The following is a 57,671-nucleotide window of genomic DNA, read 5'->3' as shown; positions in this document are numbered from 1 at the left end:
TCACCGTGGAAAGGCTCATTCCATACACTTGCAAATAGATTTGATTTTGAGAAGATTTTTTGTGGGGATGCCATGAGAAGGGCTAATATTGCATACTCGCGAACGGTCAATGAAAGCTTTGTACCATTCACTTCCACTGTTTTCGCTTCTACATCAATTTGAATATCCTTGTGTGTTAACTGCTCTCTCGCGGGAGTTTCCTTGCTTTTTTTGTATCTTCTTAACAACGAATCAATACGAGCCGATACTTCTTCTACATCAAAAGGCTTTGAAATAAAATCGTCTGCACCAGATCTTAAACTATCGATCTTTGTCTGCTGTCCGTTTTTAGCAGAAATAATAATGACTGGAGTAGATTCTCTCGAGGCGATTTTTTCAAGGATTTCTTCCCCTGTCATTCCTGGAAGCATTAAATCCAACAAAACCAAATCCCACTTCTGTTTGTCTATATATATCATCGCTTCAGTGCCAGAATAGGCAGGCTGTGGGAAATAATTACTATTCTTAATTATTCTACATAACAATTGATTAATATCATTATCATCTTCAACGACTAAAATGTTTATTTTCTGCTGTTTCACTTATATCCTCCCTTTCATCTTTGCTTAAATAAAGTATCGTATTACTAATCCTGCGATAATTGGGTTTCTGACTGATACCAACCAACACTTTTAACCTCTAATAGAATTGAACCAAAAGCAATATGGGCATGTAATACGTTTTTTCGTACTTGACTAGACCAATTTGTTTGATACGAGCATGTATCTGTTAATAGAATATATCCTTTTTACCGTTGTATCAATTTCCTCCTCAAGCTGTCAAAGGAACATTTTCTATTATTGCCATAATTTCTTAACTGCATTGAAAACTTGTTTATCCCCTTCTCTAACGTTTTCCATTAAAACTGTGTTTCTATTAGAAGTACATTGCTGCCTATTCAACAAACCTACTACGATAGTTCAATAAGAAAAAGCTACCATTAAAGGCAGCCATTTGTATACTAAAGTACACGATAGTTTAAGTGTAATACTTCACAATTCCCTCCAGTGTGCCCCTGCTACTTAATCAAGAACCTCTCCCCTTTTTCATCAAATGTATGCTTAAAATCAAATGCAAAAGGAGTTGGACCCAACTGAATATAATATATGTTATACTTCGTTTTTCGTAAAAACCCTCATTCATTAATAATCTTCAATTCGAATACGGTTTTTCTTGAATTTACCTACCCCTTGCCCAAATCCGATACTTCATCAAGAAAATGATATATCCATTCTAGAAGCAACAGATTTCATTGAACAAGAAGCATCTAAAGTTTTTAGTTTTATAAATGAAAAATTCGGAGAAACACTAGGTAAGCACTTACGCCATCGGATGATGTAGTAGGTACACCTACACCTAATTAAACCTTTATTCTTGGTTAAAGTGCCATAGCTTTTCTAAAGGAATTTCAGACTCTTTGAAACCATATTTAGTTAACATAATTCGTTCTATCGCTTTTTCTGGTTTTTCTTGATACATCTTAATAATAACTTCACAATGTGCCAATGCTAAATGTTCAGTCAGCATTCGTGCAAATCCACCAAGTATTTCTCTGTGTTCATCTTTAATAGGTTCTTTTGAGAAATATGTAGCAGATACATAATTTACACGTTGGTCATCTTCTTCATAAATTAGCTCAGGCATTTCAAACTCCTCAAATGTTGCTGGTCGAAACTCATCTAATAAGACTAAAGAATAATGTTGGTTACTGATCCGGATATCCCAAACTTCAAAGTCTTTTAATCTTATTTTACGTTCAAAATAATCAATCAAGTTCATAGTTCCGCCTTTCAAATAATATAGACAAAACGTTTAAAGAAACCACCAATTACTTTAATATTTCTGCCAAAATAGAATAATAAGCGGCTGTTCTTTTTATGAAATTGCCTCAGAAATTCAGATTACGCCATTTAATATATAATTCCTCTTTACTCCAATTTTTAACTTCTTCTTCAACAAAACTTCTCCGGAAGCATAATAAGAAAAAGGAACCGTCTAAGCCGTTCAATAATCATCAAGTAAAGCACTCGTTAGTTTAACAAGCACTAAGAATTAGATAGACTTTTATTTGCCAGTTCAACTTCTTGAATACAGTACTCATCATAGAGTAATTTGATTGCATCAATAATTATTTCATCTGCTAATTGATCTTTGTATCGATTTGGTAAATCCTTTGCACCTAAAACATATAATAATGGGTTTTTGGAAAACTCACCCATTATTCCAATATCAACTATTACATTATCTAATCCGCCAGTCATATGATTTAAGAATTGACTTGGAATACCCTCTATATCACCTCGTTGCCTAACTAAACCATTAATAACTGGAATCCATAAATCAGGAGTAGTTTGGTATCCTTGATGTATTAAACGTAAAAGTTCTAACATCTCAATCAATTTTCCATTGTTATCCAAGTCTCTGGGATTTTGAGTAATATTTATGTTATTAAAATAGGATTTTATTTTATTGTTAATCATTTCCCATCCACCACAAAAATGAACAATTCTCTCTGCTACAAAGCTATCGTGACAGGCTATCATCACCTCTACCGCATCTTGGAGAGCTAAGAAATCTCTGCCCTGAAAGTGAGGATATACTTCGTAGCTATCTTCTTAGGGATTGAAAATTATATCTTCAACGATATCAGTCCATTTATAATGTCTTTCTTCAACCAGTTTAGCGATACAAAAGGCAATAGCAACTTTTGCTGCAGATGCAAGAGGTACTAATAATCCTTTATTTAATGATAAAAGTATATCTTGTTTTGAATGAGAGTAAATAATAATTCCCACATCACCTGACTCTAATTCCTTTATTTTATCAAGAACTTGCTTCATTTCCGAACCCCACTTCACACTATTTTCTATTTACTAATTCTCTCTGTAAATTTTTCCTTGTTTAACTAAAGTACCAGGTAGTTGAAGACAAAATTATTCTTTAACCATCCATGTTATTGATTGAATAATAATATCTGGTCTATCAATATGTATTGAATGACTTGCCTCTGTTGCTATTATTAATTTACTATTTTGAGATAGATTTACTTGGTTCATAATTAGTTCTTGCCACTTTTCTTCAAATAACCTTAACTCCCACTCTGGTAAACCATCCTTAGTTCCTAACCTAATATTATGTTCTTTATCTCGACCAATTACAATTAAAGGAATATTAGGAAATTCTCCTAGGTTCTTAATAGTATCTGCGTCCTGCTTCCAGTTGCTAATTTCAGAGTGCATTGCTTTGTATAAAGAAGGATTTATCTGGAAATTTATTAATCGCTGCTGTACAAAAAAAGGAAGTTTTTTTTGTTTTTCTGTGAGAGTAGGATTAATTATTTCTCTTAATTCTTCTCGATCCATTCGAGAATAAGCATCACATTTCTCCAACCAGATCTCATCGGTTGAACCTTCATTCAATACTGGTATATCTAAATTGTCTAAGACCTTTAAATCAATAGAAGTCGAGTCAACTAATACTAGTCCTGCAACTTTTTTTGGATGCTTTTTCACAAAATGCTGGGCACATAAACCTCCATACGAATGACCAACTAGTACCACGGGTTCAAGAATTCCAAGTAGAAGCATCAACTCATTTATTTCATTTACGACTGCTTGTGTATTACGGATTTCGTTTCGAATTTCACTCTCACCAAGTCCAGGTCTATGAAACAAGACTACTCTGCTTGATTTGCTTAATGCCTCTATTACATCGTACCACTCATCAAAAGAGCAACCCATCCCTGTTAGGATAATTATTGGTGTACCATTTTTCCCTTTTTGAAGAATCTCCATTTTATTATGATTAATTGTTAAAAATTCACTAATATTACTCACCCTCGCTTATATTTTAATATCAATAGATTGATGCTCTTAGCCTGAGGCATCAGTTCAAGAAGGTTTGAATGACATGTCCAACAAATTTTCATCGTATTCTTCTGAGTAGTAACTTTTCAATAAAATTTCAATTATACCTTTTTTACCTAATCATCCTGTTAAGTTGATGTAGAAAAAAGAGACAAACTTATAATTGCAAACTCATAGAAACTGTTCTTATGTTAAATCCCATTCTTTCGTACAGTTTAATCGCTTGGTTCTCTGCAAATGCACTAAGTCGAACTTCTGAGTATCCATTTCGTCTTAGATGGTCAATGGCAGTTCCCATTAACAGTTTAGAAACTCCATTCCCTCTAAAATCTTCTATAACAAATAGTTCATATATAAAACCATTCATTTTGTCATTAAATTGGTCTTTACTAGCACCAATTAGAATCCAACCCATCAATATTTCGTTATCTGTTGCTATTAAATAATAGCTTCCCTTTTCCAATAGTGGTTCAATAAGACATTTGACCTTTTCACTTGTAGGTTTTACTTCACCCAATGTGCCATCAAATATGGCTTGTGGGGAAAGTAATAGAACTTCTTTAAGTTCTGTATCATTAGGTTTTCTAATATCCATTAATAAGATCATTCCTTTTCTATATTCTTTTATGAATTTTATATTAAACCTGGTGAACTTCTTTAAGAAAATTGATACCTGATCAGCAAACTTGCCGCTATTTTAAGTACAAATCTGAACTAAAAAAGAAAAAAGGCAATCTCCGTAGTAGAAGAATCACCTTATGTTATTAATTATTTTAAAGCAACCTTCCGTGCTTCATAGAATTCTTTAATCGTTGAGTACCGTTTATATCGATTGTTCTCTACAGCTCTAATTGCTATTTCGTATAATTTGGGACTGGATTTCCACTTTGAAAATGAATGATCCATTTCTCCACCTAATAGCCCAAATGCTATTGCTCCCATATTGAATACATTTGTCTTGGAATCAATAGGATCCCCTAAAGTGAACTCCTTTGGGGACTTAAATCTTAAGATCCCCAAAAATGTTCCCCTAAATTATTTACAGAAATTTTTTAACCAAAGAAAATTTTGATTTTCTTGTAATTGAAAGCTCGCTTTGTCATTTGTAAATGTAATTGGATTAATACGTTCTATACTATTCAAAATATGATCCTCCTAATTGAAGTAAGAATCACGTAGTTTATAAGGGAAATGATACCATATCCTTTTATTTGAATAAATTCCCACTAATCATAATCGTCATTTTCATTAAACAAAGCCTCCTTACATACTAGTTAAGGAAAATAATACCATATATTTATTAAAAAATCCTTTATTTTTCGTAAATTCACACTATTTTTTAATCTAAACTAAGTCGTTAGTTTAACGTGTAACATTTAACATTGATTCTGCTAAATCTTCTTGATGTTTTTGACGTAAAATAAATCATCAAAATGATGAGCATGTTTAAATAAAGCACCGGTGCACTATTTGTGAGGTAAAGGTTTTTCTGGTCGGTTAGAGCAATATTTACAATTAGGGTCACTACATTTTGATCCAACCCAACTATTACATTTAGGACAAAAATACTCATCAAAATCATCATAATAAACTAAATTAAACTTGCAATTAGAACAAAATTTTTCTTGTTCAATTTGACCATAGAATTCAAAGCCATCTATTTTAACTTTGCTATTTATTTCAATTATGTCCATAAATATCCTCCATAAAATTAATTAATCTTCTCCCCGTTAGTGAAATATGTCCTCGCCTCTTCGAAACGCACCACGTTACTTCAACAAACCTTATCTTGTAAAAAGTCTAATTAAAACAACAACAATAGCGATAACAGCCCAAATAATGGCTTGTCTTTTTTTTCAATTACAAAACTTCCCACTGAAAGTTTGGAACCTTAGTTTACTATCCCACTGCTTTACTTTAAATACGTTTGAAATGAATAAAAGTTCCATTTTTAAGTAAATATTCCGTTTATAAATATATAAAATCTATTTAAAATAAGAAACAAAGCTCTATACAAAAAGGAGCTAACAAAATTTAAAATTAGCTCCATAAAATTATTTAAGAATTCTCTTCGAATGAAAGACGATACTCGTTTATTTTATGACATAGTTTTTTTCGAAGATTGGTGAGCCACTCTGGATTTTCTTGCGATTCTTCAATGTCAACAGTCCTTATTAACTTAGCAAAGGAAACTAATTTGTGTAATCTCTCGTATCCAGATGACTCTTTAAGTAAATCGATATCGATTGTAGTTTCAGTTTTATAACCCTCAATAAATTTTATAATAATAGGAGAGTTCATACTAAAATCACCTACATCCCTAAGTGCGTAAATTATATCGGCAACATACCAATAGCTTGAACAATCATCGAAATCAAGCATTCCGATTAGGTAGTTATTAAAAACTACATTATCAAGTTCAAAATCATAGTGAATCAACCCGAAATTCTCTTTTGTTACTTTTAAACTATCTGCCCATTTTGAAATTCGTTCCAATTCTCTGTGGGCAGCTGTTTCATGAGAGGGCAGTGTTTCTTTTACTTTTAAAAGATGGTCTTTCCAATCTGACCGATAGACATAATATTGCTCCGGTATATTTTTAAGACACTTGTGCAATTTACCTAAAGATTTTCCCCACAAATAATTCTGTTCAGTCGTGATTTCTTCGATTTCATACTGATCGCCTTCCAGGGCTTCGAAAACAACCGCATAATACGTTCCAATTCCAGTCTCTACAACTTCAAGATATTTTTCATTTAATGATTTCACAGGTTGTGCTACGTTTAAAGAGTTATTTCCTAAATATAGGATGATGTTTATTTCAGCTTCTATCGCATGGTGTTCCCTTTCACAAGATTCATTAAATCGTAAATAATATGTTCTTCCATCTTTTTTGAAGATAAATATAAAATTCGCACTTGCTCGCAAATAAAAAACGGATCCTTGATCGTATCCCCATCTACTTAGGATCTGTTCTGCCAATGGACTTCTCCATTCGCTATCAACTGTTTTTAATACTTTTTTCATCGTACTGAGTTTCATCATATTAAAATTACCTCACTTTTTCTTATTTAATCTTTTATTGTAGTCACTTTTCTTCATCCATAACATTTTGAACTACACAACCGGATTCTTTTTCATGGTTGCAATTATTATTTTAAATCCATTTGATTACCTCCTATTTAATGCTGGAAGCAACCTAAGAAATTAAATATTTGTAAGCTTATTGGTTAAAAAAAGACAAAAAACCACAGAGTTATATAGAATAACCCTGTGGCTCAAATGTTTTATTCAAAGCAAAAAGCTAATGCTTAAATTGCATAGTCGCACATCATAATGAAAAATCATTTTTTAAAACTAATATGAATCCGAATGAGTGAGACGCAATAATTTAATTTCCAAGGTTAACTTCATTAAGTTTCTGAATTGCATGACCTCACTCCTTTCTGTAATATTAAGAATATTTTACCATTTCGATAAATTAAAGTCAACTTAACTTATAGCCGTTTGGAAACTCCATTCACTATAGCAAGTAAAGACCCCGTTTGTTTGAATAATAATTCTAAACATTCATCGAAGGGTTCTTTGCCATATAATATATCCATTTTCATCAAGAGCTTGTGTTTTTATTGTATTTTCATCCATTGCCGATGTTTTCTTGAAAATACTGTACCATCCATACATATTGTCATCTACTTTAAAAATGTTTGCTTTATAAACCTCTCCATTAAATGATACATTCACATCTTTAATCTCATTATTTGTAATTACACCACCAAAGGAGTGATTCATTATTCCATTATTATCGAACGGATCCTCTCCTATTCCGTTATAATCAAAAGTAATTCCATCAACTGGATCTAAAGTAGGTACGCTTAAAAAGCTCTCATACCTTGGTTCTTTCGATGCTACATTAAGATGAATACCTTGCACATCCCTAAAAAGCATAACGTACTTTGTCTCTTCAATTTCCTTATAAAGTATTTCTGTCTCTGGGAAGTAATCCATCGCTACATTTGAATCAAAGATAAATTTCTTTGATTCGAACAGAGAATCTTCTAACCTATCAATATCTTGTTTCAATTGATCAATCTCTCTTTCTAAATCAGTTACAACATCAAGGTCAATTGAGCTGACTTTCCCGTTATCAACAGGATCTATAAAAGATAAAACTGTAATCACGAGTGCAATTATTGCAAATCCCCAAATTACCTCTTTGCTTTTTTTCACTACTTTTCCCCCAATTCAATTCCGCTTGTTTACCTCTTATACTAAATAATCATGACTTTTATGATTCTATAATCAAGTGGCAGATATGCAATGACGATAATGATTAACCATTTCATCAATAAATTCCTCTAAATAGAATTGTATTATTTTTCATTAATTGTAACATTATATCCATTAGGACACATCGTTTCTTTTGTTAAACTAACCTGTACTTTTAGTTCAATAAGAAAAAGCTACCCTAAAAGGCAGCCACTTGTTTTTAAAAGCATTCGTTAGTTTAAGTACAAATACTTCACATTATTTCAGAACTCTATTTCTTAATAGTCCTTTTTTGAAAAGTCAATAATGAAGATGCTGGAGAAAAGGGAAAGAATTTTAACATTTCAAGTGAAAAATAGTCAGTCGTATCTACTTCAGCTTCAATATATTTTACTCCGTTTTCATTGGCAAAGTTTATTTGGGAAGCTGTTAAAAATAACATAAGTCGAACGTCTGTATTCTCCTTAGTTCCTCTCCACCCAAATTCATATTGATTGGGGGTATTCGAATAATGTAACAAGGAATAAGCCAGTATCTCATTATCCTTTAATATGATAAAACTTCCACTTTGAATTGTATCCTCATTAAAAATCAGCTCTTCCCATTTCTGGAAGCTGTGAACTCCAACAGGATTTACCGTATGAGCTTTTTCATAGTTTTCTCTTACAAGATTTATCAATTTTAACTTAAGTTCTTTATGAATAGCTATACTATTTATGTCTTGTATGCAGATATCTTGTACAATAAAATTAGGGAAGACTTCATTAATATCAATCTTTAAGGTTCTTAATAAAGGCATATATGTCCTTCTAACTTCTATAAATCCCATTTTTTCATAGAATGTTTTTAGTCCATAAGATGATTCCCAAATGGAAGTTTGTAGTGGAAATTTAATTTCTTTAAAGTTGTATAAAGCTTCAATCAAAACAGATTCAATTTCAAAACCGATATGTGGTTTTGTAACCATTGCAAAATATGTACAATTCGGATGAAATTCAGATTTCCAAGAAGTTACTAAACCTACCAACATTTCATTCTCATAGGCTTCAAATGTACAGATATTATTCTTAATGTGTACACCTCGTAAAAAGTAGCGATAAGTGAAATCATCATCCCACACCCAATTTGATAATATCTCTTTGATAACCTTTATATTCGGAGATTTATTATATTTTATAACATAGTCACTTCTAAACATTTCCATCACTTCCAGTACAATAATTCTATATTAATCTTCCACGAACCTGCTGCTGTAATTCAATATAAAAAACCTTTACCGCTTCTCGAAGAAAGCACCCATTAGTTTGACTCAAACGACAGTGGTGCATCACAGACTGTAGCACTCCTTACAAGTACCACTAATGGGAGATTAATCCGTCTCTTATTACTCCATCAGCCTTGCCTTTATTCTAACAAGCAGAAGTTGATTTCCTGCTTTACCTATCAACTAAATTTATTAAATCAGAAGGTACAGCTCTTTTTTAAAGTTTTTTCTATTCATCTTTTGTTAGGCCACTTTTTAGATTTTGAGTGTTTTAATTTTCATGGGAGTTTAAAACAAATGATTATAGCCTATAGACCATTATTTCTCCCAAAGCTCGATCAGTCGACCTTCAGGATCTTTAATCCAAATAAACTTTCCAAATTCACTAATCTCTTTTTTCTTTTCAAGATGTACACCAATTTGTTCTAGATGCTTAATAGTCTCGTTTAGATTATGTACTTGGAAATTTAACATCACTTGTTGTTCTGTTGGAAAATAACTGTCATTCTCGGTAAAGAAAGAAAAGACGGTCTCATTTCCTAATTGGGGCTTAATCACTGTTCCATTCCAATTTTCTATTTCAATCTTTAGCACTTCACTATACCATCTTTTTATAACATCCAGATTCTTAGTTCTCCAAAATATTCCACCAAACCCTTTTATCATCGTATCTAACTCCTGTCTGTAAGCTATCGAACACTTTATCTAATATTGCTGAAACTTCTTCATACATATTCGGTATAAGGTATTGATCTCTCCTAACATCAATATCAAAAGATTGATTATTCCTTAGTTCTATGGTTTATAGTATCTTTGAACAGAGACGGATTCGTCAACGTAATATATCTTAGCGAATAACTCCTTTATATCTTTTTTAACAACAAAATTCCATATTTCCATTTCTTTTAAGGATTGCTTATAACCAAGAGGATGTATATGCAATTTTATAACATAATCTTTGATACGATATACCTTTCTCGTAGAACCAATTCCTATAAAGTTTTCTTCTTTACAATACTTAACCCAATTCTCTATTAAGTCTTTAAGCATCTTCTTTTACTCCTTTATCGTTCAATAAGAAAAAGGCTTTACCCCTTCTTGAAGCAAAGCACCCGTTACAGAAATGCTGACTATTATTTTAATAATTTTATTTTTCAACTATCGTGTATTTTTTAGTCCCAACAGTTGAAAATCACTTCCCCGATTGAACGGGGTTGCCAATAGGCTGCCTGCCTCAATTCAACTTCTTCTAAATCATGTTCCTTTTTGGAGAATGGTAAATTTAATTCCTTTTTTGTGAGGACAGTATAATATTCTCCGAAGCCTTTCATTAATGTTGGCAAATCCGTAAATTCAATCACAATATCTTCCCATTTATTGGCGAAGGCAAGATAGGGGTAGTATTCATTTAACAGGATATAAAATAACTCTCCTTTTAATCGAATATTAACTTTAAAGTAATTATGTGGATAGAGAGGACCCTCGAATTTCAGAACTTCTCCTTTAGCTTCTCTCAATACTTCATAACAAATTTTTTTAAATTGTTGTCCGTCTATGACTTCCTCCATATTATCAATAAATCCTGTAATGCCTTTGGGGAGAATCAATAATATCACCTCATTAGCTATTTTTTCTTCCTCTATTATTACCTACGCTTATTCTACTAAACTGCTGCGGTAAATAGGGTCGCAAATCCCTGTAATTAAAAGCCTCCTGAGTCATTAAAACTGAGGAGGGAGAGAATAATCTAGTTGTAAGAATATGCAGTCATTATACCTAAAATATTATCTTCTTGAATCGTATCACTAGCAACCTTATTTCGTTGTAATTTACGACATTTAATGCATTCATGAACAATTTGAAAACCTTTTTTTCCAGAATAGTCCAAACTAATCGGACGCATTAAGCCTTTACAATTGCTTAAACGGTCACCGGGATGATTATCTAAGTGCTTTGAAAATAGACAAAATGGACAATGATTTCGAAAACTTCCATTTGTCAAAGGAGCTACATTTGCTCCACAATTACCACATTGAAAAGCAGTATTTTCTGTTAATCTACTCAACGTTATCTTCCTCCAAGACGAATTTTTCATCTTTGGAGAAAGGGTTCCGTTTGTTTTCCTACTCTAAGTAGTTTCAGGCTTTTAAGGTGAATGTACATGTTCACCGCTTCGTTCTACAAAGCGATTACTTCTAGTTCCTACTTCACAAGAGCTTATTGCATCTCTTGTTCCGGACCTCGATTGACTTTATGAATTTGTATCAACCACTGTAAGACAGATTTCTCCACCTTCCACTAGTAAGTGTTCATCCTTAATCACTGACATTGGCAATCGTCCCCTAAAAGATACGTTTGAGTGTATATAATTGACTCAAGAAACCACTCCGATTTTTCTGTTATTTTAGATTATTCTCTTTACTTATTATATATTAAAATACTATATGCAACAAACAAATTCATAAATTCTATTATTCGTCTTCTTAAATTGCTCAATATCATCCCCAAGGTAATGGGCAAAGCTATTCACTAAATATAACTCTGGAATTGTACTGTAAATTTTTTCATCAAGTTGATTTCCTTCATAATAGACATGATATTTTGATGATTTAAGTTATTTCATGAACATATTCAACATATTCCATTGAAATACCTTCCACATGAAAAAGGTATGCATTCACATACCTTTTCTCTCCAAACGAAAAAAAGCTTTACTCCTTCTCGAAGTAAAGCACGATTTAGTTGAATAAGAATTTTTTTTAGATTCGATTTAATAATCAATAGAATTAGCTATTTCAACTAAGATTTCGGGAGTAACTTTATCTAAAACTCGCTTATCAATATTTAGCATATACTGCCAATTCCCACTTTCGAAGACAAGCACGTTAAAACCCGAAATAGTCATGTAAGTGGCTACATTCCCATTATTTAATTCAAAGGTTTTTAAGACATATTTCTCTCGAAGAGGAATTCCATACTTGATAGGTCGAACATCAATTTTATAATGATTTTCAGATGATAGATCACTGATAAACTTTACTTCAAATGAGTCATTGGTGTCGCCCTCTAAATCATTAAATCTTCCGAAATGATGTGTGAATTTTATCGGGGGAACTCTAAGTGGCAGCTTTAGTCTTTGTTTAAAATGTTGTTCAAAATCTTTCGATGCTTCTTCTACAGTCTTATATCCGATTTCAGGATATATTTCTTCATAAGGACTGGGTTTATTGTTTGCAGTTGCAATTATGACCAATAAAAATAACAAACAAAATGAAAGTAGGAATAGGGAAATAGTTCTGTGCATTTTCATCACCTCAAAGTATCTTTAGGTGTATTATCCCCAGTGTAATAAAAATTATTAAATGGACATTCTAATCGAACGGCTTTAGTTCAATAAGAAAAAGAACTTTTTAAGCAATGCATGTTCCGCTAAATTAACCACTAGTTAATTGAAAAAGTGAGTACTTTGTTTACGTATTGTTGTGGGTAATGCTTAATCTTTTTTAATAACAATTTCTTCACTATTTCCATTCCAATCTACAGTAATAATATAGGTATCTTCCGAAGTGGTTGTGGGGCTATTTGAACTCATGTCATCATTTGTATAAATACCGTTTTTATTTAAACTAACGTTATTTCTCCTAAAATTAGTTCCTCGATCAGTATTTTCCACATAATAATTAAATGCTCCAATTGAACCTAAATCATTCCCCTTGTATGTAAGCTCTAAATCGTTATTTTCAGACCCATTAATAACACTAATAGTTAGTTGAGCTGACCAGTTTTCACTTGTACCATTAAAAACTAAATCATTTCCACCGGGTTGACATGCAGCTAGAAACAATAGCAATAAAGGTAAGACATGTAACTTTTTCATAATTTCCACCCTCTATTCAAAAAAAATCTATAAAAACAATATCTTTTTAGTTAGACGTTGACCATCGACATGATGTTCTTGTTTAACTAAAGCACGAGTTAGTTGAATAAGAAAAGAGGCGCTTCTTTTTTCTGTTAAAGCGCCCGATTGTGGTAGATATATAATCCTCGATTACTTCTTCGAATTAAATAAAGTTTATAATTAACATCCTCGCATTATGTTTCTTTTAACATTGAATACTTTCGATAAGCTTTATAGAAACTGCTACCAAAGAAAACAACCATAAGGGCGGGTAGCAACCTCAAAAGGGCAAATGGAGTTTCAAATAAAAATGCTTTCCAAAATAATGCACCTTTCATACTCCATAGACCTTCAGCTAAATATAAACCTGAATCCTTGTAAAGCATATAAGAAAAAAACAATAACACTATACATAAACCAGATGAATAACCCATCAATCTTTTATAATAATTATTCTTTGATTGGCGATCCGAGAAGATTTCATTTTGATTATCATCTTCTTTTTGCCAATATCGAATTCCACCAAGCCAGGGGCCAGTTATATAAATCCAACCGAAGTCTTCATATATCCCTTTATAATCTTTGAACTTTTTCTTTGATAAATAATCCTGATAATCCAGTCGTATCACATATCTCTTGTCGGTTTTTTTGAAAGTGTATATTCCTAATCCACTAATATTTGTACAACGATAGCCCTTTTGTAATTGCTCGTTCAACCATTGCTCTTCTTTTTCAATATCAAAAAACATTTTAAGTTTCTTCATTCGATTCACTTCCTTCGTACAGGGATAAAATATGCAATAACCTTTTTTGTTCCATTTTCAAAATGGCACTTCCCTCCGCAGTTATCATATAAACTTTTCTCCGACCTGACTCTCCAACAGGTTCAATCCAACCATGCTTATTCAAGTTTTCAATCGCACCGTATAATGTACCAGCTGCTAAAATAACAGTACTGTTACTTATCTTTTCTATCTTCTGCATTACGGCATAGCCATGGAGTGGTTCACGTAGGGCTAATAAAATGTAATGCATGGTTTCAGACAACGGTAATAATTTATGTTTCATATCATCCTCACCCTCTATTCAGTTTGACTATATAGTTCAACTTAATAATAGCGTAATACAGTTCAACTGAATAGTCAACAACATTTTAAGAATTAATCAAAGGAACTTAAAGTAAAAAACTTGATAACGAGGCAAAAATCAATTTAAAAAGTCGATTTCCTTACGAAAGGAAATCGACTTTTTGTGCTTATTCAATTAAATGTCCCGATTGTTGAACGAAACTGCTGATTTAGTTTTATAGGAAAAAAGGAGGCTGGGACAGAAACCCAAAACAGCATTTTTCTCTGTGAGAAAAATGCTGTTTTTTTACTGTGTATAAAATTGATTTCCATTCCAGGGACGCTTTCCACGGGCGTGGCCTGAGCCTGTAGTCTCAGGCGTCACGCTATTCCCGTAGGCGTCGCCCCTCCATTCCAATCAATTTTATTAAATATCCATTATTTAGTATAGGTTTCTCAATATCCAATAAAATTTCTACTTCTGTCCGAGCCTCACCGGTTAGTTGAAAACAAAAATTTTTTAGTTACGAAAAAAGGCTAGCCACCTGATACCAGCGTTACGTATCCAAATTTATATTAGTGGATCTATTGAAAAGGTGAATTTTGCACCAAAAACAGCTAAAACATTAACGAAACAGAAATAACGCAAACATATTTAAGGTGTAGAGGTTAGGTTACGGTGAGGAAAAATGAAAGAAATACCTTCATAACTTAATAAGAAAAGTCTGTTTCTCTTACAAGAAATAGACCATTCTTGATTAATGTTATTCATCTAAAGCAGCCATTAGTTGAATAAGAAAAAATAACTTTTATTCACCGATAATTACCATTTTTTATCTTGAATTTAGAAGAGAAATAAAACATTAATAATATTACAAATGCAATAATACAAGGATAGCCAATTAGTACAACTGGATTCATATGTTCGACTAAACTAAACTCCCCCCATTCAAGCCATAAACGCCATCCCATTCCTAAAGAACTAAATATAAAGGAGATTATAAAAACCAATGATAGTCGTTCTTTAAATAACCCTGCAAATATATTTGCAACTAAAAAATAGATCAAAAGTGCAACAAATAAGAAGTACCATTTGAAGCCTTGTAACCCAGGGATTACAAAAGTAAATGTGATACCAGTAAAAAATAAAATTGCTATAATACTATAAATCATAAAGAATAATGGTTTCTTTTGTACCTGTTCATAAAAGTTTTCACCTGACATTAATTTAAGCCTCCCTTTGACTTCAATACTCATAATTTTCCCATTAATCATAGTCAACTATCCTACATCGTTAGTTGAAAAAGAATAATGTTCCTCTTTAGCCATTGCCATTGGTATCTCCTCCTAACCAATTTCTAGCCATTTCTTTATTTTAAAAGAATTTGTTGTCTTATTGTTAATATAAGGGATGTGTCGTGATGATAGTGCAATATAATCGTTGATAAAACTGCCAGCACAACCTATTTGAATCCAGTTGTTCATAAAGGATTCAAATGATTTTCCCAGCCTCCAACCGTGAAAATCTTTATCATTTGTTAAATAAATAACTTCCCCTATATTGTATTTTCGGTCTATTCCAAAGTAATTCCCCATCCCATCTCCGGAAAAAATAAATGAATTTGACCAGAAGTGAAATTCATTATTCTTTTCATCAAGGTAATCATGGTCTATCCTTATGGCGTTTAAAGTTATTAGCTTATCGAGATTCCATAGCCCAAAATCAAATAGACCCCCATTCAATATATTCCTGTTCGTATATGGTTCGCCTTGTGATAAAAATATGTTAGGATCATCCAATTCACATGTTGAATTTTCTTGTGTATTCCAATAAAAATCACATTGACGCGAATAATCTAACACTACCTTTTTAAATGATTCTGGAAGTTCAAACCCAATAATGCTTTCAATCTGCAGTACGTCACTTTCTGATGCAGGTTGTTCAATAAATAGATCCCCTATGCCGCCCTTGTTTTTAATGGAGTTAAGTGTTGAATATAGAATTTCACTCCAATGAAAATATTCTATAGTTTCTGGTTCGTACCTATTCTGTTCCGGCTTTGTTTTTTTGTTTTTTGGTGTATAAACTCCCCCTTCGAACCGGACCCATTGAGGTAACTCTTTAGAATCATTTGGAATCTCCCTATAAAATCGCAGATTAGACTTCAGGAATTCTAATCCTTTTTCAGTAAGAACGTATGTATCTTCAATACGACCCTTTAAAACAGAAATATACTCTTTCTTTATAGCCATATTCAAAAAATCCCAAAACTCAGATTCATCAATATTGTATGTTTTGTGTGAAAAAGACTCTTTCTCCAGTATTTTTCTTAATACACTAAATAGTAACCTCACTCTAAACACCTCTACTTTTTACTTCGATACATCATATTCACAAGATTCCGTACGATCAATTATTAAATATAATAGAAAGGAGGGAAGTGAAGATAAAAGAGTACTTAGGGCACCCCCGATATTTTACTAAAGCACTCGTTAGTTTGATAATAAAAACGTCCCTACTTTTGTAGGAACGTACAATCACCATTTACTTTTCTGCTGAGATTATTAAGAACATAGGTCTTCGAAGTTCATCTTTCATTTCAGGAATACTATTTAACATTTTTTCAGAAGGAGTAGGTTCCTTGATAACCTTTATAATAAAACCAGCATCAATTAAGTCATTTATATAGGTTGAAAATGTACGATGATATTTAATAACATTTTCAGTTAGGAATGTTGTTTCACGCAATCCTTCTGATTGGTAATTGTCAACTGCCCAATGCAGACGACTACCTTTATCATCATAATACCAATCTTGTTCGTTTCGAGATGTGAAAATCGGATGTTCAACTGAAAAAACAAATGAACCTCCAGGCTTCAGACAATCATAGACCTTTTTACCGATTGTTTCAAACGACTTAATATAGTGAAAAGCCAATGAACTGAGGACAAAATCAAATTGAGAGTCTGAAAAATTGATGTCTTCAATTGGCATTTTAATGTATGAAATCGAAGAATCATCCGTCATTTCACGAGCTTTGTGAATCATATTTTCCGATATATCTACCCCAATGACTGAACTTGCTTGTTGCTCACGAGCGTACCTGCAATGCCAACCGAATCCACATCCCAAATCAAGTACACTCTTATTTCGCAAATCTGGTATTAATTTTTTTAATTCGTGCCATTCTCCTGCACTTTCAAGTCCTATTATTGAACGTGGCATTTTTTTATACGCAGAGAAAAATTTCTCATCATCATACTTGTTTTGTTTCATAATTAATTCATCTCCTCAATTACGAAAGCCTCCTAAAAAATTTAATACAACATCATTGTTAGTAGGCAATCTCTCTCCTTCTAACCATTTCTTTTTCCTCATAAAAAATAACATTTAATATTATTACTCACCACTATTTCAACTGATTTGCTTCTTAAGTTTAATAAAAAATACTATAATCCTTAATGAAGTAAAGCACCCGTAGTTGCAAGACCTGCTAGAAAGTACGGAAAAAATAGACTCAAAAAAACACTTTTTTCAAACTTGATACTTTCATACGTCCGTTTATATAAATATATTAGCATAAAAATACATAGAATTAATAAAATGATAGATAAGTAAGGCAGCTCATATTTAATTTCAAGTCTTCCTTGTACCATTACAATTCATCGTCAAAAAACCTAATTTAGTATCTGCAGACATCTTACCCAATTTGGGTCAACACCTCTGACGTTTAACATACTTTACATAATTGTATCAAATAGCTCTACATCCACATTTTCAGTATCATTCCAGGTGTTAAACTTTTCTAAATGCCATGTATTGGTTATTCGTTGGTAATTGCTTTTCTCAATCCACTTATGTAACTCCTCATAAGCATCCTTGATTTCATTATTTGATCCTTTATGTCTCACAACAGCATACCTTTGTGAAGGCACGGATAAGGCGACCATACCATTAGGAATATTTTCATATTTTGTCACTTCTACACTGATCCAATAACCATCTTCATTTTCCGTTTCATTTTCTACAACAAATGCTCCAATTTGTTGTGATGGATTAACAACATTTCTAATTTCATTTATCCGCTCACTTAACTTTAAAGAAGCTTTGGGTATTTCAACTGCATACTGATTACCTGGACATAATACTCGAAAACCGACTAACTTTAATTCGGGAAGCTCTGTTACAGACCTATTCTCTTGAGATACTTCAGACATATACTCACTCCTCGGATTTATGATACATACATATTTCTCTAAATATTTTTATATACCTGCTTCTTCAATTACCTTATCGTAAGTTTAAGAAGAAAAAGGCTTTACTTCTCATCGAAGTAAAGCGGTCTCTAGTTTAAGTGAAACTATTCACAAAATAACCTCTCAACCCTCTTTATTTTTTATCTTTTTCATCGATTCTGACAATTGATGGGAATTTAGATTTTCTTCTTCTTGTAATTTTTCAACAATGTTATGATAATCCTTTTCATTTCGATTCTGGCTTAATTTATAAGCCGCTTGTACTTCTTGCACTGTTATTTTAAAGCCAGCAATCCCTTTCAGTTCACTTTCTAATAGCTGAGGGGATAACTTATCCCATAATACTGCGTTTTCACGTTGCTTTTCATACTTCTCAAGTAGCTCTGAAAGATCTTGTTTCAACTCTACTTCACCTAATATACTTGCTTGGCCATATACATGTACTGCTTGGTAATTCCATGTGGGTACATTTTCATGCTCGTACCAAGAAGAAGAAATATAACCATGTGGTCCCTGAAATATGATTAGTACATCGTCACATGTTTCAAATGTTCTCCATTGAGGATTCCCATATGCCATATGTCCAGTTATATAATAATCCTCTCCATGTTTATGAAGCCTTAATGGAAGGTGAGAAGCAATGGGTTTCCCTTTTTTAGTTGTAACTATTGTAGCAAATGAGTTCTCCTCAATAAATTCTGTAATTTCATAGATATTTGTGACTTTAAAATATTTTGGAATATACATAATGGCGTGCTCCTTTTGTATTAAAATAATTTACTGAATCCTTTAGGAAGAGTTCTTATAATCTTCTGAAAAATTATATTAGACCTAGGAGTAGTACTTGCAAGCCTAGACTGATATAGATCAGAACTTAAACTTTTTGCCCCAACAACAGGACCTGGTATCAAAAACAAGCCGAAGACAACCAGAATAAATGTACTCAACTCAGCAATATTAAGCTCCGGATCCTCCTTATACTTTTCTGATTATTTTTAAAGCTTATGGATATCGCTTATTCAACATAGTAATATAATAGTTGACATATAAAAAGGTACAATTTAAATAAAGTAGACATGTCAGAGGTGATTATAATGAAAAATATCATTTTTGCTTTAGACGATCACTCTTCTAAATACAAACAAATATATGAGCGATTTAAATTATTAATTGAGCATAGGGACCTACCGGAAAACGAACAATTACCTTCCATACGTCAACTCGCTGATTCCCTGCATGTCAGTCGCAATACGACATTAATGGCTTATGATCAGCTTGTGGCAGAAGGCTATATTAGGGGGGAAGGAAGAAAAGGATACTTTGTTAATGAACTAGAGCCTCATTTATTTCAAGAGGAAGTTATTACTATTCCTAGTAAGCAAACTGAGACTGTGACAACATTTTTCGTTGATTTTAAAGCTGGGGCTGTAGATCAAACAAACTTCCCTCTAAAAGCTTGGAGAAGATTTACTAATTCAGTACTAACCTTACAGGAGAGTTTTCTATACGGTGATCCTTTTGGAGAAATGTGTTTGCGTAAACAAATTGCTCTCTATTTACTCCAATCTCGCGGGGTAAAGACAGATCCAAATGCAATTATCATTGGGAGCAGTACACAGCAAATGTTAGTTAATCTTGGACAAATCCTAAAGGAAGATTTCCCAAGCGTAATCTTGGAGGACCCAGGGTATGATGGAGCAAAAGAGGCGTTTCTATTCCAACGTTTTACACTTGAAACTTTACCAGTTGATGAAACAGGTGCTAATTTTTCACAATTAGAAAATATGATGTCACGCTTAATTTATGTGACACCTTCCCATCAAAGCCCAATAGGTATAAGCATGTCCATTCAACAAAGGCAAAAGCTCATTCAATGGGCTACCAAGAGAAAAGGATATATTATTGAAGACGATTATGATAGTGAATTTCGCTATACACAACAACCATTTCCGGCACTTGCTTCTATCGATTTAAATAGAGTGATTTACCTAGGCAATTTCTCAAAGTCCTTTCTTCCAGGAATCCGACTAAGTTATATGGTGCTGCCACAATTTCTTTTAGACGTTTATATAAAGCATTTCCAGAATTTTGAGAGTACTACTTCCCTTCTTAGCCAGCTTACAATGGCTAAATTTATGGAAGAGGGAGAATGGAACCGTCATATTAAACGGATGCGTCTCGTTTATAAGCGAAAAATGCACTGTATAGTTTCAGAATTAAAGAAACAATTCAAACAACATATTTCCATTATTGGGGAGCAGTCAGGTTTGTACGTTTTAGTTAAAGTACATCTAAATCGTTCAGAAGAATGGTTAATCGAGCGTGCTTCCATTTATGGAGTTAAAGTGTATCCTACCTCCATCTATTTCATAGAAAATCATTCTGCGGAAGCAATTATTAAACTTGGATTCAGTAATCTTACCTTTGATGAAATTCAAGAAGGAGTGGAGCTTTTAAAAGAGGCTTGGGGAGGCTAATATTATTGCTTTATGCCTTTTACGAAAATATATTGGACACCGTACATCATCTAATTACCATAAAAAATAAGGCTGGGTCAGAAGTAGAAATTTTATTGGATAAGGAGAAACCTTTACTAAATAATGGATATTTAATAAAATTGATGATATGGAGGGGCGACTCCTACGGGAATAGCGTGACGCCTGAGACTACAGGCTCAGGCCACGCCCGTGGAAAGCGTCCCTGGAATGAAAATCAATTTTGTGCACAGCAAAAAAAACAGCATTTTTCTCACAGAGAAAAATGCTGTTTTTGGGTTCTGTCCCAGCCTCATTTCTTTTTCAACAAACCCACTGCTGTAGATCAATCAGAAAAAGAAGATTTACCCGTACTTGAAGTAAAGCACCGTCAGTGAAATAAGTAGAGATTAATTAGATATATTCATACTTCTATTTCTTATAAATTCGAGTGTATAGAAATTAATGAGTGTAAGTATTGGAATGAAAAACATCAATACTCCTATACCTAAACTACCAAATAATCCTTCTGTCTGTTTATGAAATGTTTGAACGTTTAACTTATAAAGTAGCATTGTTGCCATTGACATAATAAGTGTATTTACACCCAATGCAACTAACCTTGCATGCCATTTCTTGTTCTTCATTTTCAAAAAACAAGTAGAAGTTATCGTAGAAACCAGTATAGAAAACATCAACATAATGATAAACACTATATTCAAAACCATCCCACTTTATTTAAGTACCCTCCTTCTTTAGTTCAATAAGAAAAAGTATTTACTATTTCATGAAGTAAAGCATCTATTAGTTGAAAAGCTTATCGAACTTCGATCACAAAAGCGTAACTTGAATCTCCCTTTTCCCACCGTGCATGGACATCGTACACATATACACCTTTTTCTTTTGGCGCTATCAATACATTATTACTTAGTGAAATATTTTTTACTTCGTTATCATTAAGCCATCTATTTACTCCTAATGTATTTTTGTTAGGTTCTTTATTAAATTCTATTTTTAATTCAGATTCAGGCGATATAATTACAGGTTTAATTTCATGATGGTCAATTAGCATTGGAGGAGAAAGCGTATCAACACAAATAGAATTATATAAACCATCCCAACAATATGAACCTTGTGCAACTTCTATCTTTTTTTCTTCGACAGTTATAATTGGAGAAGGCGGTTTAGCATTAAATAGACCGATAACAAAGTATATCCCAAAAGCTAACACAATTAGTACTAATAAAGTAATTGAAAACTTTTTCATACACCTATCCCTCATTCCTTTAATACAGTCTTCTAGCATGCTTAAGATTCATGTTTTCTTTTTTCAGAAATTTGAGAGTGTATTTTTATGATAGTTTAATATTCTTATAACTCTATTCTTCCTCTGCACCATTTGAATATAGTTCTTTCTCTATTTGAACCCATGCTTTCAAACCAGTTCTTTCTGGGTAAGTATCGATGTATTGTTTGTTATCTTCTAACAACTTAATAGCCTTTTCAGTTAAACGAGTAGGGTGTAAAGAAAACCTATCACTCACTCTCAGCACTCTTTCCACATAGCCTTTGTTTTCTAAGAAAAGGATAAAATTCTCGAACTCTATTTGAGTTAATCCATAATCTGACGCACATGGTGTGAAATCCTTCTCCTTAATCTCTTTTAAAATACTATAACCCACTCTCAATTATTTAATCCCCTTTATTATTTGATTCAACTGACCGTTTCTTTAGCTCGATGAGTTCATGAAAGAGGCGTTAATCCTTCTTGGTTCAACGCCATAACTCCCCCTATTCCATTAAGCAGCTGCTTTTGTTGAATAAGTTCGTTGCACTACTTAACTAAAGCACTTCACATAAACAAAGAAAATCAATCTTTAATTTCAAAGTCCATCTTCCCATCTCTATACTTCACATTCGGGTCATCTTTTTCACCGATTAATAATTTCCCTGCATAAATATCGGCAACTTCATTCCATTCATAATTCTGTCCATTCTGTTCTACTTCAAGCTTTATATGATGCCAAAATGAGTGACCGTCCTCATACTCAACATCTACAATTTCAAAGTCTTTTAATTTATAATTTTCTTCTTCTAATCCATCTATTTTCTTTAAAAAAAATGCTTTTGCTTCTTCATCGGATAATGTAGTCCCTTCGACTAATTTACTATCTTCAGTTTTGCTATCATAATCATATAGATGTAATTGTTCAAATGCTACTTCATAATCTGCATCTATTATGGCTTGATAATAATTTTTAATAATTCTTTCAGCTTTCTTTTCTTCAATGAAATTACAACCTGTCAACATTAAACTGAATGTAAAAATAAACAAAATTAGAATTGGTTTCTTCATGCCAATCTCCTCACCTATAAATAATGTATGTCTCACTTTATCAAAATGGACATCTATTATTTTAGCCAAATTAACAGACTACTTCTTCCACTAACCTGCCGCGTTAGTTCATAAAGAAATGTCTTTATATTTGTTTGGATCGAAAACGTCTTAGAACCTCATCCACCGCCCAAAAGAAGAATGAAGTCATTATACCAGCGATAAAATATAGTTCCCCTTCTCCTACCCAATAGTCATTAAAGTTTGAAAAGAAATTACTTGATTGAAAGATAATGCCATAGACAAATGTATAAAACATACCAAAAAACAAATGAATTAACAGCTCTAAAATTATCCTATTGAATCCTTTGAATCTTTTGGTTAAATAATCCGATAAAAAAGTTACAGGAACACCATAAATTAATATAATCGGTGCAAATAGTAAACTATAAATCCCAATCATAGGTACTAATTCAAATGGTCTTTCCCATTCGCCAAAAATAAAAATTAAGATGAAAGTAATCGACAGGATTGTTGCAAAGAAAAAAGTTATAGCCTTTCTTTTAATCAACTGCTCTCCCCCTTTTAGTACATTAACTTTGTTCAACTAACCTGTTGAGTAAGTTCTATGAGAAAAAAATGCTTTACTCCTTCTTGATGAAGTAAAGCATCAGTTAACTGAAAAATCCTTAACAACTTGAAGCAGCTGTTTGCTCTGCACATTCATATTTCATTTTCAAAAACTCAAAACGACTTCCATTTGTATCTTGCATGTAAGTCCCATTGGATTCAAAGCCTGCTTTTTGATAGACTTTTATGGCTCTCTCGTTAAAAGTAGCAACCGCAAGTTTTATTTCTTTGGGTTTATATTTTGATATCGCATAACTCATTCCAGCCCTTAAAAATTCCGATCCCATTCCCATTCCAGTTAATTCAGGTTTCATTCCTAACCCAATAACAACTGAATCGCCTTCATTTTCAAAATAAAAGAAACCAACTTCCTCAGTGCCTTTTTTGCCTATGTAATATTTATCACCACGTTTTTGAGGACTTAAAAGTTCTGCCAGATCCTCCTCATCAGCTTCAAAATCATAAAAAGAATATTCCTCTTCATAGTGCCAGTTTGAAGCAATATTTTCAGCTTGCTGTTGTGACATTTTTTTAAAATTATACTCCATGATAATTCCTCCAATTATATCTCTTGATATTTTCGACTTAAAAATAGACCATCAATATTATGGTCATATAACTAAAGCAATGATTTCTTAAGTAATTATGTCGAGAATCTTATTTGATAAATTTTCACTTTTTAAGTGATTAAATGTTTTTGGATCAGCAGTTACAATAATTGAAATCCTTTTCTTAGGATATATAAGAATTTGTTGACCGCCTGAACCTAATGCACGATAAACTTCATAATCTTTATATGTTTTTATCCACCATCCAAACCCATAATTACCGTAACTTAAATTTGTTGGGATGCTATTTGTAGTAGACGTATTTATCCAATCATTAGGGATGATTTCATTAGTATCTTCCAAAACATTATTAACAAGTATTTGAGTTATTTTTATTAAACTTTCAAACGAGAGCTTTAAGCCTGTGCTCCCGATGGTTATACCTTGAGGGTCACTTTCCCATTCAACATCTGTTATTTCAAGTGGAGAAAAGAGGTTTGTGTTAGCAAAATTGGACAAAGTTGAGCCTGTTGACTTACTAATAATTGCAGATAGAAGATGATAATCAACCCCTTTATATCTAAATGTACCTCTTTCTTCTAATGGAAGGTTTAAGATATCTCTTACCCAGTCATTACTTTTTACAATCAGTCCATACAAATCTTTGTCATCAATATCGAAACCTGAACTCATCGAAAGTAAATCTCTTATAGATATATGACTAGGAGCATTAGGTAAGTAGTAACTAATCGGAGTTTCAAGAGACTTTATAAAGTGCTTTTTTAATGCAATCCCAATTAAAAGAGAAACAATACTTTTTGTCATTGAACGAATGTTTATTAAATGAGTACTTTTCTTATCCCAGGAACTAAATATTTCTCTATTAGATATTGACACAAATAAATTATGAATGGATTCATCCCGTTCATATAATCTAAGAATTTCTTTAGTCATAAAAACTCATTCCCCCTATAATCATTTACCTTCCTAGTAATGAACAACAATGCATTCAAATATTGGAGATCAGCCTTTTTATTGCACTTACTACTACTTCTGGTTCGTCATTCTGTATATAATGGGTACTAGTACTATCCTCTTCTGCATAATACACTAACGTTCTTCCTGATAAGAAGTTTCATTTTTCAGTAAAATTAACATGTTATGAACATTTTCCTTATTGAACTAAACTGACGCGTTGTTCAATAAGAAAAAGGGCTTTCCTCCTACTGGAAGTAAAGCACCTCTTTTGTTTTTTCTATTCTATTCCTTATGAACTTCTACATATAAAAAGGAAACTCTGTTTCTACCGTTCTTCTAATTTCACTGTTTTAGTTAAGGAAACAACCTTTTCCTCGTCTACCCAATTACATCCAGATATCAACAGTAAAATAATGCATGAAATAATTAAAGTAATATACTTCTTAAGCACTCCATACACTCCCTCGTTCTAAAAACCTATTCTCTCTCTTGTACAAATATTACTTATTAAACTAGAGCACCTGTTAGATAGATTAATAAGATATTTTTATTCGTTTAGCTCAATCTTTTTTGCTCCAACTTATGTAAATAGTCTTTTTTATGATCTGTCTCTACGCGACCAAATAATAGCAGGTATGAGAACTAAGGATAAAAGACCTCCACTCAAAGATAATGTAGCATAGCTTGTATTAGCTACTATCATTCCCGAAAGAGCACCGCCAGAAGCTCCTGCTAACGCAATAAAAACATCAAGTGTCCCTTGAGTTTTCGCACGTGTTGAAGGCTCTGTAGAATCAACAATTTGAGCAGTACCACTAATTAGGCCAAAGTTCCATCCCAATCCAAGTAAAGAAAGTGCAATTACTAACATAACTACAGAATCGCTTGGTGCGAATGCTGCGAATAAACCAGCTGATAACAATGTAATTCCTGCGGCTATGCTCATAGTTGTTCGACCCAATTTATCTACAAGAACTCCTGTGATAAGAGAGGGAAGATACATTGCACCAATGTGAAAACCAATAACAATTCCAACTTCGGCTAAACCATGACCATGATGTATCATATGTACCGGTGTCATAGTCATAATTGCAACCATTACAATTTGAGTAAGAACCATAACCATTGCACCGACCATTAGACCTCTTCTATTTTTTGCTTTATCAACAGAATCGGTTTTGTTTATTTGCTCATTTTCTTGTTTATAGGTAGCTATCCTGTTTGCAATATCCAATGGGTCAGGACGCAGCATTATTAAAAGTACAAGACCCGCTAAGATAAATGCAATAGATGATAATATGAATGGACCTGCAAGAGACGGAACACCAATGAGCCTAGCAAATTTACCCATTACTTCTACTAGGTTTGGACCTGCAACTGCACCGAATGTTGTCATAACCATTGTAGTACTAATAGCTGTTGCTCGTTGTTTTTTGTTTGCTAAATCAGTTCCTGCATAGCGAGCTTGTAAATTTGTGGCAGTCCCAGCACCATAGATTAGTAGAGAAGCAAATAATAAAATTACACTATTCATCATGGCAGCAATTACCACTCCAATTGCGCCAAGACCGCCTACTATAAAACCAGTTGATAAGCCTGTACGGCGACCATATCGTTGTGAAAGTTTCCCTACAATTAAAGCTGCTCCTGCAGAACCTAAAGTAAATAAAGCTGCGGGTACTCCTGCATAAGCATCAGTCCCCAGCATTTGTTGAGCCAATAGGGCACCTACGGTAACCCCTGCTGCAAGCCCTGCACCACCGAAGATTTGTGATAGGCTTACAACGAACAACACACGCCTATATAAACTTTTTAGTTTTGCTGGTGAATCTATATAACTCTCAATGGAATCTTGTACTTTACCAGACACTTATAAACACCTTCTTCTATTATTTGCTTATTTCCTATGATAACAAAGTAACTATTATGTCAGCCCATTCAATAATTTTCATTTCCAATATTTATATTGACTTCTGGTGGTTTCTCACCTGATAATTCCTCTCTTGAGCACCCCGTAATAGTAAAACTTATATGAATTAATAATATAAACAGAGATTGTTTCATAAACCTTCCCCCTTCAAAGGTATAGACGTGTAGATTTAACCTACTGTTACACATACCTATTGTTTTTATCGGCTTCTCAAACTAAACCGTCGCATTAGTTCAATAAGAAAAGTGCTTTACTCCTTCTTGAAGTAAAGCACACCGTTAGTTGAATAACATCATTGAGGAGACACCTTATAAAAAATAACTACTATAATTAGAGAGGCTAATTTTGTTTATTTTTATGTTTTAGAAATGGTACTACTATCGAAGCTACTGCTAATGAAATTAGAGGGAAAATAAAATTCCAAGATGTGAAGCTAATTTCTAAATCAGGATAATAGTATTTCATGTACCAAATTTCATATAGACCATTCAGAAACAATGTTATTAGAGGTGCAATAAATACCTTTCTAACTAGAGCAGATGCTATAACCCCTAATCCAATGACTATCAAGGGAACAATGAACAACTGTATCAGAAATGGGTCTATTAATCTCATAAGATCCCTCCGTTTAGTAATATATAACAACAATCCTTTCAAAACATTATAAGGGAAAACTGTCTATAATTTACTCTTATGGTGTAACTTTATACTTTATAGGAGTTTATTTCAATGTTCTATAGATTTAATATTTGATTAATAATCTCCTGTTAAATAGGGTTCGAACAAATAGGTGACAATTATTATTTCTAATCCTTATTCAACTAACCTACTTCAATAAGAAAAAAGGCTTTACTCCATAAATCAAGTACCTACTAGAAGAACTTAAATATCACTTTATTGAGACTTTTCTTCCCACTAAATTACCTCCCTACTAGAAGTTCTGGTGTCCCCAAAAAATTTTCTTATTGAACTAACCTGTGCCGTTAGCCATCCCATGTAGCGCAAAATCAGCGCTACACCACAGAGAATGAAAATGTAAAAACCTAGGTTTAGGGTACTACGGCTGGGAGAGGAAGGTCGATGAACTATGGTGCCATAGAGCCAAACCGTTAGTCTGACTCCAACGACCACGTTGCATCACAGTCTGTCGCTCCCTACGAGAAGCACTTATGGGAGATTAATACTACTCTGGTTACTGCACCAACCACCTTGCCTTTATTATAAGAAGAATAGAGTTAATTCCTAGATTAACTTTCTACTTAATATAACCACTCTAAAGGCTCAGCCTTTTTTAAAAAAGCTATTTCTGGGTCTCTTTTGTTATGTAATTTTATAGATTTTGAGTGTTTTTTATTTTTAATGGGAGATGAAGAACAAGATTTCTATTTGTCTCTACGGTCTTCGAATGTAGTAATTTCACTTTGTGTTATTACTTCATTATCATTATAAATTTCTACAAATATTGCTTGTTCATTTTCAATAAGATTTTGTACATCCTCAACGGAATATTTACCTTTAATCTCTCTAAAATCTGTAAATGAAACTTCGAATAGTCCCCCTGAACCTTCAGGATGCGTTTTCCACGTATCAGAGGATTCCATCGTTTCAGTTTTAATCAATTTACTAATATAAGTGTCTTGAATAAGAATTCGAATACCAAATTCCTGTTCTGGACCCAAACCGTAATCTTCTATGGATACATAAAAATGCATAACTTCCTCATCAGAATTCTGTATGTTACTTATTGAGACAATTGAATCCGATATTACTGGATGATTGGATTTTCCATTCTGATTTTCACATCCCCATAAAATTATGGAAGACAAACATATAAAAATTATGAAGTTTCTCACTTTATTTCCCCTTTCTAACAACTCCAATTGATAGTCATTTTCTTTTCATTAACTACCCTGGCGTTGGTACAAGAAAAAAAGTGCTCCCTAGACTTGAAGTCCAGCACCCCTTTTGTTCAATATTTTACATATATAAACAAATTCAGCACAATCGAAAAAAACCTTCTTATTCCATCTTGAAGTAAAGCACCTCGTTAGTTTGAGTACATTTGAAACCGGCAGTTATCCAAAATAATTATGAAACCACCAAACAACAAGAAATATAGCCCCTACTCCCCAAGCAGTGGTACTCCATATCCACCAAATTACGGATTTAGCTTTTGATGAATTTTCCTCGTCCTCCATATTGGCTTTTATAAAAGCGACCTTACTTTCCATACCTTTTTTCATAGAAACGAGAACAACTAATCCGATTAGCATGAAACCAGTAGTTATCCAGAGTAATAAGTCCACCTTCTATACCCCCTTTTTTCATGAATTACTTTCCTTTCAATCTTCTTTATTCAACTAACCTGCGCTTTACTTTAATACGTTTGAAACAAATAGATGTTCCAACTTTATATAAATTTTCCATTTATAATAGGTAAAAATCCATTTAGCTTTTTGAACTAAACTGCTGCTTTAGTTCAATAAGAAAAAGGGCTTTACTCCTTCTTGAAGTAAAGCCCCGTTAGTTTAAGTACAATACTTCACAATCTTTTTAACTCTCTTATAAACTAAATTTCTGAAAATGTAGAAAATTATTTATTTTATACTGTGAAAAATAAATGATTTTGTTTTTGAAGTCGTCGTTTGTTTAAACTCCCAATCTCCATAAACTTGAATCTGTGAAAAACCTGCTTTTTTTAATGATTCATAGATTGTTTCCCGTGTTCTAAATTTTAATTGCATTTTTTCATGAATAACTACTTCCCCCGTACGTGCTTTTTTCACCGTTTCATAAAACGTAAATACGTCATCTACTAATCCCTCATATTGCGTCCAAATCTCAAGTGGGTCACCGTTCACCAAATCCGTTGCGACATCCGGTGCCGTGTCCTTTTCCCACTGTTCCCATGCCTTTGCTAATGGATTACGTGTATCAAAAATAAAGTGTCCTCCGGGTTTTAATGATCGATACGCATCAGCAACGACATTTTCCCAACTTTTCTCCGTAAGAAACACTTGTGCAACATTTGCTGTCATAACGATAGCTTCAAACGTATTTGTTTGTAAATTTGTACTATCACCAACAATCCATATCACTTCTCCTGGATACTCTTTACTTTTCGCATATTCGATTGCTTCTTCATTTGGGTCAATAGCTGTAATCAGATAGTTTGCTTTCGCAAAATGAGTTGTCAATCTCCCTGTCCCACAGCCTAAATCAGCTATAGTTTTAACATTAATCTTCTTCAATAGAGCTAAAAAAAATTCATCGTCTTTGCCCCACCGATTAACTTGGTCATACACTAGTGGAATCATTTATTTACCTACTTCCTAAATCATACTTGTTTGTCCCCAACATGAATCATTCTTTCGTTCCCAGATCATGTTGTAGAATCTATAAAAACTAACTATTGCTTTGAAAAGAGAAACTATATCTATTTTTCAATCACCTTTGTTACCTGTAGCATATTAATCAATCCTTTCTAAATAAAGTCACTCTTATTATATCTTAATTTTCTAAAGTAATAATCTATTAGAGTTATGTAGAACATAAGTGTGCCCAAAGCGTTGTAAATTTGACGATATTAATTGTTGCACTAAACTCCAGCGTTAGTTCAATAAAAAAATGCTTTACCCTTCTTGAAGTAAAGCACTCGTTAGTTGAATAAGGACAAACATTGAGTAGAGACGCAAGGAGAGAAAACAATTCAAATTAATGGACCTTTTTTGTAAATGTCCAGATAAGACTAATTAAAACTGAGCTAACTATAGTTGCCATTAATAAAGAGAAAAAAATTACAAAGAAAAATGAACCATAATCCTCTAATTCTTCAAACGGATTATTTGTGATGAAAGAATCACTTAATAGAAATATTAATAAAGTTGGTATAAAAATAAAGGGAAATAATTTCTTATAATAGTTGTTGAAATTATGATATTTAGAGTCTTTTGTTTTATTTAACATATAAATCCTCCTATTCAAAACTATCTTTTCTAAACTGCACCAGCAGTCAATAAGAAAAGCCAGCCCCGTGTTCCATTAAAGAACCTCGTTAGTTGAATAAGAGAAAAGAGACGCTTATTAAACAATCGCGCCCTTTTATGGAAGATCGGTTTCCAATACATATGCTTTATAGATATTGCAGAATCGTCTCCGATAGTTCAATCCTAAGGACATAAAAATGATAAATTTAACGGTTCCTCTTTTCATGGGGGGAGTAAATCAGAGACGCAATACGGTTATTGGCTCGTTGTCGCAGATTTCACCGTTGTCACGGAAGCCGAAACTTTCATAAAGTTTTTTGGCGGCGTAGTTATCCGTCCCATATGGGATCCAGCAGTAACGTGCTGGCCCGGCAGGAAAGGTACGTATAAATTCCAAAATTTTTTTCATGGCTTCCCTACCGTAGCCACGATTCTGGTATTGCTTGTCAATCATCAGTCGCAAGATACAATAGCTATCATCTACGATTGACGGGGGTTCGTATCCGGTGATTCCATAAGTCAGCATTACAAAACCGACCGGCTGCTCATCCGCGTAAATAGCAAAAGGAAATGGATGTCCCCCATTGGTTGCAAGGACATAACACGAAGCCACGCTTGACAGATTAGACGCAACGAAGAGCCGTTGTTCATCTGATACTTCAAGATTAAATATGGCACGGCGATTTTCCAACGTAATCTTTCTGAGCTTAATCATGCTGGGCTTCTCCCCTCATTAATTTCTATAACTTTCCTTCAAATTTGAATGATTATCCTCATGTAATAACTATTTCGACAAACTATATAAATATACCTCTTATTAAACTAAACTGCTTCTATAGTTCAATAAGAAAACAGGCTTTACTCCTTCTTGAAGTAAAGCACCTGTTAGTTGAAGAAGAGGTCATTATTACGTAATCAAAAACGTTCCATAGTTAGATCAGTATTTACGGAAACTGCAGCTTTATTACCATCGGCAGCAGAAATCATTAACGAGGAGGGTCCGGATTTTTCAGTTTCCCCCGCAATATATATATTTTTTTGTGTTGTTCTACCAACTCCATCTGTTACAACTGTTCCATTTTCTTGAACTTCACACCCAAGCATCTCAGCAAAATCATTTGGACGATAAAAAGATGGAACATCAAATCCACCTGATCTTATGATCGTTTCTCCTGATACAAATTCAATTTTTTTGTAGATAACCATCTTTACCTATTAAGTTTTTTATCGGCTCCGTTTTTATTTTGATATTGCGTTTTTGTAACTCTGTAACTCCTTCTTTAGATAGTTGAACTCCATTCGTTACGACAACTAAATCCTGCGACCAGTTATAAATTAATTTAGCCATATGCAGAGCGTGCTCTTCTTTTTCTACCATTACAATTAATGGCTTATCCCTTAGCTCCCAGCCATCACAATACGGGCAACTAAAAAGGCTTTTCCCATAATAATTTCTTACACTTTGAATAGAAAATACCTCTTGAATACCGGTAGCTAATATAATCTTTTCAGTAATACATTCCTGACCATCAGATGTTTTGACAATAAATCTATCATTACCTATATCCTTAATTATTTCAGTAATTGTTGCATTAAAATAGGATACGGATGGATAATTCTCTAATTCTTTTAACCCTATATCTTTAAACTCTTGTGGTTTTATCCCATCTCGAGTAATAAATCCATGTGACTCATGTGTGACTCTATTCCTATTCGTTCCATCGTCAAATAATGCAATTTCTCTCCTAGCCCTCCCTAAAGTTAAACTAGCACTTAACCCAGATGGACCTCCACCTATAACGATACAATCAAAAACATTCATTGTTTTACCTCCCTATTCATTTCTTTTACTGCTTTAACAACCATCAAAGACCTTTTATATCTATAATTAAAACAAAATAATGATGTATACGTAATTTATTAATCTATATCTACCGCAAGTATCAGTGTTTAAATTATCAAATAGTATTGATTCTTAATCTTCCAAATGAACAAGAACTTTTCCGAACCTTCCCCCCGTTCTTAGCGAGATTTCTTCTTCATATGTTTCACGTAAATATTCTTCAGACTTTCTAAGTAACTTTTCTTCTAATGGAATTCCATATTCAATAAACCAATCTGTTAAATTGTCTACTGCACTGTCAACATCTATTTTCACAGTTTTCATCTGTTTTTCAATTAACGTTTGATAAGAATAACCTCTTAGATAGAGTAATTGTTGCAGGTATGCCATATCAGAAGAACCTATTTCTCTTGGTTTTAAACCTATAATCGGCAGCAGTTCATCCATTAAATGATTTTCTTTTGGACCAGCCATCATACTTATATAGCAATATTTCTTTGCACAACTTAAGGCTTTTTCCACCATATCCCAATCCTTTATAGCTGGACACATTGATGCAAAAACGAGATCATACGATTGATTATGTTTATCTGTTGATATTACCTCAAAAGGTTTTTGTATTACTTCAACCTGAACCGAATAGTGCTTTGCGTTATTTTCTAACATTATAGCCAAGTCAGGTGAAGGCTCGATGGCTGTAACATTTGCACCTTTTTCTACAAAAGGGATACTGAACACTCCAGATGCAGCACCAATGTCCAGAACAGCCATACCCTTAAATGAACCAACCTGATTTTCAATCCAAGTCAAAATTCTATTACTGCGTTGTCTGCCTTCATAACTAAACGAGTTTTTATCGTAAGATTTCGCCCATTTTTTGAATTCTTCTGCTTGATAATCACCCTGACCTAATCTTTGCATGATTCAAAGAGAAGTGTTCGGATCATGATTCCAAGCAGACATCCACACTTGCTGTTTAAAAAACTTTTCTTCCATAAAAACTCCTCCTCAACTGGACTGTAATTTTAAAGACATTAAAGATATTCTATATCCATGAATATGGTATGGAAGACAACGTTTTATGTCGTTTTCCTATCTAAAATCAAATCAGCAATGGTTTGTTTTCTTAGTTCTTCTTCAATTTTTCCTTCAGATCTCAACAACTTACCAGCTGCATTAGTTCAATAAGAAAAAAGCTTTACTCCTTCTTGAAGTAAAGCACCGGTTAGTTTAAGTACAATATTTCACAATCTAATTAAATAAGCCATTACATTAATATTTCAAATATTAATTGTATTGCAATTATTTGCTCATATGCATATACTAAAGTATAATTTAGTAAAAAATAATTTAAATGGGAGGGTGATGTAGGAATGAGCCTTTTAGATATTTATTTGCAAAAAAACGGAAAGAAACGGTACGACGTATTCAAAGAAACTGGAACAAGTCAGCAACAGCTTGCGAGCGTGAACAATAAAAATGTAAGCAGTTATTCAGTTAAAACGATACAAGCGATTGCTAAAACAGTCGAGAAGAGTGAGGGTGTTGTTTTAGAAGAGTTATTACAGCTAGAACAAGAAAATCCATATTTTGAAGTATTTAATGTAGAAGATTTACTATTAGCTTTTAAAAATAAAGAAAATTATATTGTAATCAAGGGTGAATATAAAAAGGAAATAGATAAATTTGCTGAATCACAACTATCAGAAACAGAAACTTTAGGATTTCAATTAGGTTCTGAAGGAATAGTTACTATTTTAGCAGAAGGAATACTTCAAATAACAAACCTATTCAGCGATAAAGATGCTGAGCAAAAGAAAATTGAAAGCCGAATCCGAAGGTATAAATTTAAAAGAATAAAAAATGGAGATGAACTACTATTGGTTCTACGTCAATTGGATTATTAATTACTCCTTGAAAAATAAGAGCTCTGTATTAACAATAAAATGTTGATACAGGGCTCTTATTATGTCTTGTTCAACTAACCTGCCGCGTTAGTTCAATAAGAAAAAGCTACCGATACATGCAGCCACTTGTTTAGCTAAAGCACCTCGTTAGTTGAAGAAGAGCCTAGGCTGAATTGAGCTCCTCGTTCCTATCGTTCAGTACAAAGAACTGAGATGTCTCCTTTGGGACAGAGGCAACATTACAACTTTTCCTTTAATAAGTCCGCTATATAAAATAGAATGGAGATTAAAACTGAAAGTAAGATAACAATGATGGTCCCAAAAATATAAAGCGGTGGTTCATAAGGAATGTCACTTGAAAAGAAACTTCCTAAAGCCAAAAACAAGAAAAAACTAGCCATAATAATTAAGATAACGATACTTATATATTTTCCCAACATTCTCACCCCGGTATTAAGTTTTCTTCTACTAACCTGCGTTAGTTTAAGTGTCCTCTCGCAATGAACAATTACCTATATTTTACCATATAAATTAAGCGGCTACTCAAAACACTTTAGTTCATTAAAAAAAGAGTTGCCTAAGCAACCCTATGATTTTTTAATAAAGCACATCGTTACTTGAACAAGCTTTAAATACTCTTTTTAAGAGTACGCTTTAAATCAAAGAAACCAATTGTTCCACAAATTATCACCCCTGCTGATAACAACGCTGTCATAAACCAATTATCTCCCCAATTCATAACAACACTATATAAACAACCTACTGCAACAGCCAACGCCGCATACTTGGCTCTCCATTTGTTAAGTTTAGAAGTCTTTTTATTACTCAAGCTTTATCCTTCCCCCTTCTGGTAAGTAGTTAAGTATTATGACATAGGATTCTCCACCTTCCTTTTTATCCGTGCTAACGAAATATATTGTTTTATAATCTCTTCTTCAACTAAACTGCTTCGTTAGTTGAATAAAAACAAAGCGATGTTCTTATAGGAATCGCCTGCTAATCTTGTGTAAGTATTAAAAGAATAATAACAAATGTCATTCCTATAACACTAATTAAAGATGCAAGTTTTATATAACGAATTGCACCATCAGAAATTTCAGGTTCTTCTTGGTACATCCACCGTTTTCCCCATAATAAACTTTCTTTTGGATTGAAATAACTCCAGATTAACACCCCATATAATGGAATGATTATAATAAAACCTATAATTATATCACCCATCTTCACATCTCCCTCCAAAAATCAATAAGTAATATACGATTGAAATTTCTGGTGGTTTCAAAACACTTATCTGTACTTGAATTATTTTTACATAAAGCATCCATACGTGCTTCTTTAGTTCAATAAGAAAAAATGCTTTACTCCTTCTTGAAGTAAAGCACCCGTTTGTTTAAGTGTATTTATTATAGAACTATCCAAAATAGTTCTATGTATGCAAGTTCTAATAATCTAACTGCTTTAAGCTCAATAATAAACCATCATCTGTAATCTTTTTAACCTTGAATGAATTTAATTTTCTGTCAATTTTTTTATCCATTTTATCTTCATTACTGAATGAATTTCTTACTGCCTCTATTGCATAATTAAGAATTGATAACACACCTGCACTTCCTAATGCCACTCCTATACTTTCGTTCTCTGGAAGATGAGTATCCATAATCTTTCTTACTTCTTTATAATAGTCTCCTTTAATAAGAATATATTCAGATTTTGCCTCTAAACCTGCTAATAACTCAGTTCGATTATGTGCTTCATAAGCTTCTATACCATTCTCTTTGAACATAAAAAATCCACCTTTCAAGTGTCATAATAATCAACTCATAATAATTATACGAATATAAACAAACTAAAATTCCGCTTTTTTCTAATTTTGTTTATTCGACTAACCTGCTTCTTTAGTTCAATAAGAAAATAGGCTTTACTCCTTCTTGAAGTAAAGCACACACCGTTAGTTGAACATCAATCTTATTTTAAGGCCTTAGAGTTGTTAGCATCATTTTTCTTATCTGAATAGGGCATTTTTGTAATTATAATTGGGTCACTAATTTAGCATTTGGTATTACTTGGGGTCCACCAATATCACTTGGCATATACTCCACATTTTCAGCTTCAGGAGGAAGTGGTTCGTTAACAGAGTCAATTATTATGAATTTTTGTTGTTCTTTACTTATATCAAGTTCTAATTCCTTGTTATTAAAGCAACGATTAGCAACAAACCATTGAAGTCACTCCAGTTGTCGGACCGCACATTGAAGTTGGAAAAGACCATTTAACTTTTTCTATAACTCCAAGTAAAGTTAACCTTAAAAATTTCAAGTATCTGGAGACTTACGAACTTCCTCCGCATTGGCAAGACATCATAAAGAAAAGTAAATGATTGTATGGTTTGGATCCTTTAAATTTAGTCCCCATTTTTATAGAATTTTTTTATTACCTAACCTTCAAATAACTTACATAAATACAGACAATATGTTCAGCTAAACCGCCGCTTTAGTTTAAGAAGAAAAAGGCTTTACTCCTTCTTGAAGTAAAGCACCCGTTAGCCATCCATGTAGCGCAAAACCAGCGCTACACCACAGAGAGTGAAAATGTGAAAAACGGGTATAGTATACTACGGCTGGCGAAGAAGGTCGATCAACTATGGTGCCATTGAGCCCATCCGTTAGTCTGACTCCAACGACCACGGTGCATCACAGAATGTCGCACTCTATACGAGTAGCACTCATGGGAGATTAATCCTACTCTGGTTATTGCACCAGCCTGCCTTTATTCTAACAAGAATGGGGTTGATTCTTGATCTACCTTTCAACTTAATATAAACAATCTGAAGGCTCAGCCTTTTTTTAAAAAAGCAATTTCTGAGTCTCTTTTGTTATGCAATTTGGTATATTTTGAGCACTTTTTAATTTTCATGGGAGTTTAATAAGACATAAGTAATATTCTCTATCCACTCTTGTATTTCATATAAAGAATGTGATTTATTTCTCAATTAATTTTGCAATATCCTTTTCTATTTCAAAAATCAAAAAATCATTATCTTCCTCAACAACTTCTTTTTCATATCTCATTACTTTATCAATTAGCATTTCAAAATAGTTTGTTTCGTTATTAAGTTCAAAAACTGGACATTGATCAAATTTAACATCACCAATAAATATTGCTCTAATTTTTTTCATTTAAGACTTTTCCTTTCAAAACGCAGTTTTATAATCTTTCCCATTTGTTGACCACAAGTTAGCCAACACTATTGGACTAACCTGCTGCGTTAGTTCAATATTCACTACTTCTTAAAGTAAAGCACCAGTTAGTTGAATAAGAAATCCTCCAATTTACTTGAAGTCATTTACCCAAAACCAATATCGTCCAGTGTTTTTTTTATTATTTGCGATCAACAATATAAAAGGAATAATGATTAAGATAATATATAAAGTGATAAATATCGAGCTTTGAAGAATTTTCATCCTTTCAACTATTGTCATACAAATCATTAATGTTCCTAAAAATAAATAAGGAAAAATTAACCCTCTCTGATAAGATTGAAACTTTTCCTCGCCTAAAATAACTCTAGTTTTTTCAGGTAAAAAATAGTCCTTCTTCAATAGGTGGCTAAACCCAATAACTAGCACTGAAATACCAAGGAATATACCAGTAATTGTTTTCCCCCCTTTCTTTTGAATAACCAACAGCGTTAATTCAATAACAAAAAACTCCATTCTTTCTTGAAGTAAAGCACACGTTAGTTTAATAAGAATATTACTTTTTCTTTTTTTTTATAGCCCAAATGGATAAAACCCATAGTATGATGACGCACACGATTAAAAATAATTTTAAAACAACAAGTTCAAATAGAAATACTTACGTTTTCACCTTACTTTGTTTAGCTAAAATTCAATAAATTAGCCACAATCTTCACCTCAATTATTCCATCTTATTAAACTCGCTTTACTACAATTTAACACGAAACTATAATTTCTTTATTAAACTCTTCTGCATCATTAATTCAAGCAAAAGTGCTACCCCCAGACTTGAAGTAAGGAACCCCTTTCATTCAAAAATTTACATATATTAACTTATTCAACAGAATCGCAAAAAAACCTTCTTCTTCAACTAAACTGCACCTTTAGATCAATAAGAAAAAAGCTTTACTCCTTCTTGAAGTAAAGCACCCGTGAGTTTAATAAGGTTTAACTATATTTAGTTCTATATCGGTACGATATAGCATTGTCTCAACCCAATTATGAAACATTTCATAGTCTTCTTGGTCTGTTTGAACATTACCTAAGAATAAGCCTTTAAATTCTTTACAAAAAAATCATTAAAGAACACATCTATAATTTATTTTATTTAAAAGTTTGTAACACAGTACCTTGACCATTATCTGATTCTACTTCAGCGAATGCTCCATTTATAAAAGTCATTTGTGGTGGAACATGACCGCAATCAATATCGTACAAAATAGGAATTTGAAGCTCTTTAGAAAGTTTTTTATAAACATCTTCAACTGTATAATTTGTAACAGCTGGATTTGCTGGACTTCTCCCGAACATAATGCCACTACAATCCTCAAACCAACCTGCTAATTTCATTTGCACGAGGGACCTACGCAATTCAGTTGGCGATAACTGCAAATTTTCGAGATACCAAATAACAGAATCTCCTTCAATATTATTCTCTTTAAAATTCTGTACATTACCATAGGGTGTACCAATCAGATGCCTAATTATATCAATACAACCACCAAGTAATCGTCCCTGTATCTTAACTTTTTCGTTTACAGTTGATTTCCAGTAAGTTTGTTCTGTTAGATTGAAAATATAAGGAGTAGGGTTATCAGGCTGCCATTCTTTTTGATATTTTTCTGATGAATGTTGGAGAATTGATTCATTCATTTTGGTAGACAATAATGTTCGCCACATTGCTGTCGTATCATCAGAATACTCTCCTCTTAAATCCACTAAGTTGGTTCCGTGTGCTGTAGCAGTACCCGTTTTCAATGTAATTGCTAACAGTAGCAGACTTATATCAGAATAACCTAATATCCACTTACTTTTTATATTTTCAAAGTCAATATATTCAAGTGTCTCAATAAGTAGCTCTCCGCCCCAAGGAGGAATAATAAGTTGAATATTATCACTAAGCATCATTTTATTGAACTCTTCTGCACGCTTTTTAGCAGATGCAGACTTTTCCTTATCTTGTGTCCATGCAGTTTCTCCGCAGATGAAGTTAAAACCTTTCTTTTCCACACTTTTTAATGCAGATTTCAACAAGTGATGTAATTCACTTGGGACTCCAGAGGATGGTGCAGTTACTCCTATTGTTGCACCTTTTTCTAAGATTGGATATTTTATCATGCTTAGCCCCTCTCCTTACGCTTTTTATAAAAATAACATTTTATATGTTATTAAAAAACACTTCTTTTATTACACTAACCTCCTTTTTCATAAAAAAAGCCGTATACTGTTCTATCTCAATTCGAGATGAAAATTTAAGCCTGATTAAACATTTATTTGCTAAAGTCCTATGGGGAAGATCTATAGTTTTTGACTATGCAGATGAAACACTCTATGAAGAAAAAGGAATGTCTAATAGAGTTGAAAATATGGTTAATATGACTTCAGCAAGTGGCGAATCGATGAAATCCAGTTTCACATATAACGAAATTCAAACCATGTTAGAAGAATCAGGTTTGCTTATTTATGAACATTTGACACCTAATGCAATACAGGAACTTTTCTTTAGAAATCGTACAGATTATTTATGTGCTTTTGAGACAGTCCATTTTATCCATGCTGTAAAGAGGTAATATATATTTATAAATACTTTTCATTGTCTGGATTATTGAGCGGTATTTTTTTGTTTTTCTTATTGAAGTAAACTGCCGCGTTAGTTCAATAAAAAAAGAGCTACCTATCAACGCATGATCTTTAACTAAAATTGAATGAGATTTTCAATTATTAGCTTAATTAATTTCCACTATAATGAACTATATTTTAATATAGACAGTATATTCTTTTGGATTAATAAAGCCTAATTTACTACCTAAATTGATTGAAGCAATATTATCAACATCACAATCCCAACGAGGTTGAATATTTTGGGAAAGACAATAATCCATAAATTGTTCAGCTACAATACTTGCTAACCCTTTTCCTCTATAATTTGAGTCAGTTATTATATCTACTTCCGCATAATTTTTAGATTTAAATATTGAAACTCCTCCACTAATAATCCTCTCTCCATCCTTCACACAAAAACCAATCCCATTTTGAAGAAAATTATCAGTGGAATCCCAATATTCGTCGTAGTATTTTTTATCAAATTCCAAACAATGTTCAATCAGATATTGATTAATATTTGTTACATCGAAATCACTAATATCACCTCTTTTTCTATTTTTATATACTATTAAATCAAAAGAAAAACCAAAACGTTGTATTTTTCTTACTTTCTTCTCAAGGTATTTTTCAATTGCCTGATTCCAAATAGGTTCAAAAGAAAATAATGTAAATCTTTTACCTTGCTTAATTGATGCCTCATGTATTCTAACTATGTACTTAACAAATAGTTCATCAGTTGATTGCCCTGTAACGTAATACAATCCTGAATCGGTGTTAATAAGCAATGAATCATAATTGGTGGAATTCGCAAATACCGTTCCTTTAATAATGCAATCTAATACGCTAAATACAAATGTTGGTGCTTCTCTAACTTTCTCCTTTATTATATTATAATGTTCTTTTGGTACCGTAATCATTTCGTTATACCTCCATCAAGCCTACTAATAGAATATTTTTTAATTTATATATTTCACCAAACAGCACCTTTAGTTGAATAAATAATAAAGGCTGTCTCCTGACAACCCTGTTTGTTAAAGCACCCTTTAGTGAAAAAATTGCGATAAAATAGCAGGTTAATTTACCGATTTATTATGTACTGCTTTATTTCTAGATTTCCTAATAAAGAAAAAAGTAAAAGTAATTACTGCTCCTACAATTATTCCAATTACACTTAAGTTTATTCCTGTACCAGTTGTAATACCATCTGCTCGGAAAGAACCATTAGCAAATATTGATACGATAACAATAATAAAACCAGCCCATTCAAAAACCTTATTTCTCACCATTTCAAATCTCCCCCTTACATACAAATTATAACGTTATTCAGATTATTCGAATAGTTATATTTACTAATCCCTTATTGAAATAACCTACCCCTTTAGTTCAATAAGAAAAAAAGCTTTACTCCTTCTTGAAGTAAATCACTCGTTAGTTTAAGTGTAATATTTCACAACTATTATTTTCTTAAAGGAAATTCATTTTCATCCTTATCCATTAACTTTATTATTTTATCCAATTTCTTCTCAAGTTCATTAAGTTGATGCATTTTTGCTTGTTGATTCAAAAGCATTCTCCTAATAAATAGTGAGAATGATACCACAAATAAAACGATTAGCCCCAATACTATAACCTGATAAATCATGTCTCCCACATTAAACATTAAAACATCCCCTTGTATAGAAATGGTCAAGTAACTGTACATTACCTCTCACATTTCTCATTTTCTTTATTTTACCATTTTCTATAGATAATTGGATTCTTTATTAGTCATTCCTTATTGAACTAAACTGCGGCGTTAGTTCAATGAGGGGTAGCTTCAGTAAAATGCGGATTTACAACGATAAGGAAATTCCAAATTAAAAAGCCCATCTCCTCTACAAATCAAAATAGAGAAATTGAGCTTTTAGTTACTTCATTTATTTATTGACTTCATTAACTGAAAGAAGTATTCAGGTTTATGAGTTTTATTTAGGTTATACCACGAATGTAATGCATCTGGTGTAAATACATCTATTTTTTTCAGTACCTCCATTGCAAATTCCAGAGGAGCTATTCCTGATGCAGTAACTAAATTCGCATCAGATACCGCAGATCCCAACTCATAGAACTTTTCTCCTTTATAGTTAGGACATACCATTTTAGTATATTCTAAGTTATTAGTTGTATGCTTTCTAGTATCTAAGTATCCCATATTCGCGAGGCCCTCAGTTGCACCACAAATTGCAGCAACAATAGTGCCCAGCTTTAAAGCTGGGCCAATTCTTTCCAAGATAGGTTGATGAATTTCTTCGCTCCAAGTAGTCCCTCCTGGTAAAATTAAAAGATCTTTACTCTCAAGAGTACATTCATCAAGGGAAATATCTGGTTTTATGCTTAGTCCTCCCATAGTAGTAATCATTTCTTTATTACCTCCTAATGTAACTACTTTTAAAGGTGCTAAATCTTTTTTGAAATATCTTCCTGAGTTTAGTTCAGCAATTAAATATCCATATTCCCAGTCCGACATTGTATTAAATACATATAGAAAAACTTTTTTTGTTTGCATCCAATAACACTCCAATCACAATTGATATAGCTATTATAATGTAACTTCCCTGACAGTTAACGTCAGGGAAGTTATCATACTTGATGAAATTTTATTAATTCCGACAGAACTTCAATAAGTCTTTTCTTAAGACTTATTGGCTCAATAACTTTAATAGATTTATTGTACGGTAAAAGTAAATAAGGTACATATGTATGTATCATATCTTTTTCAAGAAGAAAAACTGCTTGATTTGAAGTCCGTTCTTGTAAATAATGTCCTAAAAACCAATGTTGGCAAATATCAGCCAACACACTTTTATCCCCATTAATAACCAAAGAAATAATCCCTTCCTTATCTTCTATAGTTGGAAGAAGACTTTTTATAAAAGAGTCACGTGCTGAAAAATTTTCTGGCCGGTTAAACTTATTTTCGGTTAGCATTAGATTTTCAATTCGATCTACTCTAAAACTACGGATATCATCCCTAAGATGACAAAATCCAATCACATACCACTTATTATTCCAATAGATAATTCTGTAAGGATCGACCACTCGATAATTTAATTGCTTTTCGCCACTTTTATGGTAAAAAATTTTTACTGAGTACCCGTCAGCTACAGCCTGCTCCAGCTCCTTCAAAAAAGGTTCCATATAGAGTGAACTTAATCTGCTTATTACTTCAAGACTAGTTAAATGTTGGTTTATCTTTGTTTCCTGCTCTTGATTTGAGTATTTACTTAGTTTTGAAATTGCCCTATTTAGTGCTTCACCTCCATAATATCCGGCTTCTTCTGCAAAAACAGCAGCGTGAAATAGTGAAGTTTGCTCCTCAAAATCAAATAAAAGAGGAGCTTCAATAAAATTATTCAATAAAGTGTATCCACCGTTATGCCCTGGTTCTGAAATTATAGGTACGCCACTTGTTGAAAGGGTATCAATATAACGATACACAGTCCTTATATTCATCTCTAACTTTTCTGAAATTTGTTTTGCAGTAATTTTTTCACCTGAACGAAGCATCCATAGAATTGCTAACATATTGTCAATTTTAGGCATATAATTCCACCTTTATATGAAATTTTTATTTTCTATTATATATTTCTGATTTTTGGTATAACTCATCAACTGTTCCTTTCCGATAGCTTTCTATATAATGAGTCCCTAGGCACATTTGTAATTTCACAAATCTCGTTGACAGAAGTTACCCCTAATCAATTCTTTTTTAAATTGTTCTGTTTCTTTGCCCAGTTAATTATGAATTCAATTAATTTTGTGTCGATTCCTTGATTGGTATATTCATCTGTAACCCCTATTCCGATTGAACCTGCGTGGTTTAAGCGTTTTTTCGCAAAGCGATTGAAGAGCAAAAAGCCTACCTTGGTATTTCGTTAGGAGAAGATACAAAAAAAGTTGTTGTATTTGCTGATAATATAATTTCTTTTTTAACTTCAATCATTGCCTCCACATCAAATTCTTCTGCTAGACGTATCAATTAATCATCACCTTCCTTGTTTGAGCTTAACATTAATTAAATTGTGTTGAGCGTACCTTTCTTATTATGCTAGCCTGCTCCTTTAGTTCAATAAGAAAAAGGCTTTACTCCTTCGTGAAGTAAAACACCTCGTTAGTTGAAGAAGTAAAGTGAAGCATATTCAACATTACTTAGATTTCTCCTCCGAATATATAAGAGAGGAATACAACAAAGAAAACACCAAACGAAATAGAAATTAACGAAATATATTTAATAAACCCTTTTTCTTTCTTATAGAAAGCGATAATTCCAAGTGTTATGCCTGTTAAATAGATAGCAAATCCGATAGGGATGGTTATCATAGACCACTTTCCAAAAGTTATATTGATAGGCGGAAAAATCATGTACGCAATTAAAATCCCAACGACAATTAGAATGATTGAGTACATACTATACTTCATTTCCAATTTTCCAGATCCCCCTTAGTGAACTAAACTGCATCGTTAGTTCAAGAAAAAAGTGCAGCCCCTAAACTTAAAGTAAAGCACCCCTTTAGTTCAATAATTTACATATATTAACTTATTCCAAACAATCGCGAAAAAACCTTCTTCTTCAACTAAACTGCCGCTTAAGTTTAAGTGTAACATTTCACAGTGCATATCTGAGATCAACCTAATATTTTGGACATAAAAAAAGACCATCGAAATGATGGCCATATTTTGCTAAAGCACCGCGTTAGTTGAACATGGTCGCAGACTTATCTTATTTATTATTTAAACTAATTATGTTTCAACTGGAGCCACACTCCAGTTAATCTTATTAACATCTTTTACATTAATGTTTCCTAAACTCAAAATATGAGGAATATATGCGAACATCCCAAAATTAACACCTTTTTTATGTTCATCTGTGAAGTAAGCTAATGTGTCCGACGGCAAAGCTGAACATTCTTGATATGAAATTATATCAATGAATTGAACTTCTTCATCAGGTATATCTGTAGCTGGGCCGTTATAATTTTCTTTATTATAGAAATATACAGCATTTTTATTTTCCACCAATTTTTCCGTTGGTATTTCATAAACCACCAAATCTTTTTTAATACTTACTCCAAGCGAATATAAAGCTTCATAGACACAGTAAGGGTGAAGCGGTAGTAAAAAAATTACATCATTCCATAAACAATTTAATTTGGGAATGCTCTTCAATAATAAGTTCGCCCTTTCTGGATGGTTTAAATACTTTCTTGAGTAGGATTCATAAAGTTCGGGATGCATCAATTTTAACTCATTTAGAGAAGTAAGCACCTCCCCCTTCATTTCTTTTGGCACCATATGATAAACGTAATCCATCAGAATTCCTCCCCAAATAAGTTTTATTGCCCCAAAATGATAACCCTATATATCCTTTCATTCCCTTTTCATCATTCATACTACCTAGAAGGTTTGAAAATAAACAGACTGATAATTTATGGAATAATATGCTATAATTGAATTAACTTAAAAACAGAAAACCGCTAGAGAAGAAGTACATCTCTAGCGGTTTTATATTGTTCTGCCTAATTCCTTATTAAACTAAACTGCTTCTCGAAGTAAAACACCCTTTGAAGAAGATAAGTGACGCATAATCAATAATCACACCCGATTGCGGAAAAATGAATTTGATATTTGTTATAGCTATGCTCTGGAAATAACGGTAGCAAAAAAAAGAGCAATCAATTAAGTAAGTGAATAACGAGATGACATTTAAAAATTTGAACTCCTTGAGAAAGCTCCTATAACAGTACCTATCCAAATTCCTACTAAAATAGTAACCGTAAATAAACCCAGTCCCATACCTTCCCAACCACCAACTCCAAACACGCTATAAATAATTACCACGATACAAATTAGACTTAATACAGTAGAGGTGGAAAATAAAAAATTTCTTGAAACTTTACGGGACATAATAAACATCACAATTGCAAACACAATACCGCAAAGCAATATAGGCGTCCATCCCTCTAACATCAAAGCATCCATTTAATTACCTCCTGTTATGTATTCCACAAACTGGCCAGATTGTTGAACACAAGTTAAACAACACTCTTCAACCAACCTGCTGCGTTAATTCAAAAAAAGTGCCATTCCCAGACTTGAAGTAAAGTACCTCTTTTGTTCAGAAATTTACATATATTAACTTATTCAACACAAACGCAAAAAAACCTTCTACTTCAACTAAACTGCTACTTTAGTTTAAGTGTAACATTTCACAATCCATCTCTGTGGTCAACTTAATGTTTTGGGCATAAGAATAGACTATCGAAATGATGCTCATAATTTGCTAAAGCACCTTTAGTTCAATAAGGTATACCTAAATTAACCATCCACATCGCCCAAACACTTGGAAAGTTAAGCTAGTTATAGCTGATATATCTTGACCAAAAATACCTAAAGAAGGTGCAACTAAAAGACTGAGTATTACAATAGAAATCTAGCTATTTTATAGAAAATTTATTTATGGTAAATTTAAACCAAAAAGTTTGGGAAAAAAAGACATAAAAAAAGAGTTGCCTAGCAACCCCATCATTTCGAACTAAAGCACACGTTAGTTTAAAAAGAAAATAGTTCTTACTATTGCTTGATAAGATATTTTTCTTTAAAAATCGGGCTTATTTCACTCCACACATCAAATTTATTACCATCTAAATCATAGAAAACAAAGTTCCTTCCAGAGTGTCCTCTGTTTTCAATTTCTCCAACTCTTATTTCTTTATCGGTAAAATCTCTATGTATTGCCTCTAATGCAGTTAGTCCATTAACTTCAAATGTTATAGAAAATCGTTCTACACCATAACAATCATAGAAGTTAGAACTTTGATTTTCTTTAGATTTAACAAGAAAAATACTATGGTTTGCAAAATTAAGAATCGCTTTATCTTCGTCTTTATAGCTTAACTCTGCCCCCAATTTGTTTACATACCATTCATAAGAATTTTCTACATTAGTTACTGGAATATAAGTAGTTCCTACCCTTAGCAACTTTTCGCTCATTCTATCGACTCCTTCCAATATCTTTAAAAGATACTTTCTCCATTTATGTATTATTTTCCTTCTAATCTCCATTTTTTTATTGAACTACAGATATTTAAAGTGATTGTTGATAGTAGTTTTATTTTTTATTTAACAATGAAAATTAAAGTACACTTAAAATCTAAATTAACTTTATTGGCAAACCCCTAATGGATTACCATCTGGGTCATAGAAAGTGAAAAATTTAGTATTCCCTTCCCCAGTAATGTGATTTACCTTAACATTCTGTTCAATTAAAAACTTGTGGGTTTCCTCTATATTTTGAGGAATAAAATTATAATATTTTCCTACACCAAAATTATTTTTTGGAAATTTCATTGGTTGATGATCGAGGGTTTTTACAAGACATACTACTGTTTGAGACTGTTCTGTAATCTTCATTACAGCAGCATCTTCCTCCATGTAAAGAAGTTTAAAACCAAGTATTTCTTCATACCAATTAGCAGATAACTTAGGGTCTTTTACTGGAATAAATACTCCTTCGATACCCTTTAAGAGTGATTGGGTCATATCCTTAAACTCCTTCCGTAGTTTATATACATTATTAGAATTCTAAATAATTATAGGAATTCTTTATGGATTCATTTTGAACTGGAATGCCCCTTTCTTGAAGAAGCGATTGCTCTTATTGAACAATCGCAACTCCTGAAAATAAACATAAGTAGGCATTCTGGTTCAAGCAATGAATTTTAATTATTGATTGGTAAATATATTTCAACCTCTTCCTCACTATTTTCCATAGGATGATAAGTCTCAACGATATAGGATTCTAAATTCCTTTTATACCCCTGTTCATTTGCCCATTTCAATAAATTATTATGTAGCTTATTGAGATCATTTATTTTCCCTCTAGTCGTAACATAATCTAATCCAGTTTCGATATAATCCATCCCCACCGGAACTTCTTTCTTAATCTCTTTAACAATTACTCCCACGTAATAGTGACCATCCAAATGGTTATCATCCTTTTTAGGTTCAAAAAGAGCTATTTCTGTAGCCGAATGATCATCAATTTCATCTAAACGAGCTAAAAATTGTTGGGCAAGATTTGGAACTTCAATACCAAAATTAGCAAAAGCTCCATTGCCTTTTATACCTGTAACTCTAAAAATTTTCTTAACCTTTTTGCAATCCACCATATCACCCCTAAATACTTTATTAATCACTTAAATTCTCCTTCTACTAATGGAATTCCTCCTTTTTTATCTATTCTATTTTAACTAACCTACTGAGTTAGTGAACTAGCGATTTCTCTATTGTTTAATCGTATGGACTTTCGATTTTTGAATTCGTTTTTTATGATAAATGCACATTTAAGCGGAAGCCAAAGGAATGAGTATTATTAGAAGTACTATAAAATGTCGAAGGAGCAACGTCTTAAAAGACGTTGCTCCACTTTATTAAACCAACCGTCAATTGTAGAAGAAAGTTAAATATTTTTCTGTAATAAATCAGTTAAACCGTTGGGAAAGAGTATCTTCTTACCATCAATAATTTCTTCTAATGTAATCCATTTTGTGAATGTAGTTTTTCTTCCTTCCACAACCTTAAAACTTTCTTTATGGTACAGACTTTGGTTTGTAAATTCCACCAAATAAATCTGAGTTATTTCATGACCTACATTTTCGTCTATTCTAAAGATATTTTCTAAACAGCCAATATAGCGTTTAATCTTTATATCCACGGATATTTCTTCACTGTATTCTCTGATAATAGTTTCACTTGACTTCTCACCAAGTTCAATTGTTCCACCAATTGGTCGATAATATATACCTATTCCCTTTGAATGCTTTCCTTCTAATTCTTCTAAAAGAATTTTATTATTTCTCAATATTATTCCTAATGTATTTGCTTTTGGATACACATAATCCCCCCTATATCACCAGCTACTATTAAATAACTTTCCGTGTATCAAATCCAAATTAACTAAACTGCTGCTTAAGTTGAAAAAAAAAGAGCTGTATTATCAGCTCTATATTTCTCATAGCTTCACCTAATGGGGTGATTTAGTTTATGTTCTTCTATCAAGTCTATGTTCCTTCGGTTAATGGAATAATCCTGTAAATAGGGACTCATATTGGCATACATTTCAACATTTTGTAACTCAGATATTGGTAGCCATTTAACTTCTATTTGATTCGAATCTGGGTTTTCTGGCAATTTTGGTGTGGTGTGATTTATTATTTTGCATTCAAACATCATAACTAATGTATGGATCTTCCCAAACTTTTCAAGATTAAGATGTGGTGTATATTCATAAACAAAGGCTAAAGGACCTACTTCTACATCTATACAAGCTTCTTCCTTGGCTTCTCTTTTAACAGCATCAGTAATAGATTCTTTTGGTTCTGTTCCACCAGCAGGTAAATCATAGACGATACCTCTTATCGGATCATTATATACCGTTAATAATATTTTATTATTTTCTATAATAATTGCAGCTGCTCTTACTCTGATATGAAACTGCATTTAATATCCCCTCCTATAAGTTTTTTTAAATGTTACATTATATCGCTGAAAATGCACTTTATTATTTTACTAATTGAGCATTATATAATAATATCGTCTTCTACTAGATTTTGTCTTTCTTGGTTATGTCCTTAAATTAATATTTTTAAATTTTTTTAATAAGCCGTATAATTTCTCTATGTTCAAACGTCTTATTATTGAAAGGATATTTAGGAGGGGAAAATATGGAAAAAAGTAGTAACATTAACAAGAAACTTGTAGATGAAACTCGGAAATTAAGAAATGAATTTGAAGAAACAGTTTTAGTTTATTCATCAGACCTATGGAAATATTGTAAATATATTACTGGTTCTCCCTGGGATGGAGAAGATCTTTATCAAGAGACAATAATAAAGTCCTTTGGATTACTTCCACAACGTTGGAGCGATATTACGGACAAAAAATATTACCTTTTCAAAATTGCAACAAACACTTGGATTGACCATTGCAGAAAGCATAAACGTGAAATTGGAACTTTAGATGAGGCACCTGAGCCATATTATGATTCTTCTAACCACCTATTATTAGAAGAAATTCTGACTTCGTTGGAATCAAATTTAACCATCAAGGAAACAGCGGCTTTTCTACTAATGGATATTTTTCAATTCAGTGCAGAAGAAGTAGCTGGCATTGTACAGAGTACTTCAGGAGGTGTTTATTCTTCTGTGCAACGTGCAAGAAGAAAAATAGCTTCTTTGGATTTTTCGAAAGCGAAATCTAACATTAAAATAAATACTCAAAGTCATAACGTTACAATCCAAGCTTACTTAGAAGCCTTTAATAATGGAAATTTAAAAAGTATGTTAAGCTTATTTAGTGAACATGCACAAAATGAAGCGTTCTTTGGATTCCAGGAATTCTCTAAAGAGGAAATGTGCAATGGTTCTCTAAAATTTGGATTGCCTGGACATATTGCTAAAGAAGTAGTGCTTTGGGATAAACCAGTTATTATAGTCATAACTAATAATAATCATGGACCTAAAATTCATGACATACAAATACAAGAGATTGAAAATGGTAAGATAGTAAGCCATAAAAGCTATTTCTTTAGGAAAGAATTTATTTTAGCCGCAGCCGAAGAACTTGGAATTAAGGCACAGTTAGTAAAACCCCCAGTAAATTGGAGTTAAGTACTTGGGATAACAACTGTTATCCCTTTTTTATTACACTATTTAAATAAATAATGCCCATCTCTCTACGGTTCATATGTCACATAAAAAATCTCATTCTCTTATTTAACTATAGCACCCTTTAGTAGAAAAGTAGCACTAGCAAATTATATAAAGAATGAATAATAATTACTGACCAAAGAGAATTACTTTTCTTATATACAACCCCAAATATAATACCCAACACAAAAACTGTTAATATTGAACTTAGAATATAAGGGAATTCAAACAGACCTTTATAAAACCAAATAGGAAAATGAATCGATACAAAGAGTAAAGCTGTAATTGTATTTGCTATCCAGAATCTCAAAGAATCCATAAGTTTTCTTAATAAAAAACCTCTAAAGACAGTTTCCTCTGTTATACCAACCAATAGAATAGTATTAAGCCATCCGTTAAATCCTATTTGAAAACCGATATTATTTTTTAAAACGATTAAATTTATTACAAAATAGAATATCAAGGCTAATGATACCCAACCTGTCCATTTTAGACCTTTTCTAAAGTTTTGATGTAACTGTAAATAGGAAAAGGGTTTACTTTTTTCCATAATTTTAACTAATAAAATAACAGGAATGACCCAAATAACTATTTTAATAGTGGCTGAAATTATAGCTCTTGGAACGGGTTCCATCAAATCTAAATATTGGGCAATCCATAATTCTCTTATACACCATATTGCATAAAATATTATGAAATATAACCAAATATAATTTTTATTTACCTTTAATTCTATTAGAATCTCCCCATTTCTTCTTCAAAAAACCTGCCTCGTTAGTTCAATAAGAAAAAGTACTTTACCATTCTTGAAGTAAACCACCCGTTAGCCACCCATGTAGCGCAAAAACAGCGCTACACCACAGAGAATGAAAATGTGAAAACCCGGGTATAGGATACTACGGCTGGGAGAGGAAGGTCGATGAACTATGGTGCCATAGAGCCCATCCGTTAGTCTGACTCCAACGACCACGGTGCATCACAGACTGTCGCTCCCTTACGGGAAGCACTCATGGGAGATTAATCCTACTCTGGTTATTGCACCAGCCTCCAATACTATTTGCCGTAGAAAGGATGATTACCATGGAAGTAATCATTGAACGTGCTTGTGGGATGGATGTCCATAAGGATTCCATTACTGCTTGTATTATTACGCCAAAAGGAAAGGAGATTCAAACGTTCTCCACTAAAACTGTATTTCTATTACAGTTAATTGACTGGATTAAGGAGCATGGTTGTACTCACGTAGCAATGGAAAGCACAGGTGTATTTTGGAAGCCTATTGTTAACTTGCTTGAAGCCGAGAGCATTGAGTTTTTAGTAGTGAACGCTCAACATATGAAAGCAGTACCAGGTCGCAAGACCGATGTAAAGGATGCAGAATGGATTGCCAAACTTCTTCGTCATGGTCTACTTAAAGCAAGTTTTATTCCAGACCGAAATCAGCGGGAATTGCGAGAGTTAGTTCGTTACCGTCGAAGTATTATTGAAGAGCGTGCGAGACAACATAATCGGATTCAAAAGGTTTTAGAAGGAGCGAATATCAAACTCGGTTCCGTTGTCTCCGACATCATGGGTGTTTCGTCGCTTGATATGCTTCGTGCTATCGCCGATGGCGAAAATGATCCTGAGAAATTAGCCAGCTTTGCCCGCCGATCAATGAAGAAGAAAAAGAGTGAACTAGAACTAGCTCTTCGAGGGTATATCAATCCACATCAACGTCTCATGTTGAAAACCATTCTGGTCCATATAGAATTTCTAACTGAGCAGATTGAGCTATTAAACGAAGAGGTGGCTACTAGGTTATCATCCCATCAAGAAGATATAGAACGATTGGATTCCATTCCTGGCATCGCCACTCGAATGGCTGAACAAATCTTAGCCGAAGTCGGTACAGATGTGGAGAAGCAATTTCCCAGTTCAGCGCACTTATGTTCCTGGGCAGGATTAGTACCTGGACATAATGAAAGTGCGGGCAAGAGGAAATCAACCAACATGAAAAAAGGAAACAAGTACTTGAAATCGGCATTAATTGAAGCGGCTCATTCTGTTAGAGGATCCAAAACCTACTTGGGAGCCTTGTATAGGCGCACTGCATCAAGAAAGGGTAAAAAGCGTGCCGGGATATCAGTGGCTCATGCCATTTTAAGAATCAGCTATTATCTCCTAACTCGCAAAGAAATGTACGTAGACTTAGGGGAAGATTACTTTGACAAACAAAAAGAACAATCAATTGTACGATATTCTGTCCGAAGACTTGAAAACTTAGGTTACAACGTTACAATCACTGAACCAAATGCCTCCTAATCCACTCACAATTTAATTCTGCTATAGGCGCTGCACTTTTTTAAAAAATTATTGAGCTGCGTCAGATTTCGTATTGCCTTTTTCCCTAAATCGAAGATTTTAATTTTCATGGGAGTTGTACAAGATAATACAACTTCCCTAAATTCTTATATCTCCAATCATTTCACATAGAGCTTTAGCTATTTTAGACCTTAGAAATTCATCAAAACAGTAGAACAGAAATGAAGATAGAAAAGAAATTATGATACATGCTAATGAGAAAACCTGAATAGATAATTTAGTCAGTCTGATCATTAAGTTCAAACATAGAAATAGGGTGTATTTAAAGTGGTAAATTACGACGTTTAAACACGACAACTGCTGTTGAAAAAGTAAAAAATCCAATTCCTAAAAGAATAAGTGAAGGAATGAATATCTCAGCATCACCATTTGCTATTTCACTAGGATTGTATAATGAAAATGGTGTTATGTTTCTTAGCCATTCAAAATCCAAGCTGATTTTTCCTGCCATGTCTAATCCATAGAAAATAAAAGTTAAAGCAGCAGCTATACCAAGCGACTTTTTTTCGTCATTGCATAAAGATGAAACTAGAAAAGAGTACCCACCAACAACAAAAAACAATAAGAATCCAACCAAGCATATCTGGAAAAATGTATTAAATTCAAGCGAGGTTTGACTATCAATTAACATTTCTCCAGCAATGATACCACCTAAAAATGTTAATAATACTATAAAAAGTAATCCGCTAATCAAGACTAATGCTTGAGTAAAAGCTATTTGAGTACGAGAAACCTTAGTAGAAAGTAAATAAGCCATAGATCCCTTATCAACGAGATGTGCTAACAATTGAGTTGCTGTCATTACACTAAAAACACCTAAAATAATAGGGAAAAACAGACCGAAATATTCAGCAGAAATAAATCCACCATAACTAGTAAGAGAATCAAAGCCAAGCGCGTTTTTCAGTGTTTCAGGGATTATTCTTATTAATTCGTTAATTGCCTCTGCATTTTCTGCAAACAGCGGATATAAAGAAGTCATTAAAACTACATAGAGGGCCGAACCAAACCCAAAACTAAGAAAGTTTTTCATATTTAGTTTTACCATTTGATTGAATAAAGAAATATTCATTTTACAGCCTCCTTCGTATCATAGTAGTTCATAAAAACATCTTCTAAGCTTTGACTAATAATACTTATATTTATAACGTTAAATTTAGATAATTCTTCAATTAGCTCATTGTAATCACCTTGTACCACAATCCGAACAACATTGTCATTAGTGTTTTCAATGATTAAATTAGATCCTTTAATTTTTTCTACATCGTTTTTATTCTCAAGAGTAATATCATAGATTTTTCGTTGCATATATTGAAGATCGTTGATGTTTTTAACAGTCACAATTCTTCCATCCTTAATAATGGCAGCTCTATCGCAAGTTCTCTCTATTTCTGCAAAACTGTGGGAAGACATAATAAATGTTTTCCCTTTTGCTTTTTCTTCTAAAACAAGATCGATAAAGACTTTTTGCATTAAAGGATCTAATCCTGACGTTGGTTCATCTAATATATATATTTCAGGATTGTGCATAAATGTAACAACAATACCTACTTTCTGTTTCATCCCTTTTGACATTTTACGAATTGGTGTTTTAGGCTCAAATTGAAGTCGTTCAATTAATTCATTACGCATTCTATTGTCCTTTAGTCCTTGCATACCTGCCATTAGATTAATAAATTCTAATCCGTTCAATCCATCCATAAAAGAAATTTCTCCTGGTAAATAGCCTACTTTTTCTCTTGCTTTCTCTTGCTGTTCCCAAGTGTTAAACCCATGAATTATAGCAGTTCCTTTTTTTGGCTTCATATACCCCATCAAATGACGAATCGTAGTGGACTTTCCTGCACCATTCGGTCCTAAAAATCCAAAAACCTCACCTTTTCCTACCTCGAAGGTTACATCAAATATTCCCCTTCCATTTGAAAACTGTTGTGTTAAACCATGAATTTGTATCATTTAGCATCTCCCCTACAATTTTATAGATTTTAAGCGTTTTTTAAGTTTCATGGGAGTTGAAGAATGGGTTAACCATTGCAGAAACCTCTACGACTGTTGCGCTCTATACGAGTATTACTCATGGGAGATCAATCGAACTCTAGTTATTGCACCATCCTGCCTTTATTCTATGAAGAATGGAGTAGATTCTTGATTTACCTTTTAACTCCAAACTCAACATAAGCATTCTGAAGGCTCAGACTTTTAGAAAAAGCAATCTCTGAGTCTTTTTGTTATGCAATTTTATAGATTTTGAGCTAATTTTCATGTGAATTTAATAAGAATATAAAGTTGTTAATATTTAATCAGAAATTTTATCAATTCATCTTGCATCTTTTCAGAAGCTTTTCCGATCCAGATTAAGTGTCCCCAACTTTCAAGAATACAAAGCTTCGAATTAGTGATGTTATGTTGAGCATGGTACGCATGATCAATAGAGGCAGCACTGTCATTTTTACTATGTAAGATCAAAGTAGGACACTTTATTGATTGAAGATCAGTTTTGGTTATTTGCCCTGTTTGAATAAGATCGATCATAAATCCATGTCCAGAGCGTTGTCTGTTATTCATCTGACGGAATTTATCAATGTCTTGTTTGTTTATTAGATTGGCGACTTGAGTATAGGGTAGTTTGCTAAACGAAGAGGCCATTTGTTTAAACATAAATTTTGGAAACCGGTTACTTAAGTTTCTAATCAACCTCCATGTATATTTTTCTACGGAAGGACGAAACAAAATTTGAGCTGCTTTATATTCCATGTCTTTAGAGGTAAGCCACTGTTTTGATACTGCTGATTGCAATGTAAGACTTCTTACTCTTTCTGGATACCGTGATGCAAAAAAGAGTCCACTTGGTCCTCCAGCCGAAATAGCAATTACATGAACACTTTCGATATTCAACTTATTCAATAACGTTAGATAAGCATGGCAGGCTGTTTGAAAATCACTCCCAAGAAGAGGATCTGTGTTGCCATATCCTGATCTTGAAGGTGTTATAATAGAATATCCTTGTTTCAAAAGTTCTTCATATCCAAATTCCTCGTAGCAGTTTGAATGTCCGCCATGAAAAACAAGAATTGGTATTCCTGTTCCTACAATTGAATATTCTAATGTTCTTCCTTTATCATCAATCAAGGTGTCAATTACTCTTTCTTGATATTGAACCTGATCCCCCATTAAAGATGGCAATGTAATCACCCTTTCGTTTTTAAGTAAGCTGCAAGAGCTTGGTTATCATATGTACGTTTACTAAAGCAATGAGTTTCATTAATCGCCAACCTACTCCTTTAGTACAAATAGGTTCAACAAAAAAGTGCGAAACCTGCCACGATCTTAAATAAGTCTACTCTATCTATCAATGGTTGATTTTCTTCGATTCCTGGAATCGATTGAACAATCTTGTAATCTTGTAATTCATTTGCCAAGGTCACTATACG

71 protein-coding genes and 4 pseudogenes (1 of these 75 only partly in view) are annotated in these 57,671 nt (G+C 32.9%); 8 read left to right on the top strand and 67 right to left on the bottom strand.

From position 1 onward, the window contains the following. Positions 1–581, bottom strand: the 5' portion of a protein-coding gene (locus MKY37_RS21350) for a response regulator transcription factor (RefSeq protein WP_340780200.1). Its footprint begins 115 nt before the window's first position; 581 of the gene's 696 nt are visible here — the first part of the coding sequence; the start codon lies at positions 579–581; its stop codon lies beyond the left edge, outside the window. 631 nt (positions 582–1,212) lie between these two features. Here MKY37_RS21350 and MKY37_RS21345 point away from each other — a divergent pair. Further along, a complete protein-coding gene (locus MKY37_RS21345; RefSeq protein WP_340780199.1) occupies positions 1,213–1,380 on the top strand; it encodes a hypothetical protein in 168 nt (55 codons plus the stop codon). Between the two features lie 27 nt (positions 1,381–1,407). Here the strand turns inward: MKY37_RS21345 and MKY37_RS21340 are convergent, their stop codons facing one another. From MKY37_RS21340 to MKY37_RS21235, 22 genes and pseudogenes are all read right to left on the bottom strand, one after another. Next, positions 1,408–1,818, bottom strand: a complete 411-nt coding sequence (locus tag MKY37_RS21340; RefSeq protein ID WP_340780198.1) for a hypothetical protein — start codon at positions 1,816–1,818, stop codon at positions 1,408–1,410. Positions 1,819–2,084: 266 nt separating this feature from the next. After that, a pseudogene (locus MKY37_RS21335) lies at positions 2,085–2,879 on the bottom strand (serine hydrolase). Positions 2,880–2,972: 93 nt separating this feature from the next. Continuing rightward, positions 2,973–3,875, bottom strand: coding sequence for an alpha/beta fold hydrolase (locus MKY37_RS21330; protein ID WP_340780197.1), 903 nt, complete (start codon positions 3,873–3,875; stop codon positions 2,973–2,975). 187 nt (positions 3,876–4,062) lie between these two features. Next, entirely contained in the window at positions 4,063–4,500 is a 438-nt protein-coding gene (locus MKY37_RS21325) for a GNAT family N-acetyltransferase (RefSeq protein ID WP_340780196.1), read from the bottom strand. A 173-nt stretch (positions 4,501–4,673) separates the two neighbouring features. Continuing rightward, on the bottom strand, positions 4,674–4,925 hold the full coding sequence (locus tag MKY37_RS21320) for a hypothetical protein (protein WP_445323079.1): 252 nt from the start codon (positions 4,923–4,925) through the stop codon (positions 4,674–4,676). 446 nt (positions 4,926–5,371) lie between these two features. Then, complete coding sequence (locus tag MKY37_RS21315) at positions 5,372–5,599, bottom strand: hypothetical protein (protein WP_340780195.1); 228 nt, start codon at positions 5,597–5,599, stop codon at positions 5,372–5,374. Between the two features lie 364 nt (positions 5,600–5,963). Continuing rightward, positions 5,964–6,950, bottom strand: a complete 987-nt coding sequence (locus tag MKY37_RS21310) for a phosphotransferase enzyme family protein (RefSeq protein ID WP_340780193.1) — start codon at positions 6,948–6,950, stop codon at positions 5,964–5,966. Positions 6,951–7,475: 525 nt separating this feature from the next. After that, positions 7,476–8,135: a hypothetical protein gene (locus MKY37_RS21305; RefSeq protein ID WP_340780192.1), complete on the bottom strand. Its 660-nt coding sequence runs from the start codon at positions 8,133–8,135 to the stop codon at positions 7,476–7,478. Positions 8,136–8,445: 310 nt separating this feature from the next. Beyond that, positions 8,446–9,372: a GNAT family N-acetyltransferase gene (locus MKY37_RS21300; protein ID WP_340780191.1), complete on the bottom strand. Its 927-nt coding sequence runs from the start codon at positions 9,370–9,372 to the stop codon at positions 8,446–8,448. Positions 9,373–9,756: 384 nt separating this feature from the next. Further along, the gene (locus MKY37_RS21295; RefSeq protein WP_340780190.1) at positions 9,757–10,104 is read right to left on the bottom strand and encodes a VOC family protein; all 348 of its coding nucleotides are present in this window, start codon (positions 10,102–10,104) and stop codon (positions 9,757–9,759) included. Positions 10,105–10,233: 129 nt separating this feature from the next. Next, the gene (locus MKY37_RS21290) at positions 10,234–10,488 is read right to left on the bottom strand and encodes a hypothetical protein (RefSeq protein ID WP_340780189.1); all 255 of its coding nucleotides are present in this window, start codon (positions 10,486–10,488) and stop codon (positions 10,234–10,236) included. A gap of 122 nt (positions 10,489–10,610) precedes the next feature. Continuing rightward, the gene (locus MKY37_RS21285; RefSeq protein ID WP_340780188.1) at positions 10,611–11,045 is read right to left on the bottom strand and encodes a hypothetical protein; all 435 of its coding nucleotides are present in this window, start codon (positions 11,043–11,045) and stop codon (positions 10,611–10,613) included. 140 nt (positions 11,046–11,185) lie between these two features. Beyond that, complete coding sequence (locus MKY37_RS21280) at positions 11,186–11,503, bottom strand: RNHCP domain-containing protein (protein ID WP_340780187.1); 318 nt, start codon at positions 11,501–11,503, stop codon at positions 11,186–11,188. Between the two features lie 705 nt (positions 11,504–12,208). Continuing rightward, complete coding sequence (locus MKY37_RS21275) at positions 12,209–12,742, bottom strand: hypothetical protein (RefSeq protein WP_340780186.1); 534 nt, start codon at positions 12,740–12,742, stop codon at positions 12,209–12,211. A 189-nt stretch (positions 12,743–12,931) separates the two neighbouring features. Next, positions 12,932–13,315 carry a hypothetical protein gene (locus MKY37_RS21270; RefSeq protein WP_340780185.1) on the bottom strand — a complete coding sequence of 128 codons (384 nt, stop codon included), beginning with the start codon at positions 13,313–13,315 and terminating at the stop codon, positions 12,932–12,934. A 215-nt stretch (positions 13,316–13,530) separates the two neighbouring features. Continuing rightward, entirely contained in the window at positions 13,531–14,100 is a 570-nt protein-coding gene (locus MKY37_RS21265; protein ID WP_340780184.1) for a DUF2812 domain-containing protein, read from the bottom strand. Further along, positions 14,087–14,404 (bottom strand): PadR family transcriptional regulator, encoded by a 318-nt coding sequence (locus MKY37_RS21260; protein WP_340780183.1) that lies wholly within the window; start codon positions 14,402–14,404, stop codon positions 14,087–14,089. Before MKY37_RS21260 ends, MKY37_RS21265 begins: the two co-directional genes overlap by 14 nt. Before the next feature lie 812 nt (positions 14,405–15,216). After that, positions 15,217–15,678: an ABC transporter permease gene (locus MKY37_RS21255; RefSeq protein WP_340780182.1), complete on the bottom strand. Its 462-nt coding sequence runs from the start codon at positions 15,676–15,678 to the stop codon at positions 15,217–15,219. A 72-nt stretch (positions 15,679–15,750) separates the two neighbouring features. Then, on the bottom strand, positions 15,751–16,758 hold the full coding sequence (locus MKY37_RS21250; protein WP_340780180.1) for an SMI1/KNR4 family protein: 1,008 nt from the start codon (positions 16,756–16,758) through the stop codon (positions 15,751–15,753). A 190-nt stretch (positions 16,759–16,948) separates the two neighbouring features. Then, positions 16,949–17,680, bottom strand: coding sequence for a class I SAM-dependent methyltransferase (locus MKY37_RS21245; protein WP_340780179.1), 732 nt, complete (start codon positions 17,678–17,680; stop codon positions 16,949–16,951). 464 nt (positions 17,681–18,144) lie between these two features. Beyond that, entirely contained in the window at positions 18,145–18,621 is a 477-nt protein-coding gene (locus MKY37_RS21240) for a GyrI-like domain-containing protein (protein ID WP_340780178.1), read from the bottom strand. A 162-nt stretch (positions 18,622–18,783) separates the two neighbouring features. Further along, positions 18,784–19,407 carry an FMN-binding negative transcriptional regulator gene (locus MKY37_RS21235; protein ID WP_340780177.1) on the bottom strand — a complete coding sequence of 208 codons (624 nt, stop codon included), beginning with the start codon at positions 19,405–19,407 and terminating at the stop codon, positions 18,784–18,786. A 347-nt stretch (positions 19,408–19,754) separates the two neighbouring features. On the opposite strand from MKY37_RS21235, the gene pdxR reads away from it, so the two are divergent. Further along, positions 19,755–21,137: a MocR-like pyridoxine biosynthesis transcription factor PdxR gene (gene pdxR / locus MKY37_RS21230; protein WP_340780176.1), complete on the top strand. Its 1,383-nt coding sequence runs from the start codon at positions 19,755–19,757 to the stop codon at positions 21,135–21,137. Between the two features lie 5 nt (positions 21,138–21,142). Then, a complete protein-coding gene (locus tag MKY37_RS21225) occupies positions 21,143–21,532 on the top strand; it encodes a hypothetical protein (RefSeq protein ID WP_340780174.1) in 390 nt (129 codons plus the stop codon). Between the two features lie 12 nt (positions 21,533–21,544). Here MKY37_RS21225 and MKY37_RS21220 read toward each other — a convergent pair whose 3' ends face one another. The 18 genes and pseudogenes from MKY37_RS21220 to MKY37_RS21135 all read right to left on the bottom strand — a co-directional run bounded on the left by MKY37_RS21220 (position 21,545) and on the right by MKY37_RS21135 (position 34,305). Then, a complete protein-coding gene (locus MKY37_RS21220) occupies positions 21,545–21,781 on the bottom strand; it encodes a hypothetical protein (RefSeq protein WP_340780172.1) in 237 nt (78 codons plus the stop codon). A 170-nt stretch (positions 21,782–21,951) separates the two neighbouring features. Further along, positions 21,952–22,401 (bottom strand): hypothetical protein, encoded by a 450-nt coding sequence (locus MKY37_RS21215; RefSeq protein WP_340780171.1) that lies wholly within the window; start codon positions 22,399–22,401, stop codon positions 21,952–21,954. A 112-nt stretch (positions 22,402–22,513) separates the two neighbouring features. Continuing rightward, positions 22,514–22,822 (bottom strand): hypothetical protein, encoded by a 309-nt coding sequence (locus tag MKY37_RS21210; RefSeq protein WP_340780170.1) that lies wholly within the window; start codon positions 22,820–22,822, stop codon positions 22,514–22,516. Positions 22,823–23,004: 182 nt separating this feature from the next. Next, positions 23,005–23,559, bottom strand: a complete 555-nt coding sequence (locus tag MKY37_RS21205) for a hypothetical protein (RefSeq protein ID WP_340780169.1) — start codon at positions 23,557–23,559, stop codon at positions 23,005–23,007. Between the two features lie 55 nt (positions 23,560–23,614). Beyond that, positions 23,615–24,040 (bottom strand): hypothetical protein, encoded by a 426-nt coding sequence (locus MKY37_RS21200; RefSeq protein WP_340780168.1) that lies wholly within the window; start codon positions 24,038–24,040, stop codon positions 23,615–23,617. 118 nt (positions 24,041–24,158) lie between these two features. Next, positions 24,159–24,647 (bottom strand): GNAT family N-acetyltransferase, encoded by a 489-nt coding sequence (locus MKY37_RS21195; RefSeq protein WP_340780167.1) that lies wholly within the window; start codon positions 24,645–24,647, stop codon positions 24,159–24,161. A gap of 87 nt (positions 24,648–24,734) precedes the next feature. Beyond that, positions 24,735–25,601 (bottom strand): serine hydrolase domain-containing protein, encoded by an 867-nt coding sequence (locus MKY37_RS21190; RefSeq protein ID WP_340780166.1) that lies wholly within the window; start codon positions 25,599–25,601, stop codon positions 24,735–24,737. Positions 25,602–25,950: 349 nt separating this feature from the next. Next, a complete protein-coding gene (locus MKY37_RS21185) occupies positions 25,951–26,076 on the bottom strand; it encodes a hypothetical protein (RefSeq protein ID WP_340780164.1) in 126 nt (41 codons plus the stop codon). A gap of 147 nt (positions 26,077–26,223) precedes the next feature. Further along, positions 26,224–27,495 (bottom strand): MFS transporter, encoded by a 1,272-nt coding sequence (locus MKY37_RS21180; RefSeq protein ID WP_340780162.1) that lies wholly within the window; start codon positions 27,493–27,495, stop codon positions 26,224–26,226. A gap of 68 nt (positions 27,496–27,563) precedes the next feature. After that, on the bottom strand, positions 27,564–27,689 hold the full coding sequence (locus MKY37_RS21175) for a hypothetical protein (protein ID WP_340780161.1): 126 nt from the start codon (positions 27,687–27,689) through the stop codon (positions 27,564–27,566). 205 nt (positions 27,690–27,894) lie between these two features. After that, entirely contained in the window at positions 27,895–28,170 is a 276-nt protein-coding gene (locus MKY37_RS21170) for a DUF2651 family protein (protein WP_340780160.1), read from the bottom strand. 767 nt (positions 28,171–28,937) lie between these two features. Continuing rightward, positions 28,938–29,408 carry a hypothetical protein gene (locus tag MKY37_RS21165; RefSeq protein ID WP_340780159.1) on the bottom strand — a complete coding sequence of 157 codons (471 nt, stop codon included), beginning with the start codon at positions 29,406–29,408 and terminating at the stop codon, positions 28,938–28,940. 222 nt (positions 29,409–29,630) lie between these two features. Beyond that, positions 29,631–29,861: a hypothetical protein gene (locus MKY37_RS21160; RefSeq protein WP_340780158.1), complete on the bottom strand. Its 231-nt coding sequence runs from the start codon at positions 29,859–29,861 to the stop codon at positions 29,631–29,633. 291 nt (positions 29,862–30,152) lie between these two features. Next, positions 30,153–30,872, bottom strand: a complete 720-nt coding sequence (locus MKY37_RS21155) for a class I SAM-dependent methyltransferase (RefSeq protein WP_340780156.1) — start codon at positions 30,870–30,872, stop codon at positions 30,153–30,155. 397 nt (positions 30,873–31,269) lie between these two features. Then, entirely contained in the window at positions 31,270–31,521 is a 252-nt protein-coding gene (locus MKY37_RS21150; protein WP_340780154.1) for a hypothetical protein, read from the bottom strand. A 258-nt stretch (positions 31,522–31,779) separates the two neighbouring features. Continuing rightward, entirely contained in the window at positions 31,780–32,256 is a 477-nt protein-coding gene (locus MKY37_RS21145; protein WP_340780153.1) for a GNAT family N-acetyltransferase, read from the bottom strand. A gap of 200 nt (positions 32,257–32,456) precedes the next feature. Then, positions 32,457–33,363 (bottom strand): annotated as a pseudogene (locus MKY37_RS21140) (NAD(P)/FAD-dependent oxidoreductase). A gap of 153 nt (positions 33,364–33,516) precedes the next feature. After that, positions 33,517–34,305, bottom strand: coding sequence for a class I SAM-dependent methyltransferase (locus MKY37_RS21135; RefSeq protein WP_340780152.1), 789 nt, complete (start codon positions 34,303–34,305; stop codon positions 33,517–33,519). A 452-nt stretch (positions 34,306–34,757) separates the two neighbouring features. On the opposite strand from MKY37_RS21135, the gene MKY37_RS21130 reads away from it, so the two are divergent. Beyond that, on the top strand, positions 34,758–35,291 hold the full coding sequence (locus MKY37_RS21130) for a hypothetical protein (protein WP_340780151.1): 534 nt from the start codon (positions 34,758–34,760) through the stop codon (positions 35,289–35,291). A gap of 239 nt (positions 35,292–35,530) precedes the next feature. Here the strand turns inward: MKY37_RS21130 and MKY37_RS21125 are convergent, their stop codons facing one another. The 4 genes from MKY37_RS21125 to MKY37_RS21110 all read right to left on the bottom strand — a co-directional run bounded on the left by MKY37_RS21125 (position 35,531) and on the right by MKY37_RS21110 (position 37,074). Then, positions 35,531–35,728: a hypothetical protein gene (locus MKY37_RS21125; RefSeq protein WP_340780150.1), complete on the bottom strand. Its 198-nt coding sequence runs from the start codon at positions 35,726–35,728 to the stop codon at positions 35,531–35,533. Between the two features lie 191 nt (positions 35,729–35,919). Continuing rightward, entirely contained in the window at positions 35,920–36,120 is a 201-nt protein-coding gene (locus MKY37_RS21120) for a hypothetical protein (protein ID WP_340780149.1), read from the bottom strand. A 167-nt stretch (positions 36,121–36,287) separates the two neighbouring features. Next, a complete protein-coding gene (locus MKY37_RS21115) occupies positions 36,288–36,512 on the bottom strand; it encodes a hypothetical protein (protein WP_340780146.1) in 225 nt (74 codons plus the stop codon). 220 nt (positions 36,513–36,732) lie between these two features. Then, positions 36,733–37,074: a hypothetical protein gene (locus MKY37_RS21110; protein ID WP_340780144.1), complete on the bottom strand. Its 342-nt coding sequence runs from the start codon at positions 37,072–37,074 to the stop codon at positions 36,733–36,735. 435 nt (positions 37,075–37,509) lie between these two features. On the opposite strand from MKY37_RS21110, the gene MKY37_RS21105 reads away from it, so the two are divergent. After that, positions 37,510–37,668: a DUF3888 domain-containing protein gene (locus MKY37_RS21105; protein ID WP_340780212.1), complete on the top strand. Its 159-nt coding sequence runs from the start codon at positions 37,510–37,512 to the stop codon at positions 37,666–37,668. Positions 37,669–38,269: 601 nt separating this feature from the next. Here the strand turns inward: MKY37_RS21105 and MKY37_RS21100 are convergent. From MKY37_RS21100 to MKY37_RS21090, 3 genes are all read right to left on the bottom strand, one after another. Continuing rightward, positions 38,270–38,467 carry a hypothetical protein gene (locus MKY37_RS21100; RefSeq protein ID WP_340780143.1) on the bottom strand — a complete coding sequence of 66 codons (198 nt, stop codon included), beginning with the start codon at positions 38,465–38,467 and terminating at the stop codon, positions 38,270–38,272. A gap of 153 nt (positions 38,468–38,620) precedes the next feature. Continuing rightward, positions 38,621–39,004 carry a hypothetical protein gene (locus tag MKY37_RS21095; protein ID WP_340780141.1) on the bottom strand — a complete coding sequence of 128 codons (384 nt, stop codon included), beginning with the start codon at positions 39,002–39,004 and terminating at the stop codon, positions 38,621–38,623. Positions 39,005–39,631: 627 nt separating this feature from the next. Next, the gene (locus tag MKY37_RS21090; protein ID WP_340780139.1) at positions 39,632–40,645 is read right to left on the bottom strand and encodes a S66 family peptidase; all 1,014 of its coding nucleotides are present in this window, start codon (positions 40,643–40,645) and stop codon (positions 39,632–39,634) included. Between the two features lie 128 nt (positions 40,646–40,773). On the opposite strand from MKY37_RS21090, the pseudogene MKY37_RS21085 reads away from it, so the two are divergent. Continuing rightward, a pseudogene (locus tag MKY37_RS21085) lies at positions 40,774–41,097 on the top strand (class I SAM-dependent methyltransferase); the annotation flags it as partial. A 180-nt stretch (positions 41,098–41,277) separates the two neighbouring features. Here MKY37_RS21085 and MKY37_RS21080 read toward each other — a convergent pair. The 15 genes and pseudogenes from MKY37_RS21080 to MKY37_RS21015 form a co-directional block, all read right to left on the bottom strand. Then, positions 41,278–42,048, bottom strand: a complete 771-nt coding sequence (locus tag MKY37_RS21080; RefSeq protein WP_340780137.1) for a GNAT family N-acetyltransferase — start codon at positions 42,046–42,048, stop codon at positions 41,278–41,280. A gap of 156 nt (positions 42,049–42,204) precedes the next feature. Beyond that, complete coding sequence (locus tag MKY37_RS21075; RefSeq protein WP_340780135.1) at positions 42,205–42,417, bottom strand: hypothetical protein; 213 nt, start codon at positions 42,415–42,417, stop codon at positions 42,205–42,207. A 170-nt stretch (positions 42,418–42,587) separates the two neighbouring features. Continuing rightward, positions 42,588–42,791: a DUF4083 domain-containing protein gene (locus tag MKY37_RS21070; RefSeq protein WP_340780134.1), complete on the bottom strand. Its 204-nt coding sequence runs from the start codon at positions 42,789–42,791 to the stop codon at positions 42,588–42,590. Between the two features lie 252 nt (positions 42,792–43,043). Further along, the gene (locus MKY37_RS21065; RefSeq protein WP_340780133.1) at positions 43,044–43,676 is read right to left on the bottom strand and encodes a type 1 glutamine amidotransferase family protein; all 633 of its coding nucleotides are present in this window, start codon (positions 43,674–43,676) and stop codon (positions 43,044–43,046) included. 74 nt (positions 43,677–43,750) lie between these two features. Then, positions 43,751–44,713 carry a helix-turn-helix transcriptional regulator gene (locus MKY37_RS21060; RefSeq protein WP_340780132.1) on the bottom strand — a complete coding sequence of 321 codons (963 nt, stop codon included), beginning with the start codon at positions 44,711–44,713 and terminating at the stop codon, positions 43,751–43,753. A gap of 65 nt (positions 44,714–44,778) precedes the next feature. Continuing rightward, positions 44,779–44,865: pseudogene (locus tag MKY37_RS22440) on the bottom strand (helix-turn-helix domain-containing protein); the annotation flags it as partial. Between the two features lie 3 nt (positions 44,866–44,868). After that, positions 44,869–45,024 (bottom strand): hypothetical protein, encoded by a 156-nt coding sequence (locus MKY37_RS22435; protein WP_445323078.1) that lies wholly within the window; start codon positions 45,022–45,024, stop codon positions 44,869–44,871. A gap of 295 nt (positions 45,025–45,319) precedes the next feature. Further along, the gene (locus MKY37_RS21050; protein ID WP_340780130.1) at positions 45,320–45,595 is read right to left on the bottom strand and encodes a hypothetical protein; all 276 of its coding nucleotides are present in this window, start codon (positions 45,593–45,595) and stop codon (positions 45,320–45,322) included. 315 nt (positions 45,596–45,910) lie between these two features. Beyond that, positions 45,911–46,480, bottom strand: coding sequence for a group-specific protein (locus tag MKY37_RS21045; RefSeq protein ID WP_340780128.1), 570 nt, complete (start codon positions 46,478–46,480; stop codon positions 45,911–45,913). Between the two features lie 393 nt (positions 46,481–46,873). Beyond that, positions 46,874–47,149, bottom strand: a complete 276-nt coding sequence (locus MKY37_RS21040) for a YesK family protein (RefSeq protein ID WP_340780125.1) — start codon at positions 47,147–47,149, stop codon at positions 46,874–46,876. A 591-nt stretch (positions 47,150–47,740) separates the two neighbouring features. Beyond that, entirely contained in the window at positions 47,741–48,160 is a 420-nt protein-coding gene (locus MKY37_RS21035; protein ID WP_340780123.1) for a VOC family protein, read from the bottom strand. Between the two features lie 171 nt (positions 48,161–48,331). Beyond that, positions 48,332–48,709, bottom strand: coding sequence for a VOC family protein (locus MKY37_RS21030; protein WP_340780122.1), 378 nt, complete (start codon positions 48,707–48,709; stop codon positions 48,332–48,334). Between the two features lie 179 nt (positions 48,710–48,888). Further along, on the bottom strand, positions 48,889–49,365 hold the full coding sequence (locus MKY37_RS21025; RefSeq protein ID WP_340780120.1) for a GyrI-like domain-containing protein: 477 nt from the start codon (positions 49,363–49,365) through the stop codon (positions 48,889–48,891). A 263-nt stretch (positions 49,366–49,628) separates the two neighbouring features. After that, positions 49,629–50,063 (bottom strand): NUDIX hydrolase, encoded by a 435-nt coding sequence (locus MKY37_RS21020; RefSeq protein ID WP_340780118.1) that lies wholly within the window; start codon positions 50,061–50,063, stop codon positions 49,629–49,631. Between the two features lie 125 nt (positions 50,064–50,188). After that, complete coding sequence (locus tag MKY37_RS21015) at positions 50,189–50,668, bottom strand: NUDIX domain-containing protein (protein WP_340780116.1); 480 nt, start codon at positions 50,666–50,668, stop codon at positions 50,189–50,191. Between the two features lie 224 nt (positions 50,669–50,892). On the opposite strand from MKY37_RS21015, the gene MKY37_RS21010 reads away from it, so the two are divergent. After that, positions 50,893–51,837: an RNA polymerase sigma factor gene (locus tag MKY37_RS21010; RefSeq protein WP_340780115.1), complete on the top strand. Its 945-nt coding sequence runs from the start codon at positions 50,893–50,895 to the stop codon at positions 51,835–51,837. 121 nt (positions 51,838–51,958) lie between these two features. On the opposite strand, the gene MKY37_RS21005 is transcribed toward MKY37_RS21010, so the two are convergent. Further along, on the bottom strand, positions 51,959–52,510 hold the full coding sequence (locus MKY37_RS21005; protein WP_340780113.1) for a CPBP family intramembrane glutamic endopeptidase: 552 nt from the start codon (positions 52,508–52,510) through the stop codon (positions 51,959–51,961). A 446-nt stretch (positions 52,511–52,956) separates the two neighbouring features. Here MKY37_RS21005 and MKY37_RS21000 point away from each other — a divergent pair, with 446 nt between their 5' ends. Beyond that, on the top strand, positions 52,957–54,180 hold the full coding sequence (locus tag MKY37_RS21000) for an IS110 family transposase (RefSeq protein ID WP_277587610.1): 1,224 nt from the start codon (positions 52,957–52,959) through the stop codon (positions 54,178–54,180). 322 nt (positions 54,181–54,502) lie between these two features. Here the strand turns inward: MKY37_RS21000 and MKY37_RS20995 are convergent, their stop codons facing one another. The 3 genes from MKY37_RS20995 to MKY37_RS20985 form a co-directional block, all read right to left on the bottom strand. Continuing rightward, positions 54,503–55,312, bottom strand: a complete 810-nt coding sequence (locus tag MKY37_RS20995; protein WP_340780112.1) for an ABC transporter permease subunit — start codon at positions 55,310–55,312, stop codon at positions 54,503–54,505. Continuing rightward, entirely contained in the window at positions 55,309–56,196 is an 888-nt protein-coding gene (locus MKY37_RS20990; protein ID WP_340780111.1) for an ABC transporter ATP-binding protein, read from the bottom strand. The genes MKY37_RS20995 and MKY37_RS20990 overlap by 4 nt, the downstream gene beginning before the upstream one ends. Before the next feature lie 333 nt (positions 56,197–56,529). Further along, entirely contained in the window at positions 56,530–57,411 is an 882-nt protein-coding gene (locus MKY37_RS20985) for an alpha/beta fold hydrolase (protein WP_340780211.1), read from the bottom strand. Positions 57,412–57,671: the final 260 nt, after the last annotated feature.

The organism is Psychrobacillus sp. FSL K6-2836, from assembly GCF_038003085.1.
Lineage (GTDB): Bacteria > Bacillota > Bacilli > Bacillales_A > Planococcaceae > Psychrobacillus.
This window is presented reverse-complemented; position numbering and strand designations above follow the sequence as displayed.

Bases quoted from the DNA above. Each gene is read 5' to 3' on its own strand.
- MKY37_RS21340 (WP_340780198.1), bottom strand. From the start codon at position 1,818: ATGAACTTGATTGATTATTTTGAACGTAAAATAAGATTAAAAGACTTT.
- MKY37_RS21325 (WP_340780196.1), bottom strand. From the start codon at position 4,500: ATGGATATTAGAAAACCTAATGATACAGAACTTAAAGAAGTTCTATTA.
- MKY37_RS21315 (WP_340780195.1), bottom strand. From the start codon at position 5,599: ATGGACATAATTGAAATAAATAGCAAAGTTAAAATAGATGGCTTTGAA.
- MKY37_RS21310 (WP_340780193.1), bottom strand. From the start codon at position 6,950: ATGATGAAACTCAGTACGATGAAAAAAGTATTAAAAACAGTTGATAGC.
- MKY37_RS21300 (WP_340780191.1), bottom strand. From the start codon at position 9,372: ATGTTTAGAAGTGACTATGTTATAAAATATAATAAATCTCCGAATATA.
- MKY37_RS21295 (WP_340780190.1), bottom strand. From the start codon at position 10,104: ATGATAAAAGGGTTTGGTGGAATATTTTGGAGAACTAAGAATCTGGAT.
- MKY37_RS21290 (WP_340780189.1), bottom strand. From the start codon at position 10,488: ATGCTTAAAGACTTAATAGAGAATTGGGTTAAGTATTGTAAAGAAGAA.
- MKY37_RS21275 (WP_340780186.1), bottom strand. From the start codon at position 12,742: ATGCACAGAACTATTTCCCTATTCCTACTTTCATTTTGTTTGTTATTT.
- MKY37_RS21270 (WP_340780185.1), bottom strand. From the start codon at position 13,315: ATGAAAAAGTTACATGTCTTACCTTTATTGCTATTGTTTCTAGCTGCA.
- MKY37_RS21265 (WP_340780184.1), bottom strand. From the start codon at position 14,100: ATGAAGAAACTTAAAATGTTTTTTGATATTGAAAAAGAAGAGCAATGG.
- MKY37_RS21260 (WP_340780183.1), bottom strand. From the start codon at position 14,404: ATGAAACATAAATTATTACCGTTGTCTGAAACCATGCATTACATTTTA.
- MKY37_RS21255 (WP_340780182.1), bottom strand. From the start codon at position 15,678: ATGATTAATGGGAAAATTATGAGTATTGAAGTCAAAGGGAGGCTTAAA.
- MKY37_RS21245 (WP_340780179.1), bottom strand. From the start codon at position 17,680: ATGAAACAAAACAAGTATGATGATGAGAAATTTTTCTCTGCGTATAAA.
- MKY37_RS21240 (WP_340780178.1), bottom strand. From the start codon at position 18,621: ATGTCTGAAGTATCTCAAGAGAATAGGTCTGTAACAGAGCTTCCCGAA.
- MKY37_RS21235 (WP_340780177.1), bottom strand. From the start codon at position 19,407: ATGTATATTCCAAAATATTTTAAAGTCACAAATATCTATGAAATTACA.
- pdxR (WP_340780176.1), top strand. From the start codon at position 19,755: ATGAAAAATATCATTTTTGCTTTAGACGATCACTCTTCTAAATACAAA.
- MKY37_RS21220 (WP_340780172.1), bottom strand. From the start codon at position 21,781: ATGAAGAACAAGAAATGGCATGCAAGGTTAGTTGCATTGGGTGTAAAT.
- MKY37_RS21215 (WP_340780171.1), bottom strand. From the start codon at position 22,401: ATGAAAAAGTTTTCAATTACTTTATTAGTACTAATTGTGTTAGCTTTT.
- MKY37_RS21195 (WP_340780167.1), bottom strand. From the start codon at position 24,647: ATGGAGTATAATTTTAAAAAAATGTCACAACAGCAAGCTGAAAATATT.
- MKY37_RS21190 (WP_340780166.1), bottom strand. From the start codon at position 25,601: ATGACTAAAGAAATTCTTAGATTATATGAACGGGATGAATCCATTCAT.
- MKY37_RS21175 (WP_340780161.1), bottom strand. From the start codon at position 27,689: ATGAAACAATCTCTGTTTATATTATTAATTCATATAAGTTTTACTATT.
- MKY37_RS21170 (WP_340780160.1), bottom strand. From the start codon at position 28,170: ATGAGATTAATAGACCCATTTCTGATACAGTTGTTCATTGTTCCCTTG.
- MKY37_RS21155 (WP_340780156.1), bottom strand. From the start codon at position 30,872: ATGATTCCACTAGTGTATGACCAAGTTAATCGGTGGGGCAAAGACGAT.
- MKY37_RS21150 (WP_340780154.1), bottom strand. From the start codon at position 31,521: ATGTTAAATAAAACAAAAGACTCTAAATATCATAATTTCAACAACTAT.
- MKY37_RS21145 (WP_340780153.1), bottom strand. From the start codon at position 32,256: ATGATTAAGCTCAGAAAGATTACGTTGGAAAATCGCCGTGCCATATTT.
- MKY37_RS21135 (WP_340780152.1), bottom strand. From the start codon at position 34,305: ATGCAAAGATTAGGTCAGGGTGATTATCAAGCAGAAGAATTCAAAAAA.
- MKY37_RS21130 (WP_340780151.1), top strand. From the start codon at position 34,758: ATGAGCCTTTTAGATATTTATTTGCAAAAAAACGGAAAGAAACGGTAC.
- MKY37_RS21115 (WP_340780146.1), bottom strand. From the start codon at position 36,512: ATGGGTGATATAATTATAGGTTTTATTATAATCATTCCATTATATGGG.
- MKY37_RS21110 (WP_340780144.1), bottom strand. From the start codon at position 37,074: ATGTTCAAAGAGAATGGTATAGAAGCTTATGAAGCACATAATCGAACT.
- MKY37_RS21100 (WP_340780143.1), bottom strand. From the start codon at position 38,467: ATGAAAAAAATTAGAGCAATATTTATTGGTGATGTTAAATTTGATCAA.
- MKY37_RS21095 (WP_340780141.1), bottom strand. From the start codon at position 39,004: ATGGAGTTTTTTGTTATTGAATTAACGCTGTTGGTTATTCAAAAGAAA.
- MKY37_RS21090 (WP_340780139.1), bottom strand. From the start codon at position 40,645: ATGATAAAATATCCAATCTTAGAAAAAGGTGCAACAATAGGAGTAACT.
- MKY37_RS21080 (WP_340780137.1), bottom strand. From the start codon at position 42,048: ATGATTACGGTACCAAAAGAACATTATAATATAATAAAGGAGAAAGTT.
- MKY37_RS21075 (WP_340780135.1), bottom strand. From the start codon at position 42,417: ATGGTGAGAAATAAGGTTTTTGAATGGGCTGGTTTTATTATTGTTATC.
- MKY37_RS21070 (WP_340780134.1), bottom strand. From the start codon at position 42,791: ATGTTTAATGTGGGAGACATGATTTATCAGGTTATAGTATTGGGGCTA.
- MKY37_RS21065 (WP_340780133.1), bottom strand. From the start codon at position 43,676: ATGCAAACAAAAAAAGTTTTTCTATATGTATTTAATACAATGTCGGAC.
- MKY37_RS21060 (WP_340780132.1), bottom strand. From the start codon at position 44,713: ATGCCTAAAATTGACAATATGTTAGCAATTCTATGGATGCTTCGTTCA.
- MKY37_RS21045 (WP_340780128.1), bottom strand. From the start codon at position 46,480: ATGGATTACGTTTATCATATGGTGCCAAAAGAAATGAAGGGGGAGGTG.
- MKY37_RS21040 (WP_340780125.1), bottom strand. From the start codon at position 47,149: ATGGATGCTTTGATGTTAGAGGGATGGACGCCTATATTGCTTTGCGGT.
- MKY37_RS21035 (WP_340780123.1), bottom strand. From the start codon at position 48,160: ATGAGCGAAAAGTTGCTAAGGGTAGGAACTACTTATATTCCAGTAACT.
- MKY37_RS21030 (WP_340780122.1), bottom strand. From the start codon at position 48,709: ATGACCCAATCACTCTTAAAGGGTATCGAAGGAGTATTTATTCCAGTA.
- MKY37_RS21015 (WP_340780116.1), bottom strand. From the start codon at position 50,668: ATGCAGTTTCATATCAGAGTAAGAGCAGCTGCAATTATTATAGAAAAT.
- MKY37_RS21010 (WP_340780115.1), top strand. From the start codon at position 50,893: ATGGAAAAAAGTAGTAACATTAACAAGAAACTTGTAGATGAAACTCGG.
- MKY37_RS21005 (WP_340780113.1), bottom strand. From the start codon at position 52,510: ATGGAACCCGTTCCAAGAGCTATAATTTCAGCCACTATTAAAATAGTT.
- MKY37_RS21000 (WP_277587610.1), top strand. From the start codon at position 52,957: ATGGAAGTAATCATTGAACGTGCTTGTGGGATGGATGTCCATAAGGAT.
- MKY37_RS20995 (WP_340780112.1), bottom strand. From the start codon at position 55,312: ATGAATATTTCTTTATTCAATCAAATGGTAAAACTAAATATGAAAAAC.
- MKY37_RS20990 (WP_340780111.1), bottom strand. From the start codon at position 56,196: ATGATACAAATTCATGGTTTAACACAACAGTTTTCAAATGGAAGGGGA.
- MKY37_RS20985 (WP_340780211.1), bottom strand. From the start codon at position 57,411: ATGGGGGATCAGGTTCAATATCAAGAAAGAGTAATTGACACCTTGATT.